A 55,007-nucleotide genomic window follows, 5' to 3' on the forward strand; every position below is an offset into this window, starting at 1 on the left:
CGGCTCGACCCGGCGCCGCTGCGCACCCTCGCCGAGTGGGTCGACCAGTACCGCCGGCTCTGGGACGAGCGCCACGACGCCCTGGACGACTACCTACGCGACCTGAAGGAGACCAGCCGTGACCGAAACCCGTGACCTGACGATCGACGTGTCCTCCGACCGGGACATCACGACGACCCGGTCGTTCGACGCCCCGCGCGAGCTTGTCTTCGCCGCGCACACCCAGGCCGAACACCTGCGGCACTGGTACGGCCGGGGCAACCCGCTGGACGTCGAGATCGACTTCCGCGAGGGCGGTCGCTACCGCTTCGTCGAGCACGCCCCGGACGGCAACGAGTACGCCTTCCGGGGCGAGTTCCGGGAGATCGTCGCGCCGGAGCGGATCGTCCAGACGTTCGAGTTCGAGGGCATGCCCGGCCAGGTGGCGGTGGAGACGCTGGTCTTCACCGAGCAGGACGGCCGCACGGTGCTCACCGGCACCACCCGCTTCGACACCACCGAGCAGCGCGACGGCATGGCCGAGTCCGGGATGGCGCAGGGGGTAGCCGAGTCGTACGCCGCACTGGAGCGCCACCTGTCCACAATGCGCTGACGCGGAGGGCGCGCGAGGGAAACAAAAACGGCAGCGAAGTCGCGCTCCCTGCCACCTCCAACTTATATCGCACCGGGGGTCTTGTGGCAAGACCCGGGTGATGCCGCAGAATCTCCACCCGAAGCCCAAATCTGGGAAAATCGGGGGATCTCGTGATCGATGTGATCATTGCCGGCGGCGGGCCGACCGGTCTGATGCTGGCCAGCGAGTTGCGACTGCACGGTGTGCGCGTTGTCGTGTTGGAGAAGGACGCCGAGCCGACCCGGTACGTCCGTTCGCTGGGTCTGCACGCGCGCAGCATCGAGGTGATGGACCAGCGCGGTCTGCTGGAGCGTTTCCTCGCTCTGGGCACGCGGCATCCGCTCGGTGGCTACTTCGCCGCGATTCCCAAGCCGTCGCCGGGCGGTCTCGACAGTGCGCACGCGTACGTCCTCGGTATTCCGCAGACCACCACCGACCGGCTGCTCGCGGAGCACGCCGTCGAGGTCGGCGCCGAGGTCCGCCGCGGCTGCGAACTGGTCGGGCTGAGCCAGGACGACAACGGGGTGACCGTGGAGCTGGCCGACGGCACGCCGCTGCGGTCGCGTTACCTCGTCGGCTGCGACGGCGGCCGGAGCACGGTCCGTCGGCTGCTCGGTGTCGGCTTTCCCGGTGAACCCAGCCGGGTCGATTCGCTGCTCGGCGAGATGGAGGTGGGCGTACCGGCGCAGACGGTGGCCGACGTGGTGGCCGAGGTCCGCAAGACCCACCTGCGGTTCGGCCTCGGGCCGCTCGGGGACGGCGTGTACCGGGTTCTCGTGCCCGCCGCGGGGGTCACCGAGGATCGCTCCGTCCCGCCGACCATCGAGGAGTTCCAACAGCAACTGCGGGCGTACGCGGGCACCGACTTCGGCGTGCACTCCCCGCGCTGGCTCTCCCGCTTCGGCGACGCCACCCGGTTGGCCGAGCGCTACCGGGTCGGTCGGGTGCTGTTGGCCGGAGACGCGGCGCACATCCACCCGCCCACCGGCGGACAGGGGCTCAACCTCGGCATTCAGGACGCGGTCAACCTCGGTTGGAAGCTGGCCGCCGCGGTCGACGGCTGGGCGCCCGACGGGCTCCTGGACAGCTACCACGCCGAGCGGCACCCGGTGGCAGCCGACGTACTCGTCAACACCCGCGCGCAGATGTTCCTGCTGTCGCCCGAGCCGGGGCCGCAGGCAGTGCGCCACCTGCTGTCGGAACTGTTGGACTTCGAGGACGTCAACCGGTACCTGATCGAGAAGGTCACCGGCCTGGGGGTGCGCTACGACTTCGGCGCGGGCCACGAGCTGCTCGGTCGGCACCTGCGGGACGTGCGGCTGACGCGGGGACGGCTCTACGACCTGCTGCACGGCGGTCGTGGGCTGCTGCTCGATCAGACCGGCCGGCTCTCGGTCGCCGGGTGGGCCGACCGGGTCGACCACGTCGTCGACGTCAGTGCGGAACTGGACGTACCCGCGGTGCTGTTGAGGCCGGACGGCCACGTGGCCTGGGCCGGCGACGATCAGGCCGACCTGGTGGGTCAGCTGCCCCGGTGGTTCGGCAGCCCCGCCACCTGAGGCGGCCCCGCCACCTGACCGGTCACCGCTCTGCGAGGCGGGCGCTGTCGACGAGTTGGCGGGGCGACCGCGGGCCGGCGAGGCTCTTCGCCTGGTACATGGCGGCGTCGGCGCGGCTGAGCGCGTCGGTGAGCTGGGTCGGACCGGTCACCGGGGCAAGCCCGACCGAGGCGGTGACCCGGACGCTGCACCCACTGAGCCGGATGGGCGCGGCGACGGTCTCGCTGAGGCGTCGGGTGGCGTGCTCGATCCAGCGCCGGTCGACTGTCGGGCTGGCGAGCAGGCCCGCGAACTCGTCGCCGCCGAGGCGGGCGACGAGGTTGTCCCCGGCGAAGCCGGCCAGCCGTTCGGCCACGCTGATCAGCACCTGGTCGCCGGCGGCGTGCCCGTACCGGTCGTTGATCTGCTTGAAGTCGTCGAGGTCGAGCACGATGGCGATCAGCGGCTGGCCGTCGGCGTTGGTGAGCAGCGCGGCCGCGAGGCGGTAGAAGGCGCGTCGGTTGGGCAGCCCGGTGAGCGGGTCGTGGCTGGCGGCATGCCGTTCGGCGGCCAACTCGGCCTGGAGGTGCCCGATCTCGGCCTCGGCCCGCAGGGCCCGCCGGCGCATTTGCCAGGAGGAGAGCAACGCTCCCGCCGCACAGATGCCGGAGGCGACGCTCATCGGATCCGGCACGAGACCTCCCATCGCCGCGACCGCCTCCAGCCTTCGGTCTCGCGGCGCGGTGCCGCGTCGGGCAGTTTTCCCTGGTGGTTGCCCCAGTCGGGGTAACGCAAAGTGAACGGATAAGCACCGATCACGTGCGTTATCATGCTCGCCGTCCGGTGCAGATGCAATAGCAGATGCACGTGCATAACCGTCCACTGTCGATACCGCACCCTCGCCGTCACCGCTCCTCCCACGGGCACCGGCGGGCTCGTGAGCAGAAAGACGCCTCTCATGCAACAGCCACCCAATGGCGTTCCGATTACTCAGTTGCCCCCGCTGAGCTGGCAGAAGAGCCGCCGCAGCAACCCGAGCGGCAACTGCGTCGAACTCGCCGAACTGCCCGGGGGAGCCGGCATCGCCGTTCGCAACTCGCGCCATCCGGAGGGACCCGCGCTGATCTACACAGTGGACGAGATCGCCGCGTTCGTGCTCGGCGCACGCGACGGCGACTTCGATCACCTGATCAACTGACCGGTCGTCGAAGGCCGTCCCGGGGACGGGACTGAATAGCCGGTCCGGAGGAGTTCACCTCACTGTCGGTCCATGGCATGCTTACACGTCGGCCGGGCTGGGGTGCTCGACCGCGTGGTCGGTATCCGGAGGTCCGCACGTGACGATGGTTCCCGCCGAGGGCGGCCCGACAACCGGGCCGACCGTGCTGCGCATGCTGCTCGGCGCCCAACTGCGCCGCCTGCGGGAGTCCAGCGGGGTGACCCGGGAGGGCGCCGGGTGGGAGATCCGCTCCTCCGAGTCGAAGATCAGTCGGATGGAGCTGGGGCGGGTCGGCTTCAAGGAGCGCGACGTGTCCGACCTGCTCACCCTCTACGGCGTCAGCGACGAGGGCGAGCGCGCGGCGCTGCTGAAGCTCGCCCGGGACGCCAACAGCCCCGGCTGGTGGCACCGCTACGGCGACGTGCTGCCCAGCTGGTTCCAGTCGTACCTGGGCCTGGAGGCGGCGGCCGCGCTGATCCGCAGCTACGAGGTGCAGTTCGTCCCCGGCCTGCTGCAGACCCGGGAGTACGCTCGCGCGGTCGTGCTGCTCGGGCACGCCGGGGCCGGCGCCGCCGAGATCGATCGCCGCGTGGAGTTGCGGATGCAGCGCCAGCAACTCCTGCGCCGGGAGAACCCGCCGCAGCTCTGGGCCGTCGTGGACGAGGCGGCGCTCCGTCGTCCGATCGGCGGCGCCGAGGTGATGCGTGAGCAGCTCGTCGCGCTCATCGAGGCGACCAAGTCGCCCACCATCCGGCTCCAGGTCATCCCGTTCGCCGCCGGGGGCCACGCGGCCGCCGGCGGCGCCTTCACCATCCTGCGCTTCGGCGACCAGGAGCTGCCCGACATCGTCTACATCGAACAGCTCACCAGCGCCATCTACCTCGACAAGCGCGACGACCTCGACAATTACGCAGTGGCCATGGAGCGGTTGTGCGTCGAAGCCGAGCCGCCGGAGCGTACGCCGGAGATCCTCGGTCGGCTGCTGGAGGAGCTCTACCCGCAGTGAGCTGAGCGCTCGTCCGGGGCGGCCCGGAGCGTTCGCAGATTCGTATTGACCGTCGCCAACCCGTCGGGTTAGTCTCTGTATCGATCCAGTCTGAATCGATACAGAGAGGTGCCGGGTGAAGCCAACACTGCAAGCCGTGGCGGACGCCGTCGGCGTCTCCCGCAGCACCGTGTCCAACGCCTACAGCCGCCCCGACCAGCTCTCCACGGCACTGCGCGAGCGGATCCTCGACGCCGCGCGCCAACTCGGCTACCCGGGGCCCAATCCCACCGCCCGCTCCCTGCGCCGCGGCTTCGTCGGCTCGATCGGGGTCCTGTTCACGTCGCAGCTGTCGTACGCCTTCACCGACCCCTTCGCGATCCGCTTCCTCACCGGGGTGAGCGGCGCCGCCGAGCGACACGGCACCAGCATGCTGCTGGTGCCGCTCCCACCGGCGCAGACCGACGCCCGCCGGGCGGTGGAGAACGCCGCCGTCGACGGCTTCTGCGTCTACTGCGTCGCCGACGAGGAGTGGGCGTTGGACGTGATCCGGGCGCGCGGGCTGCCGTACGTCAGCACGGCGTCGCACGACGACGCCGGCGCGGACGAGCGGTTCGTCGGCATCGACGAGCGGGCCGCGGCTCGCAGCGTCGCCGCGCACGTGGCCGGCCTCGGTCACCGCCGGGTGGCCCTGCTCGCCGACGCCGTGCTGCCCGACGCGCCGGCCGGCCCCGTCACCCTGTCCGGGGTGCACGAGGCGAGGCACCCGACCACCCGCGGCCGGCTTGCCGGCTTCGCCGACGCGTTCGCCGAGGTCGGCGTCGGCTGGGCGGAGCTGACGCTTGTCAACGCCCGGGGCAACAGCCGCCAGGCCGCGGCCGCCGCCGTCGCCGGCCTGTTCGACGGGCCCGCACCGCCGACCGCCGTGCTGGCCGGCTCCGACGTCCTCGCCCTCGGTGTGCTCGACGCGCTGGCCCAGCAGCCGGGCGGCACCAACCCGCCGGTCTCGGTGACCGGCTTCGACGACATTCCCGAGGCCGCGTCGGCAGGCCTCACCACCGTCCGGCAACCCGCCGAGGAAAAGGGCCGGATCGCCGCCGAACTGCTGCTCGACCCACCCGCGGACGCCGCAGCCGGTCAGGTGCTGCTGCCCACCGCACTCGTCGTCCGGGCCTCCACCGGACCTGTCCCGAGGAGTTGACCATGGAATTCCCGACCGGCTACGTCACCGCTCTCGACGCGATGAACCGACACGTCAACTCGGCCCGACCGGACGCCCCGGTCCAGGCCGACCGGCCCCGCCGGCCGCTGCTCGCCCCGACCCGACAGGTGACCGCCGTCGCCCTGCGCCGGCTCGCCGACCGGATCCAGCCCCGGCCGATGCCCACGGTGACGCGCTGCTCCTGACCCATTTCGGCACGCATGGGACGAAAGGTGCCGAGCCGGGCACGCTGAGTGGTCGAACGGGCACTCGCCAGGCAGACTGGTGAAGCCATGTCACCCTTCACGCCCACCCTCCGCCTCCACGACCGCTACGTCCTGCACGAGCGGATCGGGCTCGGTGGCATGTCCGAGGTGTGGCGGGCCGACGACGACGTGCTCGGCCGGCCGGTCGCGATCAAGGTGCTCGCCGGGCAGTTCGCCACCGACCCGCAACTGCGGGCCACCATCCAGCGCGAGGCCCGCGCCGCCGCCCGGCTCACCCACCCACACGTCACCCAGGTGTACGACTACGCCGAGGCGACACTGACCGGCGGCGTCGTCGTCCCGTACCTGGTGATGGAGCTGGTCGAGGGCCACAACCTGGCCGACCGGCTGCGCAACGGCCCCCTGCCCTGGCCGGAGGCGGTCCGCGTGGCCGGGCACATCGCCGCCGCGCTGGCCGCCGCGCACCGTATCGGCGTGGTGCACCGTGACGTCAAGCCGGGCAACGTCATGCTCACCGACACCGGCGCCAAGGTCCTCGACTTCGGCATCGCCGCGCTCGGCGGGCTCGACAGCCAGTCCGGCGAGCCGCTGATGGGCACCCCCGCGTACTTCGCCCCCGAGCGCCTCGCCGCCGGTCCGCCCGACCCGGCCAGCGACGTGTACGCCCTCGGCGCGCTGCTCTACCGCACGCTCACCGGCCAGGCGCCCCTGCCCGTGCAGAGCTGGGAGGACGCCCTCGAGGTGCACCGGCGGGGCACGCCGGTGCCGCCGCTGCGGGTGGACGGCCTGCCCGCCGACATCGCCGAGCTGACCCTCGCCTGCCTCGCCGCCGACCCGGCCCGCCGGCCGAGCGCCGCGCAGCTGGCCCGCCGGTTCGGCGCCGGCCAACCGGTCGAGCCCCCGACCGAGCTGCTGCGCATCGTGGCGCCCGCCTCGGCGGCCCACCCGCCGACCCTGATCGACCGCTCGGCCGCCCGGCCCGTGCCGGTCGCGGCCGTGCCGGCCCGCCGCCGATCGCGCCGACCCCTGGCCCTTTTCGTCACGGCCGGTCTCGCCGTGCTGGTCGGCCTCGGCGCGCTGCTCACCCAGGGCGTCGGCACACCCGATACACCCGGGTCCGGGCAGGTCGCGGCCCCGCCGTCGACCTCCGCCCCGACACCCGCGCCCAGTACGCAGGCACCGAGGCCGTCGGCGTCTCCGTCGCGGCCGACCGCCAGCGCCGCGCCGTCGACCGTCGGCCAGCAGGTGCCGGTCAGCTTCCGCCAGGTCAGCGACGAGTTCACCCAGGTGCTCGCCGCGGCGGTGGCCCGCGGAGATGTCGAGCGCAAGACCGCGGAGGACCTTCGCGACGACCTCGCCGACGTGAACCGACGGTCCAAGGACCGCGAGCGGCGCATCGCCGACCTGCGACACACCATCGCCGAGCTGGTGGACCGTGGCCGGCTGCCGCGGCAGACGGGCGACCACCTCGACGAACTGCTCAATCAGGCCCGCGGGTTGCCCGCCGGGCGCACCGCCGACTGAGGGCATCTGTCGTAGTCTCACCGGCATGACGACGAAGCAGACGCATACCCTCGCCGTGCCCGGCGTCGAGCTGGTCTACGACGTCCGCGGCCCCCTACCCCCGGGCGACGGGCGTCCCGCGCTGCTCATGATCGGTCAGCCGATGACAGCGGAGGGCTTCGACGCGCTCGCCCCGCACTTCACCGACCGCACCGTCGTCACCTACGACCCGCGCGGCCTCGGCCGCAGCGTCCGCACCGACGGCCGGTCCGACCACACGCCGCAGCAGCAGGCGGCCGACCTGCACCTGCTCATCGAGGCGCTCGACGCCGGCCCGGTGGACGTGTTCGCCAGCAGCGGCGGTGCCGTGACCGCACTCGAACTCGTCGCGGCCCACCCCGGCGACGTCGTCACGCTGGTGGCCCACGAGCCGCCGATCAACGCGGTGCTCCCGGACGTCGCGGCAGCCGAGCGCGCTCGGGCCGCCTTCAACGAGGCGTACCAGGCGAAGGGATTCGGCGCCGGCATGGCCGCGTTCGTCGCGATGACGTCGTGGCAGGGTGAGTTCACCGACGCCTACTTCGCCCAGCCCGCGCCCGACCCCGCGATGATCGGCATGCCGACCGACGACGACGGCACCCGCGACAATCCGCTGCTCTCGAAGAGCTCGTGGGCGATCACCGACTACCAACCCGACGCGAGCGCGCTCACGGCGTCCTCGACCCGGATCGTGATCGCCGTCGGCGAGGAGTCGGCGGGCACGTACACCGCCCGTACGGCCCTCGGCACGGCGGCCCTGCTCGGCCAGGAGGCCGTGGTGTTCCCGAGTCACCACGGCGGCTTCCTCGGAGGCGAGTTCGGCTACCCGGGCAAGCCCGAAGAGTTCGCCGCACGGCTGCGCGAGGTGCTGGACGCCGGCTGACGGCCGTCATCTCGTACGGACGGCTGATCCATCCGCGTACGTCGCTGGCATGATGGGCCGATGCGAACACGGTTGATCTTCGTGCGGCACGGCGAGTCGGTCCACCAGGTCGATGGGATCGTGGGCGGCCCGCACGGATGCCGCGGGCTGACGCCGCTCGGCCACGACCAGGCACACCGGCTGGCCCAGCGGCTCGTCGACGACTACGCCGTCGAGGGGCCGCTGGCGGTCTACTCGTCCGTGCTGCGCCGCGCCGTCGAGACCGCGCAGCCCATCGCCGCGGCGTTCGGCGTCCGCCCGCTGGCCGACTGCGGCCTGTGCACCTGGCACACCCCGCCGTACGCGGACGGACTGCCGGTCACCCGCTTCCGCACCGAACACGCGGTGCCCGGTGGGGGAGTGTTCCGGCCGTTCGAGGACGGCAACGAGAGCTGGGCCGAACTGGTGGTGCGCGTCAGCCGCGCCATCATGGAGATCGCCCACCGGCACCGGGGCGGCACCGTGGTCCTGGTCGGCCACAGCGAGACCGTCGAGGGCGCCTTCCACGCGCTCGCCGCGCAGCCGATCTTCCGGGCGTTCGACCTGGACGTGCCGCCGGCCTCGATCACCGAGTGGGTCACCGACCACGACACCGGCGGCTGGCCGCCGGCCCGCTGGACCCTGCGCCGCTTCGGTGACACCGCCCCGGTCGGCCAGAGCGTGATCCAGTAACGCCGCGCCGGCGCCTTACTCGCTGAGGATCTGCTCGCGCAGGATCTCCGCGTGCCCGCAGTGCTGAGCCAGCTCGCGCAGCACGTGCAGGTACACCCAGTTCAGCGGCAGCGGACCGCGCCGGTTGCCGCGCAGCAGGTCGTCCAGACCCAGTGACGCCGTCGCGCGGCGCGACGCCTCGCACGCCTCGCGGTGGGCCTGCTGGACAGTGGCGATCGTGTCCCCGTCATCGAGGATGAACGACTCGTCCGGCGTCGCCGGGATCCCGATCTCGGCGCGCGACCGGCACGTGACGGCCTCGTCGAACCAGACCTTCTCGACGAAGGTCGCGTGCTTCACCAGACCCAGCAGCGTCGTCCGCGACGGCACCAGAGAGCGACGCGCCTGCTCCTCGGTCAGCCCGTCCAGGGCGCCGTTGAGCGCTCGGCGGTGTTCGTCGATGAATGCCTCGACCTGTGCCTGGGCCGGCTGATTCACGACATCTTCGGCAAACGTCGGCGGGAAAATGGTCATGGACCGAAGCATCTCAAGGGCGGTCACCGGTGGGCAACCTCGGCACTCATGAGCCGAAGGAGACGAGGGCACCGCGTTCGTCGAAGACGGCGGTGCCCGCCCAGGCGATCTCCCAGCGGTTGCCCTCCGGGTCGGCGATGTAGGCCGAGCGGCCACCCCACGGGCGGTCGGTCGGCTCCGCCACCACCGTCGCCCCCATCGCGACGGCCGCCGCGAAGGCCGTGTCGACCTCGGCGCGGTCATCGACGTTGCAGGCGAGGGTCACGCCGGACCAGCCGCCGGCCGCAGTGGCGATGCCGGGTGCCGCCTCGGCGGCCAGATCCGGCAGCGGATAGAGCGCGAGCAGAACGCCACCGAGCAGGAACGCCGACCAGCCGTCGTCGCTCGCCGACAGCTCCGGCCAGCCCAGGGAGCGGTAGAACGACCGCAGCAGACCCATGTCGCGTACGCCCAGGGTGACCACCGACAGCCGAGAGGGGATCGCACTCATGACCCCGATCCTGCCGCAGCGGTACGACAAGCGGTCCCTCGTCGGTGGTCCTCGGCCCGGCCGGCGGCGCCCTCAGTGGAGGGTCGTGGCGGTCCACTCGCCCGGTGCCGTGCCCACCCGGGCGGTCACCTCACCCTGCGGCGTCCAGATGGCCGACCGGCCCGCCGCCTCGGTGTAGCCGCCGCCGGTGGACCCGGCGAAGCTCGCCACCGCCACCCAGACCCGGTGTGTCGTGGCGATCCGCTGGGCCCGCTCGTCCGGAACGCCGGCGTCGCGCGCCAACTCCAGCACCCCCGCCGCGTACACGTCGATGCCGAGCGCGGCCGTGCGCTGCGCGTGCGCGGCGACGCCGGTGTCCTTGCAGACCGCCAGCCCGATCCGCCACCCGTCCACATCGAGCACCCGCGGTGTGTCGCCTGGCCGGAAGCGCTGCGCCTCCACGCCGCCCAGCCACATCTTCCGGTACGCCACGGTCACCCCGTCGCCGGTCACCGCCAGCACCCCGATGTGGTCACCGGCCACCGGTGCGCCGGCCAGCGCCAGCGTTCCCGCCTCGGCGCACGCGTCGACCAGCGGCGCCAACCGGGGGTCGTCGACCGACACGACCGGGCCCTGCAACTCGTACCCCGTCAGTGACAGCTCCGGAAAGACCACCACCCGGGCGCGCGCCGCGCGGACCGCGTCGGCGTGCGCCCGCGCGTTCTGTGCGACCTCCAGGGGTACGCACGGCGGCTGCGCCACCGCGAGCCGCAACGGGGTGCGGTTTTCCGCACGCCCGCCGGTGGGGGCGACCCGCGGGGTCGGATGGTCCGCCTCATGGTCGATTCTCAGGATCGGTTCGTAGCGTGGGGACATGATTCGAACGTCGCACGCCGTGCTCGCCACCGGAACCCCCGCCGCCGCGGCCGAACCGCCCGAGGGCGGAATCGTCGGCTACGTCAGCGATCTGGTGGAACGGCTCGGCGGGCCGGGCGCCGGTCTGGCGGTGGCGCTGGAGAACCTGTTCCCGCCGATCCCCAGCGAGGTCATCCTGCCGCTGGCCGGCTTCGTGGCCGCGCAGGGGCGGATGAGCCTGGTCGGCGCGATCTTCTGGACCACGCTGGGCTCGGTGCTGGGCGCGCTGGCGCTCTACCTGATCGGCGCGTCCCTGGGCCGGGAGCGGATGCGCGCCATCGTCGCCCGACTGCCGCTGGTGAAGCTCAGCGACGTGGACCGGACCGAGGCGTGGTTTCTCCGGCACGGCGTGAAGGCGGTGTTCTTCGGCCGGATGATCCCGATCTTCCGGAGCCTGATCTCCATCCCGGCCGGGGTGGAGCGGATGCCGGTGCGGACCTTCCTGCTCTACACGACGTTGGGCAGCCTGATCTGGAACACCACCTTCGTGCTCGCCGGATACCTGCTCGGCGACAACTGGCACCTCGTCGAGGGCTACGTCGGCACACTCCAGAACGTCGTGATCGTCGCGTGCGTCGCGGCCGTCGCCTGGTTCGTCGGCTCCCGGGTGCTGCGTGCCCGCCGCTCCGCGCGAAACCCCGAGTCGGCCGACCGCCCCTGGTCGGACTCGGGTCCTTCTCGACATGGTGCGCCACCGTCGGGGATGCCGGATCCGGGCGGTCGGGGCACCCTCTACCGGGGCGGCTCCCGGGCCTCCGACGAGCGTTAGCTCGCCGCCTCGCAGATGTCTCCGGCAAAGCGGAGCGACGGGTACGCGACACGAAGGGACGCCAAGTGACAGGGGAGCGGCGAACCCGCCCGTGGTGCGCTCGGCTGCGGCTGCGGCTGCGGCTGCGGCTGCCGCTCGGCGTCGCCGTGCCCGGCTGCTGCCCGGCACGCGCCCACACGACCGGCTACAGCCGCCGCATCCTCGCTGTCCTGCACTACCTGGGCACCCCCTCCTAGAGGCCGGACGTCCCGATCGCCCGGGTTTTCCGGTATCGGGGATTCGGGGTGGATCGTCACCCGCCGGCCCGCGCCGGCGCTCAAGGGTGGTGGGTCGTGGGCGTGATGTCCGGTTGCGGGCGCGCTGGGGTGTGACCGGGTGCATCCGTGGGCTGGAATCGTGGCGGGCCGGGGGTCGTTACACACCCTGACGATCGCAGGACCACGGCCACCCCCGCCCGCTCGACCGGACTGGGGAATGGCCGGCCCGGCCGGGTCGTTGCAGACCCCCGAACGACCGTGGGCCCGCCCCCGGTTCCGCTACCTGGCCCCGCTGAGGGCCCGGGAATGACCCCGGACCGGCGGTCGTTACACACGGTCCCGGCGCCACGAGCACCGCTCGCAGGTCGCCGCGCCGCGAGCCTTTCCCGGCTCGCCCCCAACTTCCCCCTTGATAGTGCAGCGCCGGACGAGGTGCTCACACCCGCGTCACCGACCCCCGTTGGTGTCGCTGGTGTTCCTACCCCCGAAGGAGCTACCCCCATGAACACGATCTTCCGTAAGAGCATGCTGTCCGTTGCTGGTCTCGCGTTCGCCGGTGGTGTCTTCGCCGGCCCGATCGCCCATGTCGCCACCCCGAGCACGGACGCCCGGCCGGTGGCCGTGGTGCAGGCCGACAAGCCCGACACGAGCAAGCTGATCCCGCACGGCACCCAGGGTGCCCAGTCGCACATCGACCTGAACGACGAGCAGACCGCCAACGCCAAGGCGATCATCGCCGCGACGAAGAAGGCGGGCCTGCCCGAGCGGGCCGCGGTCATCTCGATCGCGACGAGCCTGCAGGAGTCGAAGCTGGAGAACCTGGGCCACCTCGGCGACATGAACGACCATGACTCGCTGGGTCTGTTCCAGCAGCGCCCGTCCAGTGGTTGGGGCACGCCGGAGCAGATCACCGACCCGGAGTACTCCACGACCGCGTTCCTCAAGGGCCTGCGTCAGGTTGACGGGTGGCAGGACATGCCGCTGACCGAGGCCGCGCAGACCGTGCAGGTCTCGGCGTACCCGGACGCCTACGCCCAGTGGGAGCAGCAGGCCGCCGACCTGGTTGGCCAGTACTGGAACAGCTGACCCACCGCACGAACCGACCGATGGCCGGCACCCCGAACCCGGGTGCCGGCCATCGGCATGTCTACCCGCCGGCTCGCTCGGAATGCCCGGCTCGGCCTGGGCCCGCCCGAACGGGATGTCGCGCAGCAGATCTTGGACAGTTTCCGTTCCGAGCTGACGGAAACTGTCCAAGATCTGCGCCGGAGCGGGAACACCGGGAGGCGTCGGCTGGTTGTGAACCAGTGTCGGTGTGACTCAGTGTCCCCGGGCCTCACCTACATAGCCCTCGCGGAATACCGTTCGGCTGGAGCCGCGTCGCGCCACTCGCCGAGAGGCGACCTGCACACCGACACCAGCGCCGCCCCCGACCAACTGGTCGGGGGCGGCGCTTTTCTCTGCCCACCGGGCACGATGACCCGCCCTCGGTCGCGGCACAATGTTCCGGTGACCGCCGCGCAGATCTGGTCGGAGCAGTCCGGGTTGCTCGTACTGCCGAGCGGTGCGGTGGTGCGTGGACGCCGCGTCGCCGCGACCGCCTCGCCGGCCGACTTCGCGCTGCTGTTGGCGCCCGGCCCGGAGCCGGCGTGGCCATACCGGCGGATCAGGTGGCCCGACTTCTGGGTACCGCTCGACCGGGCGGACGCACTCGACGCGTTGCGTGCGGCGCTGCACAGGGCACGCGACGGCGAACGCGTCGAGGTGGCCTGCCGGGGCGGGGTCGGCCGGACGGGAACGGCGTTGGCCGCGCTGGCGATCCTCGACGGCCTGCCGGCGGAGCGGGCGGTGCCCTGGGTCCGGGCGGGCTACCACCCGAAGGCGGTCGAGACACCCTGGCAGCGGCGCTGGCTGCGCCACGTCGCCTGACCGTCGGTGTCGCCGGCCACGCGGTAGGGCCGGCCCGCCCTCGACCACTGGCGTGGGCCGCCCCACCGCGTCGCGTCGGCCCGCGCTCGCACGCCGTGCGGCGTCAACCGGCCGCGTCCCGGGCACCGCCGACCCGTCACCCCTTCAGCAGCTCCGCTGGCTTGTGGACGTACTCGCGGAGATGGGTGGCGGTGAGGGTGTCGCCGTGGGCGACCAGGTCCGCTGGCGTGCCGGTGAAGACGATGCGCCCGCCGTCGTGCCCGGCGCCCGGGCCGAGGTCGATGAGCCAGTCCGCGTGGGCCATCACGGCCTGGTGGTGCTCGATGACGATGACCGTGTTGCCGGCGTCGACCATGCGGTCCAACAGGGCCAGCAGCTGGTCCACGTCGGCCAGGTGCAGGCCGGTGGTGGGCTCGTCGAGGACGTACGTGCTGGTCTTCTCCGCCAGGTGGATGGCGAGCTTGAGCCGTTGCCGCTCCCCGCCGGACAGGGTGGTCAGCGGCTGGCCGAGGCTGAGGTAGCCCAACCCGACGTCGACCAGCCGGCGGAGGATGAGGTGCGCCGGCCCGCTGGGGAAGAACCCGTACGCCTCGGTGACCGACATGGCCAGCACCTCGCTGATGTTCTTCCCGCGCAGGGTGTAGGTGAGGACCTCGTCGGTGAACCGCCGCCCCGCGCACCGCTCGCAGACGCTCGCCACCCCGGCCATCATCGCCAGGTCCGTGTAGATCAGCCCGATGCCCTTGCACGCCGGGCAGGCGCCTTCGGAGTTCGCGCTGAACAGCGCCGCCTTGACGCCGTTGGCCTTGGCGAAGGCGGTACGGATCGGGTCGAGCAGTCCGCTGTAGGTGGCCGGGTTGCTGCGTCGTGACCCGCGGATCGGGGACTGGTCGACGATCACCACACCGGCCCGGCCGCGCAGTGAGCCGTGGATCAGCGAGCTCTTGCCGGAGCCGGCCACGCCGGTGACCACGGTGAGGACGCCGAGCGGGATGTCCACGTCGACGTCGCGCAGGTTGTGCAGGTCGGCGTGGCGGATGCTGAGCTGCCCGGTGGGGCGGCGTCCCTCGTCGCGCAGCCTCACCCGGTGGTCCAGGTGCCGCCCGGTGAGGGTGCCGGAGCGGCGCAGGCCGGGGACGTCGCCGGTGAAGCAGATCTGCCCGCCGGAGCTGCCCGCGCCCGGCCCCAGGTCGACGACGTGGTCGGCGATGGCGATGGTCTCCGGTTTGTGCTCCACCACCAGCACCGTGTTGCCCTTGTCGCGCAGCCGCAGCAGCAGGTCGTTCATCCGGGCGATGTCGTGCGGGTGCAGGCCGACGGTGGGCTCGTCGAAGACGTACGTGACGTCGGAGAGGCTGGAGCCGAGGTGTCGGACCATCTTCACCCGCTGCGCCTCGCCGCCGGAGAGGGTCGCCGACTCCCGGTCCAGGCTGAGGTAGCCCAACCCGATCTCGACAAGCGAGTCGAGCAGGTCGCGGAGGTTGCCGATCAGCGGGGCCGCTCCCGGGTCGTCGATGTTCCGCACGAACGCGGCCAGGTCGCTGATCTGCATGGCGGAACACTCGGCGATGGTGCGGCCGGCGATCCGTGACGACAGGGCTGCGGCGTTGAGCCGGGTGCCGTCGCAGGCCGGGCAGGTGGTGAAGGTGACCGCCCGGTCGACGAAGGCGCGGATGTGCGGTTGCATCGAGTCGCGGTCCTTGGCCAGGTAGAGCCGCTTGACCTTGACCGCGAGGCCCTCGTACGTCCAGGTGTTGCTGCCTATCTTGATTTTCGTGGCCGGCTTGTGGAGGAAGTCCTCCCACTGCTGCGGCGTGTAGTCCTGCAGCTTGACGTCCGGGTCGTACAACCCGGAGCCGACGATGGTCTGCCAGTACCAGGAGTCCACCGCGAAGTTGGGCACCGTGATCGCGCCGTCGTTGAGCGAGCGCTCGACGTCCACCAGCTCGTTGACGTCGAGGTCGGAGACCCGGCCCAGCCCTTCGCAGGTGAGGCACATGCCCTCGGGCAGGTTGAAGCTGAACGCGCCGGCGCCACCGACCGACGGCTCGCCGAGCCGGCTGAAGAGGATCCGCAGCATGGCGTACGCGTCGGTGGCGGTGCCGACGGTGGAGCGGGAGTTGACGCCCATCCGCTCCTGGTCGACCACGATGGCGGCGCCGAGGTTGCGCAGCGAGTCGACGTCCGGCCGGTTGAGGTTCGGCATGAACGACTGGAGGAACGCGCTGTAGGTCTCGTTGATCAGGCGCTGGGACTCGGCGGCGATGGTGCCGAAGACGAGCGACGACTTGCCGGAGCCGGAGACGCCGGTGAAGACGGTCAACCGGCGCTTGGGGATGTCGACCGAGACGGCGGCGAGGTTGTTCTCCCGCGCTCCGCGTACCTCGATCATGTCGTGGCTGTCGGCGGCGGACCTTGCTGGCTGCGACATGCGAACCCTTTACGAAGTCATGGCGGGACCACCCGCCGTGCACCGGACGCATTAAATTGTCTCATTCACCCTCCCGTGAAGACTTTCTCGAAGCGTGGAGCGTGCTGCTCTGAGGAAAGACCAGGAAAGTCTCAAATCACGTGTCAAGCGGTACGGTTGCCCGCGTGGAGGCCGTGCCGAAGGATCGCCTGCGGGCCGTGGACCTCGCCGCCACCGTGGGGATCTCGGTGCAGCAGGTGCGCAACTACGTCGAGGAGGGCGTCCTGCCGCCGGTGCGGCGTACCGCGAGCGGCTACCGGATCTTCACGACCGCGCACGCCCGCGCGCTGACCGTGGCCCGGCGGCTGGCCGAGGGACACGGCTGGGGCCGTACCCGGGAGATCATGGCGGCGGTGCACCGCGGTGACGTGCCGGCGGCCCTGGCGGCGCTCGACGGCGGCCATGCCGAGCTGGACCGCGAACGCGCCGACATCCGCCGCGTGCTCGGCGCCTTCGAGACCGTGCTGGCCAACCCGCCGGCGACCCGGCCGGCCCAGCGCCGCGGCGTCCGCATCGGCGAGGTGGCAGCCCTCGTCGGGGTGCGGACCTCGCAGCTGCGCCTGTGGGAGGCGCGTGACCTGCTGCGGCCGGGCCGCGCCCCCGGCACCAACTACCGGGTGTACGACGAGACCGAGCTGCGCGCCGCGCAGGTCGTCGCGCTCCTGCGCCGGGGCGCCTACCCGTTCGAGATCATCGAGGCGGTGCTGGGCGAGCTGCGCACCACCGGCAGCGCCCAGCGGGTACGCGCCGAGCTGGCCCGCCGTGAGCAGGACCTGCACGCCCGCAGCCTGCGCCGGTTGCGGGGCAGCGCCGCGCTGCACGACTACCTGGTGGAGCGAGCCGCCCTCGGAGGGTCGAGCGGCCAACCGCTCCCGCCGGGCGATCTTGTTGACTAGGGTCGGACACATGAGAGCTGCGCTGCTGGCGGTCACGGCGTCCGCCGTCCTGCTCGCTCCCGCGCCGGTCGCGGCCGCAGCGGCGGCCCCCACGCCCGTCGCCGCGACGGAAGCCGCCACGGGCGCCGCCGCCACGGGTGCCGCTGCCGCCCCGCGGGCCGTGCGGTGCCCTCGGGTGCCGGCGCCGGCGATGTCCCGCCCGCCCCGGCCCTCGCCCCCGCCCGCCGTGCCCGAAGCGCGGGTGGTCGGCGGCGCCGGGCTGGCCACCAGTGGCCTGGTCATGCCGATCGGCGCGGGCACGCCGCCGGCGATCACCGCCACCTCGTGGCTGGTCGCGGACCTGGATTCCGGCCAGGTGCTCGGGGGCTGCGGCCCGCACGAGTACGGCACTCCGGCCAGCGTCCAGAAGCTGCTGCTGGCGGCCACGATGATGCCCCGGCTCGACCCCGCCCAGACGGTGACCGTCACCGCGGCGGACATGAACATCGAGCCCGGCTCCTCCGCCGTCGGCCTGGTCGAGGGCGGCCGCTACACGATCGAGACGATCTGGCTGGGGCTGCTGCTCAACTCCGGCAACGAGGCGGCGAACGCGCTGGCCCGGCTGGGCGGCGGGTCCGACGGCGCGGCCGGGGGAGTCCGCGCGATGAACGAGCAGGCACACCACCTGGGCGCGCTCCAGACGCACGCGGTCACCCCGTCCGGCCTGGACGGCAAGGGCCAGTTCACCAGCGCGTACGACCTGGCGTTGATCGCCCGGGCCTGCTTCGCGCAGCCGACCTTCCGGCGGTACGCGCTCACCCAGCAGGCGACGATTCCGGCCCAGCCGGCGCAGCGGACCAAGGGCTTCCAGATCCAGAACGAGAACCAGCTCATCTACCGGTACCCGGGCGCGTTGGGCGGCAAGACGGGCTTCACCGACCTGGCGCGGCACACCTACGTCGGCGCGGCGGAACGTGACGGGCGTCGGCTGGTGGTGACGCTGCTGGGTGCCGAGCCGGCGCCGATGCGCGGCTGGGAGCAGGGGGCGGCCCTGCTGGACTGGGGTTTCTCGCTGCCCCGCGACGCCAGCGTCGGCCGCCTGGTCGAGCCGGGGGAGCTGACCGCCACGCCGTCGGCCGCGCCGTCCGCGCTGGCCGCGCCCGGTCCGCCCCGCCCGGCGGCGGCCAGCGGCCCGGCGGGCACCGGCTCAGGATGGTTGTGGTCGGTGGTCGCGCTGAGTGGCGCGGGAGTGCTGGCGCTGCTGGGCGGGTTGCTGTGGCACCGCCGCCGTCGGTTGCCCGGTCACATCGACAACGAGCCTCGGCATCCATAGACTCCGGTCTTTCTGGCAGCACGAGCCCAGGAGGATCCCTGTGTCGAGTGAACTCGAAACGCCTTCCGGCGCGGCGGCACCCCGCCGGTCGGTGCGCGCGCTGACCCGCCTCGTCGGTGTGACGGCGTTCGCCGCAACGCTGATCGTCGGCGCGTCGGCTGCCGCGGTGGCCGCGCCGGGCGCGGCCGACGACGCGGTGAGCGCGACCGCCGCCGATGCCCGCCCGCCGCGCACCACGCACGGCCCGTGCGCCTACACCGAGACGCCCGACGAGCCGGCCGCCCGGCCGGTGCCGCTGCCGCCCGACCCGCGCCGCACCCCGGACCGGGGCAGCGTCCGGGTGACCCTCTCCACCAACCAGGGGCCGATGGGGTTGACCCTGGACCGGGCCGCCGCGCCGTGCACGGTGCAGAGCTTCCTGCACCTGGTCGGCAAGCGCTTCTACGACCGCACCCCGTGCCACCGGCTCACCGCGTACCCGACGCTGAGCGTGTTGCAGTGTGGCGACCCGTCCGGCACCGGCGAGGGTGGCCCCGGCTACCGGTACCGCGACGAGCTGCCGACCGACCTGCCGCCGGCCCCCACCGACCCGACCGGCGTACGCCGGGTCTACGCCCGGGGCGTGCTGGCGATGGCCAACGCAGGGCCGGACACCAATGGCAGCCAGTTCTTCCTGGTGTACGCCAACTCGGCGCTACGCCCCAACTACACGATCTTCGGCACGGTGGACGCCGCAGGGCTCGCCACCCTGGACCGGATCGCCGCTCAGGGAATCGCGCCGACGGCCGAGGACCCGGCGCCGGTCGACGGCGCGCCCGCGCAGCCGGTGACCATCCGGCGTGCCGTCCGGGCACACCACCACCACTGACCCGCTCGGCGCGGTGGGCGGCCCCGGTCGCCCACCGCGCCGCGAGGCGTCCACGCCTGTCGTCGTCGCTCGTGCGGCGGACCGGCAGGCCGGAATTTTCGCGGCTGGACCGGAACAGGTGGGACCGGAAACCGATCCGGTTCGGGCCGTCGGAACGGAAGGGATCAGCCGGTCGGCGGGACGGCGGTGCTGTCCCGGACGACCAGCTCGGTGGCCAGCTCCACCCGGGGCGAGTCGATGCCCTCGCCCTGGGCCAGTCGCAGTACGGTCCGCACCGCCAGCCGCCCCATCTCGACCAGGGGCTGCCGGACGGTGGTCAGCGGCGGCGACGCCCACCGGGCCTCCGGCAGGTCGTCGAAGCCGACCACGCTGACGTCGTCGGGAACCCGCAGCCCGCGGCGGCGGATGGCCTCGTAGACGCCGAACGCCATCTGGTCGCTGGCCGCGAAGATGCCGGTCGGTGGGTCGGCCAGATCGAGCAGCGCCGTGCCGCCGGCGAAGCCGGAGGCGTGGTAGAAGTCGCCCGGGTAGATCAGCGCGTCGTCCACCGGCACCCCGGCGGCCTCCAGCCCGGCGCGGTAGCCGTCCAGGCGGGCCCGGCTGCACAGCAGGTGCGTCGGCCCGGCCACGAAGCCGATCCGCCGGTGGCCGACCGCCAGCAGGTGCTCGGTCGCGGCGAGCCCGCCGGCCCAGTTGGTGGCGCCGATCGTCGGGACGTCCATCGCCGGTACGCCGGCCGGGTCGACGACCACCACCGGCACGTTGAGGCGGCGCAGTTGCGCGTGCAGGGGTGGGCTCAGGTGCGACGTCACGAAGATGACGCCGTCGGTGGCGCGGGTGCGCAGGTTCTGCAACCACTGCCGGGCCGCCGTCGGCTGCCGGTGGATCGCGGAGACCACGGTGCCCACCCCGGCGGCGTGCCCGACGTCCTCCACGCCCCGGATGATCTCCACGGCCCAGGGGCTGTCCAGGTCGTTGAAGACCAGGTCGACGAGGCCCGCGCGGCGGACGCTGCGGCTGCTGCGGCGCCGGTAGCCGTGGTGGCGCAGCAACTCCTCGACGCGTTCGCGGGTGTCGGGGGCCACATCGGACCGGCCATTGAGCACCCGTGACACGGTCGGCACCGAGACCCCGGCCTCCCGTGCGATCGCGGTGATGGTCACCCTGCGTCCGTCGTCCGCGTCCACCCGTGTCTCCTTCACCGCTCCGGAGAGACGACCGCGAGCGTCGTCCATCCAGTGTCCCGGAACGGCACGCCCGCCCCTCGCGCCATCTTGCCTCACGGACGGGGGTTGACGACACGCCAGGTCGGTTCTAGCGTTCGGCTGAGTTGCGGAAATGTTCCGGTAATTTGTCGGATGCGTATCGGCGTACGGTCCCGTCTCCGCCGCCCGGCTGTCGGCGTCGGCCACGCCGTGGACGCACCCTGTTCAGTGCACGCGACAGACAAGGGGCGCCATGCACACGGACCTGCCCGAGGCGCAGCTACGCGAGTACCGCGGCGTGGTGCGGGACCCGGCCGACTTCGACGAGTTCTGGGCCGAAACCCTGGCGCAGGCCCGTGACGCCACCTGGCCGGTCCGGCTCGAGCCCGTGGAGACCGGCCTGCGAGCCATCGACGTGTACGACGTGACGTTCCCCGGGTTCGCCGGCCAGCCCGTACGGGCCTGGCTGCGGGTGCCGCACGGGGCCGGCACGGCGCTGCCGACAGTCGTGCAGTACGTGGGCTATGGGGGCGGGCGCGGGCACGCGCTGGAGAACCTGCTCTGGGCGTCGGCCGGGTTCGCCCATCTGCAGATGGACACCCGGGGGCAGGGCTCGGGCTGGAGCCGGGGCGTCACCGCGGACCTGGGCGCCGCCGGCCCGGAGGCGCCCGGCGTGGCGACGCGGGGCATCGCCGATCCCCGCACCTACTACTACCGACGGTTGATCACCGACGCGGTCCGGGCGGTGGACGCGGCCCGGACCCTGCCGATGGTCGACCCGACCCGGGTGGCGGTGCTCGGGCACAGCCAGGGTGGCGCACTGGCGCTCGCGGCCGGCGCGTTGGCCCGCGGTGTGCGGGCCGTGGTCGCCCTCGTGCCGTTCCTCTGTGACATTCCGCGTGCGGTGGTGGTCACCGACGCCCACCCGTATCGGGAAATCCGCGACTACCTGGCGATCCACCGGGACGCCGAGGAGCGGGTGCTGAGCACCCTGTCGTACGTCGACGGCGTCAACTTCGCCCGACGCTGCCGCCGGCCGGCGCGCTACTCGGTGGCGCTGATGGACGACATCGTGCCCCCATCGGGGGTGTACGCCGCCCACAACGCCCATGCCGGGGCGACGGAGCTGTCGGTGTGGCGGTACAACGGCCACGAGGCCGGCGGGATCGACGACGACGAGGCGGCCCTGCGCTTCGTCGGCGTGCACCTGGTCGAAACCCCCGACCCGGCGCCGACCGTGGCGGATCCGGCTCCGCTGGCGGCCGGCGGTTGAACGGGCTCGCGGCGGCCCGCGGTTGATCCGGCTCGCGGCACCGACCGCTGCTGATAGACAGGACGGGTGCGCAGGTCAGTGCGGGTGGGTGGCGGCGTCGTGCTGGCGCTCGTCGCGGTGCTCGGCGGCTGCTCCCGTCCGCAGCCGCGTCCGGGCCCGACGGCCCCGGTCTCGGCCCCGCTGACCGGGTCGGCGAGCCCTCCACCGTCGTCGGCGACCCCGACCCCGACCGGCGGGTTGCCGGGCTTCGTGGTGCTGACCGACGTCGACCCGCGCATCCACGCCGACATCCGCTACGCCACGGCGCACAACTTCGTGGGCCGGCCGATCGTCGGCTACCGCGAACCGCTGTGCCTGCTCACCCGTCAGGCCGCCGAGGCGTTGCGCCGGGTCCAGGACGCCGCGCTGGCCGGCGGCCACAGCCTCAAGGTGTACGACTGCTACCGCCCGCAGCCCGCGGTGGACGACTTCGTCGCCTGGTCGAAGCGCCCCGGCGAGCAGCAGACCAAGGCCGAGTTCTATCCGGACCTGGCCAAGGACCGGCTCTTCGCCGACGGCTACATCGGCGCGCCGACCGCCCACAGCCGGGGCAGCACGCTGGACCTCACGCTCGTCGACGAGCCGCCCGCCAGCCAACCCGCGTACGTGCCCGGTCAGCCGCTGGTCCCCTGTACGGCGCCGCCGGGGCGGCGCTTCGCCGACAACAGCATCGACATGGGCACCGGGTTCGACTGTTTCGACGCCCGGGCGCACACCGCCGACCCCCGCATCACCGGCACGGCGCGGGACAACCGGCAGTTGCTGCGGCGGCTGATGACCGACGCCGGGTTCGTCAACTACGACCGCGAGTGGTGGCACTACGGCCTGCGCGACGACCCGCACCCGCGCACGTACTTCGCCGCGCCGGTGGCGCGCTCCTCGCTCGGGTGACGCGCACCTCGGCGCGACCGCCCGCGGTGTCGGCGTTCGGTCGACGAAGCGCGGCTCAGGTCCAGTAGAGGATGCGGCAGGCCGGTACGCGGGCGGCCAGCTCGTCGGTGAACCAGCCCCGCAGCTCGGCCATCGTGTCGCGGGGGTAGACGTACTTCACCGCGCCGAACCTGCCGTGTTTGCGGCTGCGGGACTCCTCGTCCATCTCCAGGCGGGTGTGCGGGTACCAGCCGAGCAGCACCTCCTTGCTGCCCGGGGTGAACCGGTGGGTGATCAGCTCGGCGGTCAGGTCCAGCTCGGGGACCCCGTGGACCGCCGCGCGGACCTGGTCCAGCAGCTCGCCGTAGCGTTCGCGCCAGTCCGGCAAGGGCATGATCGGCGCGATGGTCAACCCGACGGGGTAGCCGTCGAGCGCGAGCCGGCGCAGCGCGGCGAGCCGGTCCGGCACCCGTGCCGTGCCGCCCTCGAATCGTTCGCTGACCGGGGCGCAGTTGACGCTGAACCGGACCCGGGTGCGGCCGTGGTGGGGCAGTCCGACGAAGGTGTCCACGTCGGCGTACTTGGTGGTCCAGCGCAACTGCACGGGCGCGTCCCAGTCGGCGAAGTGCCGCACCGCCCGCCGCCAGCTGCCGGTCAGGTGTTCCAGCGCGAGGGGGTCGGTGTAGCAGGACGCCTCGAAGGTGGTGCCCTCGTCGGCCCGGCGTGCGTTGCGGCTGGTCACCGTTCCGCGCCCGGCGTACGGGGCCAACCCGGCCAGGATGTCGTCAAGGTCCGCGTACACCCGGGTCACCGGCGGGCCGGAGAGCGAGCCGGCGAGGTAGCAGTACTGGCAGTGCGCGGGGCAGCCCTCGGCGAGGTCGACGCGCCAGTCGGCGCTGGGGGCGATGGGTTGCAGGACACGCCGCGACGGCGGGCTCACCACGATCGCCATGGTCGCCTTGGCGCGCGCGTACGTCTCCCGGTCGGTCTGAGCGCGTACGCCGGTGAGCCGGTTCGACCGCAGTCGTTCCACCTCGATGCCCAGCGCCCGCAACCGGTCGACGATTCGCTGCCCATGGGGGTGGTCGAGGGCGGCCGGGGTGGCCACCACCCGGCGCGGGGTCCAGCGGCGTGCCGGTCTCGCCGCCGGGGCGAGCCCGGCCAGGTCGCGGGTCGGCACCCGCTCGCCGCTGGCGTCGTGCGGCGCGGCGGGCACGTCCACGGCGAGTGGCTGGTCGACGTCGACGGCGTCCGGGCTGGTCATCCGGCCGAGGTACCCGCTGCCGCAGGAATCCCACCCGATCGGTCGACCGGCGATTGACGCACCGGGTCGGCACCGCATAACCTTTCGTCTATCTGTAAACCTTGTGAACAAATAGTTCACGTCGACGCGGCGGCGCGCGTCCCGACCGAAGGGACGATCAGGTGATCGCAGAACTTCCCTCCCGTACCAGAAGGATCCTGTCGGTTTTCGTCGCCCTCGTCGTCGCCGTGAGCGCCGGCCTCGGCCTCGGCGTCGCGCGCAGCGCGCAGGCCGCGCCGACGTTCAAGGTCCTGGCCTTCTACAACGGCACCTGGGACGCCGCGCACATCGACTTCGACCGCGACGCTCGTGCCTGGTTTCCGCAGGCCGCGGCCCAGTACGGCTTCTCCTGGGAGGCGACCACCAACTGGGGTCTGCTGAACACCGCGAACCTGGCCCAGTACAAGGTCATCATGTTCCTCGACGACGCGCCGCCCGCCGCGCAGCGGCCCGCCTTCCAGCAGTACATGCAGAACGGCGGGGCGTGGATGGGCTTCCACGTCAGCGCGTTCACCACCGACCCGTCGAGCTGGAGCTGGTACTACAACACCTTTCTCGGCTCCGGCTCCTTCCAGACCAACACCTGGGGGCCGACCCGCGTCACGATGCGCGCCGACAACCGCACCCACCCGGCCACCCAGGCGCTCCCGGCGACCTTCGCGTCGTCGGTCAGCGAGTGGTACTCCTGGAGCAACGACCTGCGCCAGAACCCGGACATCGACATTCTGGCCTCCGTCGACCCGTCCAGCTTCCCGGTCGGCACGGACCCCAACCAGTCCTGGTACGGCGGCTACTACCCGCTGGTGTGGAGCAACAAGCGCTACAAGATGCTGTACGCCAACTTCGGGCACAACGCGATGAACTACAGCACCAACACCGGCCTGTCCTCCACCTTCGACAGCCCGCAGCAGAACAAGCTGCTGATCGACGGTCTGCACTGGCTCGCCGGCACCGGCACGGCGCCCACCCCGACGCCCACGCCGACGGGCACCGCCGGCCCGATCTCGCCGACCGCCTGGCACACCGTCGTCAACCGGGGCAGCGGCAAGTGCGTGGACGCGCGGGCCGCCGGCACCGCCAACGGCACCGCCATCCAGCAGTACGCGTGCAACAGCAGCGCCGCCCAGCAGTACCAGTTCGCCCCGACCAGCGGCGGCTACCTGCGGGTCAGCAACCGCGGCAACAGCGCCCAGGTGCTCGACGTGACCGACCGGTCGACCGCGGATTCGGCGCCCATCCAGCTCTGGTCGTACAGCGGCGGCAACAACCAGCAGTGGCGGGCGGAATCCGAGGGCGGCGGCTACTACCGGCTGGTCAACCGCAACAGCGGCAAGTGCCTCGACGTGCCGGGAGCGTCCACCGCGGACAGCGTCCAGCTCATCCAGTACACCTGCAACGGCACGGCGGCGCAGTCCTTCCGGCTGGTGACCGTGTCATAGCGTCGCGGTAGCCTCCCGGCCATGGCGATTCCCGACCTGGTGCCGATCGCGCACGAGCCCGACTACCGCACCAGCACCATCGGCCGGTACGACAAGGGTCAGTTCTTCGGCTCCGTCACCGCCACGCTCGATGACGGTGGCGGAGCCGACGACGACTGGTACCGCCACAAGCGGTGGTACGCGGTGCTGCACCGGTTCGACGCCGACGGCGTGCACACCGACTCCGACATCTGGTTCGCCGGCACCAGCGAGACCGAGGACGCCTCCATCGACCGGGCCGAGGCCCGCCTCGCCGAGTGGCTCGACGCGCTGCCCGGCCGGGTCTTCGCAGACATCGCCATCGGGCTCTTTCAGGTCGAGGTCGACGGGCACGTCTTCGGACTGGTCGACTGGTCCGAGGAGTATGACGGCGCGGACCACGCCGAGTTCGTCCCCGACGACCTGGGTTTCGACCCGCCCTGGGACGGCTGCTACGACACCTGAGCCCCGCTACGTCGCTCGGCGGTCCGCCCCGACGCCCCCTGGTGCGCGCCCTGTCGAGCTGCCCCACGAACGGGGCAGGCAGGCGGGCAGACGTGTCGGTCCCGCGACCACCGTCGGCCGTGGGCGGTGTCGCGAACGCCGTGGGCGGTGCTTCCTCCGGCTGGCCTCGGCGGAAGCGCCGCCCCATCTACGGGGCAGCTCGACAGGTCGCGAGAGTGACTCCCCGGGGCCAGACCACGGCCGGCCGCGCGGGCGCAATATCCTTTGCGGACAGCTCCTACCCCGCCTACCGTCATGCGCAGTACGGCCGAGCACACCCGGGGAGCGCGCCATGTCGCAACGCACAGCCACCGACGCCACCTGGCGCAGGCCAGGTAGCGGTGCCGGTGCCGCGTTGCCGTCCGGCGCGTCGTACCGCTGTCTCGGCCGGCCCGCGCAGGGGCGACCCCAGGCTCGGTGCCAATGGCGGCGACCTCGCTGACGCCACACGCGTCAGGCGTGGCCGCCCACCCCCTGCGGGTTGGCGGCCCTTTTCGTATCCGACGAGCTTTCGCGCCGGTTCCATCCTGGCGCACGATCATTTCCGGTCATCATTAACGATTGGTGCCGGCCTGACACGAGGAGACCACGATGGGCTTCACCCCCCTCGCCGGTACCCGGGCGCCCGTCCGGGTCTGGACCGACCCGTACGCCATCGAGCCGCAGGCCGCGAAGCAGCTGCGCAACATCGGCGCGCTGCCCTGGGTGCAGGGCGTCGCCGTCATGCCCGACGTGCACTTCGGCAAGGGCGCCACGGTCGGCTCCGTGATCGCCATGCGACAGGCCGTCTCGCCGGCCGCGGTCGGTGTCGACATCGGCTGCGGCATGTCGGCGGTGCGTACCTCGCTGACCGCCGCCGACCTGCCGGACGACCTGGCCGGGCTGCGTTCCGCGATCGAGGCCACCATCCCGGTCGGATTCGCCCAGCGGGAGGAGGCGGTCAACCCGCGCCGGGTCCGTGGCCTGGAGCAGGCCGGCTGGGACGACTTCTGGAGTCGGTTCGCCAGCCTGGACCGGCGGGTGGCGCAGCTGGAGACCCGCGCCCAGCGGCAGCTCGGAACGCTCGGCGGCGGCAACCACTTCATCGAGGTCTGCCTGGAGCAGGGCGGCGCCGACGAGGGCCGGGTCTGGCTGATGCTGCACTCCGGGTCGCGCAACATCGGCAAGGAGCTGGCCGAACGGCACATCGGAGTGGCCCGGAAGCTGCCGCACAACGTCGACCTGCCCGACCGCGACCTGGCGGTGTTCCTCGCCGGAACGCCCGAGATGGACGCGTACCGGCGGGACCTGTGGTGGGCGCAGGAGTACGCGCGGCGCAACCGGGCCGTCATGCTGGCCCTGCTCTGTGGTGTGGTGCGTGAGCACTTCCCGCAGGTCGGCTACGACGAACCGATCTCCTGCCACCACAACTACGTGTCCGAGGAGAGCTACGACGGGGTGGAGGTGCTGGTCACCCGCAAGGGCGCGATCCGGGCTGGCCGGGGCGACCTGGGCATCATCCCCGGGTCGATGGGCACCGGGTCGTACATCGTGCGGGGCCGGGGCAACCCGGACGCGTACTGCTCGGCCTCGCACGGCGCCGGCCGGCGCATGTCGCGGGCGCAGGCCAAGCGGACGTTCAGCACCGAGGACCTGGCCGCGCAGACCGCCGGCGTCGAGTGCCGCAAGGACGCCGGGGTCGTCGACGAGATCCCCGGCGCGTACAAGGACATCACCGAGGTGATGGCCCAGCAGGAGGACCTGGTGGAGGTGGTCGCGCACCTCAAGCAGGTCGTCTGCGTCAAGGGCTGACGGGGGTAGGCGCGGGCCGGGAGCACCGGCCCGCGCGGTCCCTCAGAAGCCGACGAAGACCCGGCGCAGGTCGTCCAGGGTCAGTGGACCGGTCACCTGCACCCCGTCCGGTGTGTACTGCGGGCCGAGCCGGCCGACCACCAGCCGCAGCCACGTCTCGGCCGGCAGGGACAGCTCGCCGTCGGACTGCTCCGGCGCGTCGGTCAGCGTGATCTGCTCGCCCAGCCGCAACCCGAACGTGCGCTCCGGGTCCCGCAGCCGAACCAGCAGGGTGGCCTCCCGGCCGCCCAGCTCCTGCGGCCGGCTCGTCCAGCCCAGCATGCCGCCGATCTGCTCGATCAGCAGCGGCACCGCCTCCGGCGTCACCGCCGCGAACGGGTTGAACGCCACCTCGGCGTCCCACTGGTGCAGCGCGAACTCGCTGAGCCGGAACCGGGCGGCGGTGGCCACGTCCACCGGCTCCGGCAGGAAGCCGAGGTTGATCCGCAACGTCGAGCGGGTGTCGGCGTCCAGCGCCTCGTACGCCTCGACCAGCCGCTGGTTGGACTCCAGGAAGCCGGCCGCGTGCTCCTCGGGGGACATGGCGTCCCAGCGCTGCCAGACGGTGCGGTTGAAGTCGCCGTCGGGGGCGGGCGTGCCCTCGCGGGCGGCGGTCAGCCCGGCGAGGCCGATCTCCGCGCCGCTGCCGAGGTGGCTGAGCACCTGGGAGACCTGCCACTCGCTGGCCCCCGAGGGCCGGCGCAGGTCGTCTTCCTTGAGGTCGCGCACGAGCGCGGCAAGCTCCTCGTGGCCCGCCCGTAGCGCATGGATGATCTGGTCGGCAGCCGTGGACATGTGTCTCCTCAACGGATCTTCGACGATGGTGGGGACGCTACCGGACGGGCGCGCCGGCCGGGCCGCTCCGATCAGGAGCGGCCCGGCCGGCCGTGTCGTCCGGCTCAGCCCATGTGCACGGCGTTGCCGGCGGGGATGTCCTCCTTGCGCACCTTCACCAGGACCAGCGTGACCAGCCCGGCGAGCACGATCAGGGCCGCGCCCCAGGCGAACGCCACGCGGTAGCCGTGCACGAGCGCCTCGACCTGGGTGACCGGGTTCGGCGCCCGGCCGACCAGGTACGCGGCCACCGCGCTGGTGTAGAAGGTGTTCAGCAGCGCGGTGCCCAGCGAGCCGCCGATCTGCTGGGTCGCGTTCAGCGTCGCGCTGGCCGCTCCGGCGTCGTGCTCCGGCACCCCGACCAGCGCGAGGCTGGACAGCGGCACGAAGGTGAAGCCGAGGCCCATGCCGAGGATGATCTGGGCGGGCAGCAGGAGGGTGAGGAACGAGGTGTCCACGTCGATCTGGGTGAGCGTCAGCATGGCCACGGCGGCGAGCACGGCGCCGCCGACCATCAGCGGCTTGGCGCCCACCTTCGGCATGAGCTGGCTGGCGCCACCGGCCGCGATCAGCACGCCCGCGGTGACCGGCAGCGACGCGAGCCCCGCCTCGAGCGGCTTGTACTGCAACACCACCTGGAAGTAGAAGGTGAGGAACAGGAACGCCCCGAACAGACCGGCGCCGATCAGCGTGGAGGCGAGATACGCCCCGCCCCGGTTGCGGTCCAGGATGATCCGCAGCGGCAGCAGCGGGTGGTTGGAGCGCAGCTCGATCACCACGAAGGCGGCCAGCAGCACCACACCGGCGGCGATGAAGCCGAGCGTCGCGGTGGCGTCCCAACCGTCCTCGGCGGCCTTGGTGAAGCCGTACACCAGGGAGACCAGGCCGGCGGTGACGACGACCGCGCCGGGCACGTCGTAACGGGTGTTGCCGTGTGCCCGGCTCTCCGGCACCAGCGGGATCGCGAAGGCGATCGCGACGGCGGCGACCGGGATGTTGACCAGCAGGCACCAGCGCCAGTCGGCGTACTCGGTCAGCACCCCGCCGAGCAGCAGCCCGACCGCGGACCCACCGCCGGCGATCGCGCCGTACACGGCGAACGCCTTGGCCCGCTCCGTGGCCTCGGTGAACAGCACCGTGAGCAGCGCCAGCGCGGCCGGGGCGAGCAGCGCGCCGAAGGCGCCCTGCAACGCGCGGGCGGCGAACAGCATCTCGCCGCTGGTGGCCAGACCGCCCAGCGCGGACGCCAGCGCGAAGCCGACCATGCCGACGATGAACGTGCGCTTGCGACCCCAGTAGTCGGCGATCCGGCCGCCGAGCAGGAGCAGACCGCCGAAGGCCAGCGTGTAGGCGGTGATCACCCACTGCCGGTTCGCGTCGGTGATCCCCAGGTCCGACTGGGCCTGCGGGAGCGCGATGTTCACGATCGTGGCGTCCAGGACGACCATCAGCTGTGAGACCGCGATGACCGCCAGCGCGATCCAGCGCCGCGGGTGCGGTGCGCCTGTCGACGTCCCGGCGCCGGGTGCGCCGGGGGCTGTCGAGGTGGTTCCGGGCATGGTGAAGCCTTCCGTGGTGCGGATGTCGATGGATCAGGCCTGGGACGGGCGGTCGTGCTGGTAGCGGAGCACCGGGATCAGCACCTGGTCGACGACCTGGGTGAGGAACGCGTCGTCGGCGGGCAGGCCGTGCGCGACGACGCGGGACAGGGTGAGCGCGGGCGCCAGGTCGTGGAACAGCTCCCGTTCACCGGCATCCGGGGGGATCTCCCCGCGGGCGGCGGCGCGGACGAGGATCGCGGTGCTGGCCACCCGCCCGGCGGGCAGCACCTGGTGGCGTACCAGGCGTTCCAGCTCCGGGCTGGTCCGCATGGCGAAGGTCAGCGCCTGCATCAGGTCGCAGTCGGCGACGCAGATGGCGGCGGTGGCGCGCAGCAGTTCGATCAGGTCGCCCCGCAGCGAGCCGGTGTCGGGCGGGTTGTGCACGCCGACCTGACGGTCGCGCAGGGCGGCGACGACCAGCTCGGCCTTGCCGTCCCACCGCCGGTAGATGGTGGCCTTGCTCACGTGTGCGCGGGCGGCGACGGCGTCGATGGTCATCCGGTCGTAGCCGACCTCGCGCAGCAGGTCGATCACCACGGTGAACAGGCCGCTGGACGTGCAGCGCGCGGCCCGGGCGGCCGGCACCCCGACGCCCGCGCTCACCTGCTGACCATCCAACACCCGAAGACCCCCCGTGAAACGATGTCGTACTGAACCTAGTTCGTTGCTGGCCGTTCCTGCAGGCTTTTATGAGATGCGTCGCACCCCGTGGATGAAACGGTTACGTTTCCAGCCCACGTCGGGCGGATGAATCCCGTGGTCAGCTCCCGGTGGGGGCGAGGATCACCGGCACGGCCACGGTGTTGATCCGGGCGCCGTCGCGCGCGGACACCTCGTACACCTCGATCGTGCCGTGCTGCTCCCGGGCCGTGCGCCAACCGACCACCAGCCGGTAGGCGCCCCGGCAGCCACTGCCGCAACTGGCGGTGCCGAAGCCGGTGGCCACCTCCCGGCCGCCGGCGTCCAGCACCCGGATGCTCACCGTGGCCTCGAACACGTCGGCGGTGCCGGTGACGGTGAGCGGGGCGGTGACCCGCTCACCGACGCTCGGGGCGGTCACCACGATCGGCGCGAGCAGGTCCGGATAGTCGGCCCGGCCGACCGGTGCCCCGCTGGGGAAGCGGACCTGCCGGACGGTGGGGAACTGGGTGAGCGTCCACACCACCTGCGCCTCGCGCAGCCGCCGACGCTCCGTCGGGTCGTTGCCGGACGGAACGGGACCGAGCGTCGCCACGCCGTCGGTGATCCGGGTGACCTCGACACCGGCCGGCAGCAGGGTGACCATCCCGGTGGCGGCCTCGGCCGGCGTAGGCCCGGCGGCCAGTTCGGTCAGCGCGAGCCGGGACGTCGTGAGGGTGGCCGGCCGGGTGCGCCGGGTGGGGACGAGCAGGCCGTTTCGCACGTACCACAGCTCGAGCGTCACCGGATCCGGCCGGCGCGTGGCGGTGGCTGTCGGTGCCGGCGGACGCGGCGCGGTGCGGGTGGCCACCGGCGACGGTGCTGGCCCGGACGGCGGGGTGGGTGCGGAGGTCGGGCGTCCGGCGGGCGGGGTGCTGTGCGGCGGCGCGGTGGGTGCCGCGCCCAGGACGCCGGAGCGGGGCGTGCCGCACGCGCCGAGCAGGAGCGCGGCGATGAGCACCGGCACGCCGACCGCGCGCCACCGGCCGCGCCGGCTTGCTCGGACCGCGCCGCGGCGGCTCATCCGGCACCGCCCGTCGGGCCGGCGGTCGCCGTCTCGGCGTCCTCGTCGAGGTGTCCCGCCGGGCGCGGCACGCCGCCGGACGGCCCGTCCGGGCCGTGCGCGGGCAGTTCCAGGCAGAACCGGGCGCCGGCACCCGGCGCGCTGCGGACGCTCAGCACCCCGCCGAGCAGGGCGGCGTGTTCCCGGGCGATGGCCAGGCCGAGCCCGCTGCCCGGCGCGGAGCGCGACGCGTCGACCTTGTGGAACCGGTCGAACACGTGCGGCAGGTGCTCGGCGGGAATGCCCGGCCCCTGGTCGGTGACCTCGAAGACGACGAGCGCGCCCGCCCCGGTCACGGTCGCCCGGATCTCGCCGCCGCCGTGCTCGACCGCGTTGGCGACCAGATTGGCAAGGACACGCTCCAGGCGACGCGGGTCCGTGCGCAGCGCGACCGGGTCGCCGGTGACCAGCACGCGGTCCGGCCAGCCGCGCGCCGCGACGATCGCGCGAAGCAGCGCCGGCGCGTCCACCGCCTCGATGTCCGGCCGTTCCCGCCCTGCGTCCAGCCGCGAGATCTCCATCAGGTCCTCGACCAGGCGGCGTAGCCGGACCACGTCGCCCACCAGCAGCCGCGCGGCCGGCCGGGCGTCGTCGGGCAGCAGGTCCAGCTGCTCGCGCAGCAGCGAGGCCGCGGCCACCAGGGCGGTCACCGGGGTACGCAGCTCGTGCGCCACATCGGCGGTGAACCGCCGCTCCCGGGCCTGCGCGGCCGACAGGGCGGCGATCTTCGACTCCAGCGCCTCGGCCATCTCGTTGAACGACGCCGCCCAGACGCTGAACTCGTCCCGCCCGCGGACCGGCAGGCGGGTGGCGAGCAGCCCTTCGGTGAGCGCCCGGGCGGCGCGGCTGGCCCGACCCACCGGCTCCAGGGTGCGGCGGGCCAGGAGATGACCCACCCCGGCGGCGACCAGCACGACGAGCACCCAGCCGGCCAGCAGCGCGGTGCGCACCTGACCCAGGTCGGCGGCGATGTCGTCCTCCACGGTGATCACGTACAGCTCCGCGGTCGAGCCGGGGATGCGTCCGCCGACCACCAGCAGTCGGGGTCGCTGGCCCGGCGCCGAGCGCTGGTAGGCGAGCTGCCCGTCGGCGACCGCGGCCCGCAGTCGCGTGCCCAGGGCCGGGGCGTACGCGGGATGGGAGGGGCGGGTCGGGCCGTCGACGAGGACGACGTGCCGGCCGCTGCCCTCGAAGCTGGCGAGCAGTTCGGTGCCGTGCTGCTCGGTCAGGGGCAGGAACTCACCGGCGAGCAGGAGCTGGTAGCGCGCGTCGGCGGCGGCCTGGTGCAGCGAGGCGTCCAACCAGGACTGTCGCAGCAGCACTCCCGCCCCACCGGCGAGCAGGCCGGCGGACACCCCGGCGACCAGCACGAACGCGATCGTGAGCCGGCGCCGCAGGCGGCCCGGCGCCACCGCTCGTCCGGCCATCGCCGACCTCCCGTCAGAGCGTGGACAGCTTGTAGCCGGCGCCGCGCACGGTGCGGATGCGCCGTGGGTGCGCCGGGTCGTCCTCGACCTTGGCGCGCAGCCGCTGCACCGCCACGTCGACGAGCCGCGAGTCGCCCAGGAAACGGTGGTCCCAGACCAGGTCCAGCAGCAGTTCCCGGGTGAAGACCTGACCGGGACGTCGGGCCAGCTCCAGCAGCAGACGGAACTCGGTGGCGGTCAGGGTCACCTCTCGGCCGTCGCGGCGTACCACGAAGCCGCCCGGATCGATCTCCAAGTCGCCGACGGCGATGGTGTGCGACCCGGCCGGCGCGTTCGCCCGTCGCAGCACCGAGCGGACCCGCGCCACCAGCTCGGGCAGGTCGAAGGGTTTGCGCAGGTAGTCGTCGGCGCCGCATTCGAGGCCGACCACCACGTCGAGCGTGTCGGTGCGGGCGGTCAGCATGAGGATCGGCACCTGGCTCGTGCGCCGGATCTCCCGGCAGACCTCCAGGCCGTCCAGGCCGGGCAGCATGACGTCGAGCACGATCGCGTCGACCGGGTGCGCTCGCCAGGTCATGAGCGCCTGCCGCCCGTCGACGGCGGTGTCGACCCGGAAGCCGGCGCGACGCAGACCGAGGGCGGTGACCTCCCGGATGGAGGCGTCGTCCTCGACCACCAGCACGCGGCCCTCCACCACCTGAGGGTAGACCCGCCGCGACGCTGCGCAGCCCTGGCGAAACGGTCGGCGTCGGCGGTCCGGTCGGGTCCGGGGCACGGAACGGTCGCCCTCGGCCTCCGGCGGGTGATCCTCGATCTTGGGTACGGCTACCATCGGGTCGCCAACGCGATGGCCGTCGATGGCCAACCTGCTCCGGGCCGTCGCCACCCGTGTGACCAGTGCACCTGAGAGGACACGACGTGCAACGTCATGGCTGCGTGATCCGGCTTCGCCCGGAGCACCGGGAGACCTACCTGCGCATACACGCCGAGGTCTGGCCGAGCGTCGAGAAGACGCTGCGCGAGGCGAACTTCCGCAACTACACCATCTTCCTCCACGGCGACCTGCTCTTCGGCTACTACGAGTACGTCGGTGACGACTACGAGGCTGACCTGCGGTACATCGCCGCCGATCCGCAGACGCAAGAGTGGTGGAAGCTGACCGACCCGTGCCAGGAATCGCTCGCCGAACCCGGATCGGGGGACTGGTGGGCCCCGATGCGGGAGGTCTGGCACCTGGCCGACGAGGCGGCTGGAGAGGCAGCCGAGCAGACCCCGGCGAGCTAGCTGTCCGTGGTCGGTTGCCGCGTTCCGTGCTCCTGGGCGATCCGGATGATCGTCTTGCCGGGGGTGCGGCGCTGGCGGACGAACGCCGAGGCCGCTTCGGAGAGCGGCCGCACGGCGCTGACGACGGGCTTGAGCCGCCCGGTCCGGACGCGGTGGGCAAGGTCGGCCAGCCGGGCACGATCGGGTTCGACGACGAAGAAGACGGCGCGCCCGTTTCTCGGCTGGACGGTGGGCGGCGCGGCGATGGTGACGAGGGTGCCGCCCGGGCGTACCAGTTCGGTCGAGCGCCGGAGGATCTCGCCCCCGATGACGTCGAGCACCACGTCCACCTCGCCGACGTGCCGTACGTCGTCGGCGTCCAGGTCGACGAAGGACTGCGCGCCGAGGCCGAGGGCCAGATCGCGGTCGTCGGCCCGGCCGGTGCCGATCACGTGGGCACCCACCTCCCGGGCGAGTTGGATGGCGATCGAGCCGACGCCGCCCGCAGCGCCGTGGATGAGAACGGTCTGGCCGGTCGTGAGGTGGGCGTGGTCGAACAGCGCCTGCCACGCCGTCAGTCCGGAGATGGGCAGCGCCGCGGCCACGGTGTGGTCGATGTCGGTCGCGAGCGGAGCGAGGTTGCGGGCCTCCACCGCGGTGTATTCGGCCAGGGATCCGTTGCGCGCCCAGTCGGTCAGTCCGAACACCCGCTGGCCCACGGTGAGGCCGGTGGTTCCGTAGCCGAGCCCGACCACGACTCCGGACACCTCGTGCCCGGGAATGCTGGGTGTCCGGTCGCGGCCGGCACGATCGGTCCACGTCGCTGGCCAGTCGAGTTCCCCAGGGGTGAAACCCGCCGCGTGCACGCGCACGATGACGTCGTTCTCCGCGGCGTGGGGGTAGGGCATGTCGGTGAGGGTGAGCCCGCTGGCGCCCGCGTCACGGTCGCGCACGGTGATCGCTTGCATGGTCGGTTCCTTTCGGGAGAGCTCGTCGGTGCGGCCCGGTGGTGCGGGTTCGGCACCCGGCCGACGCGTGGCGCCGACCGCGTGGACAGGTGTCCGGTCAGCTTGGCCAGGGCGAGCCGACGATGCGTTCGACAGTCGTCACGCGCTCAAGACCGGGGATGAAGTGTTCGAGGATGTCGGAGTTCACGGTGCCGTTCGTGGTGCCGGGGCGATTCTTCTGCCCGTCGAACTGGGCTCGCAGGAACTCGTTCTTGAAGTCCCCGCGGGGGTGAACGGCGAGGATCTCGTCCAGCTGGTCGTGGTGCAGCCCGTCCAGGCCGAGGCCGAGCACGTCGGTCAGGACGCCGAGGTAGGTGGTGGCGATCTCCGGGCCCATCCGGTCGGGGATGCCCGGTGTGGTGTGCAGCGCGATCGCGGTCCAGACGGTCTCGACGGCGGCCGGAGAGAAACCCCGGTCCAGGAGGAATGCGCGCGCGTGGTCGGCGCCGTCGACTTCGAAGCGCTGTTCGACCTCGGAGAACGGAGTCAAAAGGCCAGTGTCGTGGAACATCGACGCCAGATAGAGCAGCTCTGGATCCGGGTGCACACCATGCCTGCGCGCGTGCGTCAGACCGAAGAGAAACACCCGTCGGGAGTGGTGATAGATGAGCGGTCCGGTCGTTTCCCGGATGTGCCTGGTCGCTTCGGCGACCGCCGCTGTATCGGGAATCTCCAACCCCGCGATGACCTCTGACATGCCCGCTGACCTCCCGACAGTGTGTGCGAACGTCCTGGTGACCTCCATGCTGCCCACCGATCGGCGTACGGTGCCGCCCTCATCCGGCCAGGAACCACTCACATCCGGACAGGGATATCGCCGGGTGAGCGACGCCGCCCAGGAGGATCGCCGTCTTCCCCGGTAATGGCGTGCTACCAATGATCGGTGTCCACGCCGCCCCATCGCGTCGCGATCTTCGTCTACGACGGAGTGACGTTGTTGGATGTCGCTGGTCCGGCGGAGGTGTTCAAGGAGGCGAACCGCTTCGGTGCCGACTACCGGATCGTGCTGCTGTCGCCGACCGGCACGGACGTCACGTCGAGCCTCGGGGTGCGGATCGCGGTTGACGGCGCCGTCGCCTCGGCCCCGGCCTTCGACACGCTCCTGGTGGCCGGTTCCGACCACTATCCGCGCGCCCAGGTCCCCGCCGACCTGGCGGAGGCCGCACGGAGACCGGCGGCGGTGGCCGGAAGGGTCGCATCGATCTGCACCGGGGCGTTCGTCCTGGCCGCCGCCGGCCTCCTGGACGGCAAGCGCGCCACCACGCACTGGAAGGTCGCGCACGAGCTTGCCGCCCGGCATCCGACCTGCCGCGTCGAGCCCGACGCGATCTACGTGCGCGACGGCACCACGTACACCTCGGCAGGGGTGACGGCCGGTATCGACCTGGCGCTCGCTCTCGTCGAAGAGGACCACGGGCCCGACCTGGCGCGCGACGTCGCACGCGCCCTGGTGGTGTACATGCAGCGTGCGGGTGGCCAGTCCCAGTTCTCCGCGCCGCTGCAGGGTCCGCCGCCCCGCTCGCCGGCACTGCGGAGAATCGCCGACCTCGTGACGGCGAACCCCCGCGGGCGTCACACGCTCGGTGAACTCGCCAAACACCTCAACGTGAGCACCCGGCACCTCACCCGGCTCTTCCACGACGAACTGTCCACGACACCGGCCCGCTACGTGGAGAACATCCGATTCGACATGGCCCGCGCGTTCCTCGACCAGGGCCACACGGCGACGCAGGCCGCCACCCTCGCCGGGTTCCCCAGTTACGAGAGCATGCGACGGGTCTTCGCCAGAGAGCTGTCGATCAGCCCCGCCGCCTACCAACGACGGTTCAGTACGGCTCGCCGCCCCCACGCGGGTTAGTGCGCGGTTCCGACGTGGCTGCCGATGATCCCCGCCTGGCCGTCCGCCCCGGACGGGCGGGACGGCCAGGCGGATCGCCCCACTGCGGCTCCACTCACCACTGGTGGGCGACGTCCAGCACGATGCGGCTGTGTGTGCCGGGGCCGGCGAGCGTGAACGTGCGGAACGGCAACCGAGCCCGTACGCCGACCGCGAAGGTGCTGTAGCCCTCGAAACTGCCGCCGAAGACGACGTCGCGCAGCGTTGAACAGCGCAGCAGGTTCGCCACGTGCTCGCCGACCGCGTAGGGCACGGTGCCCTGGTGTGCGGCGTCGTACGCCGGGGCCCGCAGCGAGACCCGCAGCAGCGCGCCCCCGGCGGTGTACGGCGACAGCGCCAGCCCTTCGCCCTCGGTCCATGTCTCGCCGTAGCCGACCGCGTAACCGTCGACCGGTCCGGCGAACTCGAACACCACCCGGTCGTAGCAGTCGTGCTGCCCGGTCCGTACGTCGACCAGCGGGGCGTCGCTCAGCGCGCCGGCCGACTTCTCCGCGCTGCCCCAGGCGATCCCGCAGGACGCCGACCCGGTCGTGGTGCCCGCCGCGGTGCTGCTGCCCGCGCTGGCGACCAGACCGGCGAGGACGACCGCCAACGCGGTCAGTGTGCTCCTGATCCTCATGGTGATCTCTCCGCTCGATGCCGGGGTCACGTCGCGGCAGCGTTGCCGGTGACCCTCTGCCGTCACGGTCGCCCGGCCGCGGCACGCGAGCTTCGCCGCGGCGTAACCGCTGGGTAACAGTGGCCGGCACGCGCCGGCCCAACGTGGCGGGTCACCCACGCCATCCCACAACGCGGTACTGTGCCTGGCAGTCGACACATTCGAGGTGGTCCCGTGCCTACCGTCGTCGTCCTCGCGCTGACCCTCGCCCTCGCGCCCGCGCCGTCCCCGTCGGCCACCTCGGGCCCGGTCGGCGACATCCTCGGTGGCGTCGGCCGGGTCGTCGACGATCTGCTCGGCGGCCAGGGTGCGCCGAGTGCGACGCCGACGCCGAGCGTCACCCCCACCGTGACGTCCGCGCCGACCCGGTCACCAGCGACCGGCCAGCCCAGCTCGACCGCGCCGGGTGCGACCGCCGGGTCGTCGGCCGGTGTCCGGGCTCCGGCCGCCCCCGGCCGCCCGGCCGGTGGCTCCGGCGCCGATGCCCCCGATGTCGGCGTGCCCGTGCGCACCTTCGACACCCCGGTGCCCGAGGTCCCGCCGGCGCTCGCCGACCCCGCCCGCGGTGGCTGGCCGCCGATGTCCTACCTGCTGGTCGCGGCCGTCCTGGCGGTGCTGGCACTGCTGCTCCTGCGTCGCCGCCCGTCCGACTCCTCCGTCGCTCCCGCGTCGAATCCCCCTCCCGCGTCGGATCCCGACCCGGGGCCGGAACCCGACCCCGGGCCGGACAATGTCCGCCGGCTGCCGACCAGCCTCAACGCCATCTACGAGCTGGGTCGGCTCGACGAGCGGGTTGAGCAGGAACGCCGCCGCCGCACCTGACGTACGGCCTTCCGGTCGTCGGGGTCAGTGCGCCGCGTAGGCGCCCTCGCGCCGTGGGATCTCGTCGTCGTACGCTCCGATCGGCCCGCGGTAGCGGGTCGTGCCGTTCGGGTACGGCCAGGCCCCGGCGCGGCACCCGTGCAGGCCCAGCGTCTGCTGCTGCATCACCGGCGCCGGCCGGCCCCGCCCCGGGCACCGCTCGTGACCGAACCCGAGTTTGTGCCCCACCTCGTGGTTGACCATGTACTGCCGATAGGTGGCCAGGCTCGCGCCGTACTCCGGCACCCCCGTGACCCAGCGCGCCACGTTGAGGACCACCCGGGCGCCGTTGCGGCACGACGTGTAGCCGTCCGGCACGTCCTGGCAGAGGATGTCGCGGGTGCCCGGGGTCGCCAGGTAGATCGTGAAGTCGGTGGGTTCGTCGGCGCCGACCCGGCGCAGCCGCCGCGTCCCGTCCGCCGTCCACCCGCGCCTGTCGTTCAACGTCGCGGAGATCGCCGTGGCGATGTCGCCCACCCGCAGGCCCCGGATGTCGCGCTCCACGGCGACCCGGTAGCGCAGCAACCCGCCGGTGCTCCCGCCTCCACCCGTCGTCTCGGCCGCGGCCACCGACCAGCGGTTGCTGCCGGTGGCGGGATAGCTGACCGGCACAACCGTGGGCGGCGCCGCCGCGACACCGCCGCTCCCGGCCACTCCCGCCGGCCGTCCCGTCGCGATCGGTCCCGCCGCGGGCAGGCCGGCGGAGTCCGGTCCGCTCGCGGCGCCACCGGCGGATCCCTTCCCGGCGGCGGGCAGGCCACACCCGGTGAGCAGTGCCACGACCAGCAGCAACGCCGCTGAGGGCAGGTACCCCCGACGGGTAGCCTTCGTCGACATGTTTCTCTCCCCTCGCGCGCCGGTCTGCGGCGACGCGGGTGAGAAGACGGGTGAGCCCGCCAAAAGGTTGACGTCGCGGGGACTCAACCTTCGCGGGGTCTCGCCCGTCTGAACAGGTGTGGCACGGGGGAGGGTTCGCGGTGGCGCGGGGTGACGCGGAGTTCGTCGAGTTCGCGCGGGCGGCGTCCGCGCGACTGGTGCACGCCGCGTTCCTGATGACCGGCGACCACCACCAGGCCGAGGACGCCGCGCAGACCGCGCTGGTGCGCACCTACGCGTCGTGGTCGCGGATCCACGACGACGACGCCTACGCGTACGCCCGTCGCACCCTCGTCAACCACCTGGTGGATCGGTGGCGGCGGCCGATGCGGGAGTACCCCACCGAGGAGGTGCCGGAGCAGCGGCGCGGCGACGTGGCCGACGACGTGGCCACCCGGCGCTGGTTGGTCACCATCCTGGGCGCGCTCAGCCCTCGGGAGCGGGCCATCGTCGTGCTGCGCTACTACTTCGACCTGCCGGAGGCGCAGGTGGCCCGGGAACTCGCCGTATCGGTAGGCACCGTCAAGAGCACCAGCTCGCGAGCCCTGGAGAAGCTGCGCACGGCCGCGCCGCGCATGGTCGACGAGGAGGCGCGCCGATGAGCGAGCTGGACCGGCTCCGCCACGCCATGCGGGCGACCGAGCGCCCCGACGCCACGCTCGATCTGGCCACCGTCATGCGTGCGGGACGGCGGCTGCGGATCCGTCGGCGGGTCGCCGGGGGCGCGGCGACGACGGTCGTGGCGGGGCTGGTCGCTGTCACCGTGGTGGCGGTCGGCGGGCCCGGGCCGACCGGTCCCGCACCGCCGGCCGCCGTCGCTCCGCCCTCGGCCGCTGCCACGGCGTCGGTGTCGGCGTCGGCGGAGCCCACGCCACCGCCGACGGTGGCCCCCGGCGTGCCGGGTCCGAAGCCCCTGGGCAAGCTGATCGACACGGGGGTGCGGCACGGCGCCGACTGGCGGGTCTACTACGTCGTCGCGGTGTCGGTGCCCGGCGAGCCCAAGGTGACCATCGGGTTGGCCGCCGGTCGTCGCGCCCCCGACGGCACGTTGAGCACGGACATCCTGGTCAACGACGTCGAGGGCGCCGACCGCAGCCCCGGGTTCCACCAGATCGGCTACGACGAGCGCTCGTCGGCCGTGCCGGTGCCCACCTTCGGCTACTTCGTCGGCCCCGCCGAGCGGATCATCGGCACGGTGGACGGTCGGCAGGTCGATGCCCGGGTGGCGCGCTGGAGCATCGACAAGCAGGTGGTGATCTTCTGGTTCGACCCGGCCACGCTGACGCCGGGGCAGCGCCTGGACGGCATCGTCGCCCGTGACCGCGGGGGCCGTCGGCTCTGAGTCGCTGGCGGCGGTGACTCAGGCCGGGTCGGTCAGCCGGCGCTCGATGGTCACCGTCGTCCCCTCGCCGGTGGAGACCAGTCGTACGTCGCCGTAGGCGTTCATCAACAGTGCGCCCCGGCCCCGGTCCATGGCCGGCCGACGGTCCCGCCAGGTGCCGAAGTCGCGTACCGAGATCCGGACCCGGTCGGCACCCACCTGGAGCCGGACCCGCACCTCGGGGCGGCTGGGTCGTTGTGCGTGCTCGACGGCGTTGTTCATCGCCTCGGACGCGGCGAGCAGCAGATCCTGCAACACGTCCGTGTGGACGTCCAGCTCGTCCAACGCCAGCCGGACGTCCTGGCGCATGGCGGCCGCCGAGGTGGGCACGGACGGGTACGTCCACTCCGCGGCCAGGATGTCGCCGAGCCCGTCGTCGGCCGTGCCGACCACGGACCCGCCGGCCGGTTCTCCGTCGGCTGGTTCGGCGTTGGCCGGTTCCCCGCGGGCCGGTTCGGCGTGGGCCGGTTCGTCGTAGGCCGGTTCGGCGGTGGCCCCGGCGGGTCGCGTCGACCTCGGTGCGTCGGCCGCGCTCAGGCTGTCGTCGGCGGTCCGCGCGGTGGCGGCGTCGCCGGACGGGTCGGTGCGGGCGCGGCGGATGGCGGCACGGATGCGGGCGATCAGCTCCGCGGCGGCGAACGGCTTCACCAGGTAGTCGTCGGCGCCGAGGCTCAGGCCCACCACGCTGGCCTCCTCGCCGGCCCGGGCGGAGAGCACCAGCACCGGCAGCGCCCGGGTCGCCGGGTCGGCGCGCAGTCGGCGTACCAGGTCGAAGCCGTCCAGCACCGGCATCATCACGTCGGTCAGCACGAGGTCCGGCGGATCCCGGTGGATCGCGTCGAGGGCCTGCCGACCGTCGGTGACCGACCGCACCCGCCAGCCCTGACCGGCGAGCAGCCGACTCAGGTACGCGCGCATGTCGCTGTTGTCGTCGGCCACCAGGATCCGGGCGCCGGCCAACTCGTCGGCGGCCGGTCCGGGTGCCGCGGCGGGCTCGGCGATGCTGCCGGCCGGGTCGGTCAGCCAGCCCACCGCCTCTGAAACGGCGGCGCGGGCCACGTCGCCCCGCCCGTTGGGTGCCGGCCCGGTCGTCACCGCGCGCCGCGCCGCGGACCACGGCAGGGCCACGGTGAAGGCGGTGCCGGCACCCACCTGGCTGGTCACCCGGACCTCGCCGCCCTCCAGCCGGGTCAGCTCGTGGACCAGGGCCAGGCCGATGCCGGTGCCTTCGTGGCTGCGCGAGCGCGTGCCCTGCACCCGGTGGAAGCGCTCGAAGAGCTTCGGCAGGTCCGCCTCGGCGATCCCGATTCCGGTGTCGGCGACGGTGAGGCGTACCTCGTCGTGGTCGGCGTCCACGGCGATCCGGATGCGGCCGATGAAGGTGTACTTCAGGGCGTTGGACAGCAGATTGGTGACGATGCGTTCCCAGTTGACCGGGTCGACGGTGACCGGCCGGGGCAGCGGCGGGCAGTCGACCTCCAGAGCCAGGCCGGCCCGTTCCACGGCGGCCCGGAAGACGCTGGCCAGCTCCGCGGTGAGCGCGGCGAGGTCGACCTCGCGGGCGTCGCTGCGAGCCCGGCCGGCCTCCAGGCTGGAGAAGGTGAGCAGGCTGTTGACCAGGGTCAACAGCCGGGTGGCATTGCGCCAGGCGGTCTCCACCCGCTCCCGCTGCCCGGGCGCCAGCGGCGCGGCGGTGTCGGCGAGCGCGTCGGCGAGCGGCCCGAGCATGAGGGTCAGCGGCGTACGGAACTCGTGGCTGACGTTGGTGAAGAAGGTGGTCTTCACCCGGTCCAGCTCGGCCAGCGTCTCGGCCCGGCGCCGCTCCTGCTCGTACTCCTTCGCGTTGCGTACCGCCATGGAGACCTGTTGGGTCAGCAGTTGGTAGAAGGAGCGGTACGCCTCGTCCAGCTCCCGGTTGGGGCTGACGCCGGCCAGCAGGACGCCGAGCGGCTGGTCCTCGGCGGCCGAGGGCAGCGGCAGTGCCAGCGCGGTGTGGGTGGCATCGCCCCACGGGCCGGCGGGCAGCGGCAGTCGATCCGCGACGCCCGTCACGTCGGTGGGCCGACCCTGCGCGGCGTCCGGTAGCGCCCAGGCGCGGGCCGCCGGGCTCGGGTCGGCCAGGTCGACGACGTCCGGCAGCGCCTCGGCCACCGTGGGGTGACCCGCGTCACCGCCCGCGCAGGCCGTCCGGCGCAGCACCGCGCCGTCGCGCAGGTAGATCGCGGCGAACGGCACGTCCAGTGGATGGTCGCCGATCGCGTCGATCAGCCGGGCGCAGGTGGCGTCGACGTCGACGGTGCGCCCGTCGCCGCGCAGGCTCAGGTCGCGCAGCAGCCGCAGTCGCCGTTCGCCGACGACCTGCTCGGTGACCTCGCTGCACACCGTCAGCACGCCGACGGTGCGGCCGTCGTCGTCGCGGGCGGGGGCGTGCGAGACGCTGAAGTACGCCTCCTCGCGGTAGCCGGCGCGCTCCAGCAGGAGTTGCAGAGCGGGCACCCAACTGGCCACCCCGGTCTCCATGGCCTGCTGGATCAGGGGCGCGAGGACGTCCCAGCCCTCGGCCAGGGTCACCCGCACGTCGTCGCCGAGTGCGGCGGGGTGCTTGTCGCCGATCAGGGCGGAGTACGCGTCGTTGTAGAGCTGGGAGAGGCGGTCGCCCCAGAGCAGGAGCATGGGGTAACGGGAGGAGAGCACCACCCGCACGGCGGCACGCAGGCTCTGCGGCCAGCTCGACACCGCGCCCAGCGGGGTGTCGGCCCAGTTCAGCTCGGCCATCAGCCGTCCGGTGTCACCGCCGCCGTCGAACAGGTCGGTGCGGGGTCGCGTCACGCTCGACCCGCCCTCATCGCTAAGCCCCCCGTTCCGGGCCCGACGACCCCTGCTGGCGTTACCTACCCATCCTGGCACCTCTACTCACCTGTGCCGACGTCGGTACCCATCGTCGAAGCGGTGGGGGTTCGGGACGAACGTCCGATGCCGAGGACATAGATCTCTGTAAGTGTCTCGGTTATCTCTCCAACCCCCGAGGAGCCCCCATGAGAGGCAGAACGCTGAGCGCGGGAATCGCGCTCACCGTGTTCACCGGGATGACGGTGACGCTGGCCGCCCAGCCGGTGACCGCGTCACCCTCCGCCCCGACGACAGCGGCCCGGCCGATCGCCGCGTCCGCCGCCGTCCTGGCGGCGCCGGACATCTCCGTCACCAACGTCCAGGCGCACCTGACCCAGCTCAACTCCATCGCCAGCAGCAACGGTGGCAACCGGCGGGCCGGCTCGGCCGGCTACACCGCCTCGGTCAGCTACGTGAAGGGCAAGCTCCAGGCCGCCGGCTACACCGTCAGCGAGCAGACCTGCTCCAGCTGCACGTACCCCTCGAACAACCTCATCGCCGAGTGGCCCGGCGGCCCGACCGACCAGGTGGTGATGTTCGGCGCCCACCTCGACAGCGTCTCGGCCGGCCCGGGCATCAACGACAACGGCTCCGGCTCCGCCACCCTGCTGGAGAACGCGCTGGTCCTCGCCGCGCAGAACCCGACCATGACGAAGAAGGTCCGGTTCGCCTGGTGGACCGACGAGGAGCAGGGCCTCAACGGCTCCCGGTTCTACGTGAACTCGCTCAACACCACCCAGCGCGGCTACATCAAGGGCTACTACAACTTCGACATGGTCGGCTCGACCAACGGTGGCTACTTCATCAACCGGGTCACCTCCACGACGGCGGCGCCGCTGAAGGCGTACTGGGACTCGTTGGGGCTGCAACCGGAGGAGAACGTCGAGGGTCAGGGCCGCTCCGACGACTACTACTTCCAGCAGGCCGGCATCCCCACCTCCGGCTACGCCGCGGGCGCGAGCGCCCGTAAGACCAGCACCCAGGCGGCCAAGTGGGGCGGCACGGCCAACGCCGCCTACGACTCGTGCTACCACCGTTCCTGCGACACCACCGCCAACGTCAGCGCCACGGTGCTGAACCGGGCCGCGGACGGCGTCGCGTACGCGTTGTGGCAGCTCGCCGTGGGCGGCGGCACCCCGACCAACGACTTCTCGATCGCGGTCAACCCCACCGCGCTCACCGTCGCCCGGGGCGCCAGCGCCACCGCCACGGTCGGCACCGCGACCACCGCCGGCTCCGCGCAGACGGTCAGCCTCACCGCGTCCGGGGCGCCAAGCGGGGTGAGCGTCTCCTTCAGCCCGTCGTCGGTGACCTCCGGCGGGTCGGCCACGCTGACCCTGACCGCGTCGGCCAGCGCCGCCACGGGCACCGTCACCGTCACGGTCACCGGCACCGGGTCGGTGACCCGGACGGCCAGCCTCACCCTCACGGTGACCGGCACCGGCGGCTGCGCCGGCGGGCAGGTGGTCGGCAACGGTGGCTTCGAGAGCGGCAGCACGCCGTGGACTGCGTCCTCCGGCGTGATCACCAACTCCAGCAGTCAGCCGGCCCGGACCGGGTCGTACAAGGCGTGGCTCGACGGGTACGGCAGCACCCACACCGACACCCTGTCCCAGTCGGTGAGCGTGCCGGCCGGCTGCGCCAGCTACACGCTGTCGTTCTGGCTGCACGTCGACACCGCCGAGACCACCACCTCCACGGCGTACGACAAGCTGACCGTGCAGGTGGGCTCGACCACGCTGGCGACGTACTCGAACCTGAACGCCGCCAGCGGCTACGTGCAGCGCACGTTCAACGTGGCTGGGTTCGCCGGGCAGACGGTGACAGTGAAGTTCACCGGCACCGAGGACTCGTCGTTGCAGACCAGCTTCGTGATCGACGACGTGACGTTGCAGGCCAGCTGACGGCGTACCGGTCGAAGAGGGCCGCCGCCGGGATGATCCGGCGGCGGCCCGTCGCGTCCTGGGTCAGGGGAGCTGCGGGTAGAGCGCGGCGACCCCGCCGGCGAGCCCGGCCTGCACCTGCCGGCTGATCTCGTCGGTGACGATCTCGTACGCGTCGGCCTCGATACCGTCGATGCCGATCCGGGCGATCGCCGCCGGGTCCGACTTGGCGCCGGTCACGGTCGCGGCCATGTCGGTGTCCATGTAGCCGACGTGCAGACCGGCGACCCGGACGCCCCGCTCGGCGAGCTGGATGCGCAGTGCGTTGGTCATCGCCCACTCGGCCGACTTGGCGGCGCCGTACGACCCGTGCAGGGGGAAATTCACCCAGGACAGCACGGAGAGCACGTTGAGGATCGTTCCGCCACCGTTGCCGGCGATGACCGGGGCGAAGGACCGGATCATCGAGAGGTTGCCGAGGTAGTGCGTCTCCAGCTCCAGCCGGATCAGGTCCAGGTCGCCCTCCAGCAGGTCCGCCCGGCTGTCGATGCCGGCGTTGTTGATCAGCAGGTTCACGTCACCTGCCAGCTTCGCGGCTGCGGCCACCGAATCGGGGTCGGTGATGTCCAGTCGGACCGGCGTCACGCCGGGCAGGTCGACGGAGTCGGGGTTGCGGGCGCCGGCGTAGACGGTCGCGCCCCGGGCGACGAGTTCGGCGGCGAGGTGTCGGCCGAAGCCCCGGTTGGCGCCGGTGACGAGGGCGGTGCTTCCAGCGATCTTCATGGGAGGGCTCCAGGTTCGTGGCTGGCCGAGATGGCGCGAGGTCGATTGCTGACCGGAACGCTATCCGGCTGACTTCTGTAGAGCAAAGTCAGCTATGTCACCGCGGGTGCCCCGCGGATCGGGAATACGACCCGGACGCGGGCACGACCCCAGCGGTGACGACTCGTATCCTTTGCGCGAACCTCCGCACGAGCCGAGAAGGGAGACGGTGTGAGCAACCAGGCCGAGACGTTGGAGTTCCAGGCCGAGGCGCGTCAGCTCCTCCAGCTGGTGGTCCACTCGATCTATTCGAACAAGGACGTCTTCCTGCGGGAACTCATCTCGAACGCGTCCGACGCCCTGGACAAGCTGCGGCTGGCGACGCTCGTCGACAAGGATCTCGTCGCCGACACCGACGACCTGCACGTCGCCATCGAGGTCGGCCGGGACGCCCGCACGCTGACCGTGCGGGACAACGGCATCGGGATGACCCGCGACGAGGTGGTCCGGCTGATCGGCACGATCGCCAAGTCCGGCACCGCCGAGCTGCTGCGCCAGCTGCGCGAGTCCGCCGACGCCCGCGCCTCGCAGGACCTGATCGGGCAGTTCGGCGTCGGCTTCTACGCCGCGTTCATGGTCGCCGACCGGGTCACCCTGCTGACCCGCAAGGCCGGCGAGACCGGCGGCACCCGCTGGGAGTCCACCGGCGAGGGCACCTACTCGATCGAGGCCGTCGACGAGGCGCCGCAGGGCACCGCCGTGACCCTGCACCTCAAGCCTGCCGACACCGAGGACAACCTGCACGACTACACCGCCGAGTGGACCATCCGCGAGATCGTCAAGCGGTACTCCGACTTCATCGCGTGGCCGATCCGGATGCGCGTCGAGCGTCCCGGCGCCGAGGGCGAGGCCGCCACCAGCGAGGTGCAGACCCTCAACTCCATGAAGGCGCTCTGGGCCCGGCCCCGCGACGAGGTCGACGCCGCCGAGTACAACGAGTTCTACAAGCACGTCAGCCACGACTGGGCCGACCCGCTCGAGGTCGTGCACATGAAGGGCGAGGGCACCTTCGAGTACGAGGCGCTGCTGTTCCTGCCCAGCCACGCCCCGCTGGACCTGTTCTCCCCGCAGGGCCGTCGCGGCGTGCAGCTCTACGTCAAGCGCGTGTTCATCATGGACGACTGCGAGGCGTTGGTCCCCACCTACCTGCGCTTCGTCAAGGGCGTCGTCGACGCGCACGACCTGTCGCTGAACATCTCCCGCGAGATCCTCCAGCAGGACCGGCAGATCCAGATCGTCCGCCGCCGCCTGGTCCGCAAGGTCCTCGCCACGGTCAAGGACCTCAAGGCCAACCACCCCGAGCGCTACCGCACCTTCTGGACCGAGTTCGGCGCCGTGGTCAAGGAAGGGCTGATCGACGACACCGACAACCGGGACTCCCTGCTGGAGATCCTGTCGGTCGCCTCCACCCACGACGCGGCGGAGCCGACCGGTCTGGCCGGTTACGTCGCGCGGATGAAGGACGGCCAGAACGACATCTGGTACGCCACCGGCGACTCCCGGGCCACCATCGAGAACTCGCCGCACCTGGAGGCGTTCCGGGCCAAGGGCCACGAGGTGCTGCTGCTCACCGACCCGGTCGACGAGGTGTGGGTCGAGCGGGTCGGCGAGTACGACGGCCGGCCGCTGCGCTCGATCGCCAAGGGTCAGGTCGACCTGGACACCGACGAGGAGAAGCAGCAGGCCGAGGCCGAGCGCGAGCAGCAGCGGCAGGAGTTCGCCGCGCTGGTGGAGTGGCTGGGCACGACCCTCGCCGACAGTGTTCGGGAGGTCCGCCTGTCGTCGCGGCTGACCACCTCACCGGCCTGCGTCGTGGGCGACGCGCACGACCTCACGCCGACGTTGGAGAAGATGTACCGGGCGATGGGGCACGACGTCCCCTCGGCCAAGCGCATCCTGGAGATCAACCCCGGTCACCCGCTGGTCACTGGGCTGCGCAAGGCCCACGAGCAGGGTGACTCCACCGAAATCCTGACCGAGACCGCCGAGCTGCTGTACGGGCTGGCGGTGCTCGCCGAGGGCGGTGAGCTGGCCGACCCGGCCCGCTTCACCCGTACGCTCGCCGACCGGCTGGCGCGCACCCTGTAGCCGTTCGACCCCTCCGGCCGGCGGGTCGCCCGATCAGCGGGCCCCGCCGGCCGGTCCGGGTGCGTCGGCGTCCGCCAGCCGGCGGCGGACCCGCTCGGCGTCCGGGTGCCCGAGCTCGTCGAGGATGCCCAACGCCGTCCGCCAGCTCCGGGCCGCCTCCGCCGGGTCGCCGACGTCGGCCAACGCCTCCGCGAGGTGCGTCAGCGTGTCCGCCTCGTAGTAGCGGTCCCGGAACTCCCGGTACAGCGCCAGCGCGTGCTGGTACGCGACCACCGCCTCCGCGGGTCGCCCGGCGCGGTGCTGCGCGTAGCCGAGGGTGTCCCAGGTGGGCGCCTGGCCCTGCCGGTCGTCGAACTCGCGCAGCAGCTCCAGCGCCTGCTGGCACGCCTGCACCGCGGCGTCGTGCGCGCCGAGCTGGGCCCGATACCAGCCGACCGCGTTCAACGCCATCGCCTGCCCGTAGCGGTGGCCCGCCTCGCGGTACAGCGCCAACGCCGCCTCGGCGTGCTCGACCACCTCGGCACGCCTGCCCTCCCGGTCGGCCACCTCGGCGAGGTCGAGGCAGGTGTGCCCCTGGTTGGCCGGGTCGCCCAGCTCGCGGAACAGCTCCATTGCCCGCTGGAGCTGACCGGGCGCCTCGTCGAGCCGACCCAGGCGGGCGTGCGCCCGGGCCAGGCTGCGGTGCGCGTGCGCCTGCCCGGCCACCTCGCCTCCGCGCCGCGCCGCCGCCAGCGCCGTACGCTGCACCGCCAACTGGTCGTGCCAGCCGCCCTGCCGGTCCAGGAAACTGGTCAGGCTCCAGGCCAGCTGCCAGGCGTGTCGGTCGAACCCGCTGGCGGCGCATCGTTCGACGAGCGCGATCAGCACGTCACGCTCGCGCGTGAACCAGGCCACCGCCTCGTCATGGTCGCCGAACTTCTCTGGCCGGACGCCGGCGACGGCCGGGGCGAGGGTGATCGGATCCCAGTGCGGGTGCAGCAGCACGGCCGCGGCGTGCGCGCTGTGCAGGTAGTGGTCGAAGAGCCGGCCGCGCGCCTCGGCCCGGTCGCCGGCCGGATCGTGTTCGGCGGACAGCTCGGCCGCGAAGGCCCGCAACAGGTCGTGCATCGCGTACCGGTCCGGGCCGCGCTCCAAGACCAGATGCGCGTCGGCCAGCTCGGCGAACGCCGCCCGGACGGCCCGTCGACCGCCGCCGGCGAGACTGACCGCGGCCGCCGTACTCACCGTCACGTCCGTACTTCCCCCGACCAGCCGGAACAGCCGCGCGGTCGACGCCGACAACAGCCGGTACGACCAGGACAGCGCCCCCCGCACACTGCTGTCGTGCTCTCCGGTGTCCAGTCCGTCCAGCCGGCCGTCGGCTCGGAGCTGCGCGCCCAGCTCGGTCAGGGGCAGCTGAGGCCGGACCACCGCCCGGGCCGCCACCACGACCAGGGCCAGTGGCAGCCGGTCGCAGAGTCGGACCAGCTCGTCGACGGCGGCCCGCTCGACCTTGGCCCGCGCCCCGATCCGCGCGTAGAGCAGGGCCTGCGCGTCCTCGGCGGTGAGCAGATCCAGCACGACGGCCTCGGCGCCCTCGGTGGCCACCAGCCCGGTGAGCCGATCCCGGCTGGTCACCAGCACCAGGCAGCCGGCGGCGCCCGGCAGCAGCGGCCGGACCTGCGCCGCGTCCCGGGCGTTGTCGAGCAGCACCAGCATCCGCCGACCGGCGAGCAGGCTCCGGTACAGGGCGGTCTGTGCCTGCTCATCCGCCGGCACCTCCCGCGGCGGCACCCCGAGCGCGGCCAGGAAACCCCGGACCACCTGCTCCGGGCTGCGCACCACACCGCTGTGGCTGTAGCCCTGCAGGTTGGCGTAGAGCTGCCCGTCGGGGAAGTGTCCGGCGGCCCGGTGTGCCCAGTGCACGGCGAGCGCCGTCTTGCCCACCCCGCCCGCTCCGGAGAGCACCGCCAGCGGGACCGCACCGGGTTGCGCCTCGGCGGACGCCCGCAGCGCGTCCAGACGGGCCAGCTCCGGACCGCGCCCGGCGAAACCCCGGACATCCGACGGCAACTGCGCGGGGATCGGGCGGTCCGGGTGGGGCCTGGCGACGAGGCCCGCTGCGGCGGGGGCGGGGGACGGCCCGGGAGTGGGCACGGTGACTTCACCGCGCAGGATGGCCTGGTGCAGCTGGCGGAGCTCGACGCCCGGGTCCGCGCCGAGCGCGTCGGCGAGCCGGTCCCGCAGCCGGGCGTAGTACGCCAGCGCCTGTGCGCCGCGACCGGCCGCGGCCAGCGCGTGCAGCAGCACGGCGGCGACCGGTTCGTCCAGGGGATGGTCGTCGGCGAGCCGGGTCAGCGGGTCGATGACCGCTTCGGGCTCGCCCCGCCGCAGCAGGCCGCGGGCCCACTGCACGGCGGTGTCGGTGTGCCGGCGGTGCCAGTCCTGCCGCACCCGGGCCGCCCACTCGCCGGGCAGCCCGGCCAGTGGCTCGCCGCGCCACAGCTCCAGCGCCCGGCGCAACAGCTCCATCCGCTCGGGGTCGTCGTCAACCAGTCCATCGGCGCGGTGCCGCAGCACGTCGAAGTGTTGGCCATCCACTGTCTCCGGTGGCTGGTCCAGCAGATAGCCGCCGGATCGTCGTACCAGCGCGGCCGGTGCGCCCGCGTCGGCCAGCACGCGGCGGAGCCGGGCGAGGTAGACGTGCAGGTTGTGGCGAACCCTGGGCGGTGGCGTGTCGCCCCAGACCCGGTCCACCAGGGACTCCACGTGGACCGGTCGGCCGACGTCCACCGCCAGCGCGGCCAGGACGGCGCGCTGGCGGGCTGCTCCGGCGTCGACCAGGCGGCCGTCCGCCCAGACCTCGACCGGCCCGAGGACCCGAATCTCCATGAACCGCCGCTCGCCGCGTCGCCAGTCGGACAATCCGGCGCCGGGCGGCCGGATTGAGATTCCGGCAGGAATTCGTCGACCTGCCGCGCAGATCATCGTTGGCACAGCGGCATCGATCAATGTGATGTCGGCAACTCGACTCACGGCCTGTCCCGGTCGTGACGACACCGGAGGTCATCCTCGTGCGAAGTGCTCTGCGAAGGTTCACGTCCGCCCTGCTCGGCGTGCTTGCCGTGGGCGCCGCGCTCGGCGTCGCCCCGAGCCCCGCCCAGGCCAACTACGCCTGCCCCTCGGGTCTGCTCTGCCTCTACAGCGGGACCAACTTCAGCGGGGACATCTTCCTGCTCGACGGGCCGTACAACGGCTGCAACGACGTCGGGCTGCCCTCGTACTTCCGCAACCGGACCCAGTCGATCATCAACAACCGTCCGTCCGGCACCGTCTCCACCTTCTGGGACAACGCCAACGCCACCGGCCTGCTCGGCTACCAGCACGCCTACGGCTACCGGGCGAACCTGGCGTACGACTCGGCCGCGATCGGGGGGAACTGGAACCAGCGGATCGAGGCGGTCCGCGTCTGCTGATCCGCAGACCGAACCGGACAGGGGGGGCGGGACGGCGCCGGTCGGAATTCCACGGGGGACTCCGACCGGCGCCGTCACGCGGCTCAGCCCGGGTAGTAGCAGACGTTCGGGATGACCGGACCGCCGTTGACCCCGAAGATCGCGAAGCCCATGTACGCCCGGGTCTGCGGGCCGTACTCGCCGTCCTCGGCGATGTTCGCGTACACGATGTCCTCGTTGATCTTGTGCTGGGCGTACCGGACGGCGTCGCGGGTCTTCGGGCCGTAGTTGCCGTCGAGGCTCAGTGACCGCGCGTAGCAGTTGTTCAGCGCCTCCTGCAGCACCAGCACCGCCGAGCCCGAGTGGCCGTAGGTGAGGTAGCACTGCTTGTTCCCGGTCTGCCAGCCGACGGTGGGCACGTGCATGTCCGCGCCGCCCGGATAGCCGCCGACCCGGTAGAAGGTCAGGCTGGTGCACGGGCTGGAGGCCTGCGCGGCGGTCGGTGCGAGCAGGGTCAGGCCGGCGCTGGCCAGGACGGTCACGAGGGTGGCGGCGGCGCTGCGGCGCCCGATGCGGCTCCGGTGGATCGACATGCTCTCCTCCTGGGAAGGTTGCCGGGGTCGACCCCGGGTGCTTCCGAGCATCGCGGCCGTCGATCTATGGTTTCCTGCCCGAACGTCAATTCATCAGGAGCGCCGATGCCCGTCGACACGGTGATCTTCAGCGGGGAGGGACCGCACGCCGACCCCTGGCACCCGTTGCCCGAGACCAGTGCGAGGCTGGCCGAGCTCATCGGCGACGCGGCCGTCGTGACCTCCGTCGACCGGCTCGCGACCGCGCTGGAAGGCACGCGGCTGCTGGTGGTGAACGCGAGCGCCGACCGGTCGACCCTGCTCCCCGAGGACGAGCTCTTCGGCCACACCCTGGCCGGCTTCCTGGCGGGTGGCGGCAACCTGCTGGCCATGCACAGCGCCACCCTCGCGTTTCCCCGGCTGCCGAGCTGGCGTGCCACGATCGGCGCGTCCTGGGAGCACGGCCGCTCCCACCACCCGCCGATCGGCCCGTTCCTCGCCCGGCGCACCGGCGTCGCGCATCCGCTCGCCGACGGTCTCGGCGACATCGAGGTCCACGACGAGCGGTACACCGACCTGCGCCTGGTCGACGGCATCGACGGCGAGGCCCTGTACGCACACGAGGAGGGCGGCGTCACCCACCCACTGGTCTGGGCACGCACCCTCGGTCCGAGCCGGGTGGTCTACTCCGCTCTCGGTCACGACACCCGCTCCTACGAGTCTCCTGGGCACCTCGAACTGCTCCGTCGCATCACCGCCTGGCTGCGTACGGGCGGTGACATCCGGGCCTGATCGGAATCGGTCCATCATGGTCGGTGCACAGTCCCGCGTGGTCCGCAACCGCTGGCAGAGGCCCCGCGCGTGCGCCGGTGAACAAGTTCACAAGGGTTGGGCGAGGGTCACCGACCGTGCCTACCGTCGATCGAGTCCACCACCGTGGACGCCACGACCGGCAACGCCAAATCCTGCCCCCGGTCGTCGGATACCAGAACCCCGGGCAGGAGCGGGGGACCCACGTTCCTCGGTGCATGTCACCTCGGGGTGAAGCCGCCACCGCGCGGCCGGGCTCCTCGGCCCGAACCCGACAGCTCACCTCGCCGGCGTGGAGGAACCACACATGACGTCTGTCTACACGCCCCGTCATCGACGGGTCACCACCCGCCGCGTCGCCGTCGGCACCCTGGCCGTCGGCGCGGTCACCGGCGCCGTCGCCCTCTTCGGCCCCGCGGCCCCGGCCCAGGCCGGTGTCAACTGGGACGCGATCGCCCAGTGCGAGTCCGGCGGCAACTGGAAGATCAACACCGGTAACGGCTACTACGGCGGGTTGCAGTTCTCCCAGGGCACCTGGGCCGGCTACGGCGGCAAGAAGTACGCCGCCCGTGCCGACCTGGCCAGCCGTGGCGAGCAGATCGCCATCGCCGAGAAGGTGCTCGACGGGCAGGGCATCGGCGCGTGGCCGACCTGCGGCCGCAAGGGCGGCTCGTCGGGCGGCTCCGCCACGAAGTCCTCGACGAAGTCGACCGCGAAGTCGTCGAAGTCCACCGCCGGGAAGGACCGGTCCACCGCACCGAAGGACCGGTCCACCGCACCGAAGGAGCGGTCGTCGCGCGGCGACCAGCCGGCGACCCGCAACCACGAGCGCACCGCCCCCGCGGCCAGCGGCGACACGTATGTGGTCAAGCCGGGGGACACCCTGTCGGAGATCGCCGACAGCCACCGCCAGGCCGGCGGCTGGCAGGCCCTGTACGAGCGCAACCGGCAGCTGATCGGCGCCGACCCGGGTCTGATCCTCCCGGGCCAGCGGCTCAGCCTGTAAGAGCACCAGCAGCGGGGGGGGGGGGGGGGGGGGGGGGCGGGGGGGGCGCGGGGGGGGGGGGGGGGGGGGGGGGGGGGGGGGGGGGGGCCGCGGGGGGGGCCCCCCCCCGGCGCCCCCCCCCCCCCCCCCCCCGACCGGAGCCGCGCCGGTGCCACCCCG

The 55,007-nt window shown here is 72.6% G+C and carries 53 protein-coding genes and 1 riboswitch (1 of these 54 only partly in view); of the genes, 32 read left to right on the top strand and 21 right to left on the bottom strand.

Annotation, left to right across the window (positions count from 1 at the left end):
- The 3 genes from ACGGAQ_RS21845 to rox form a co-directional block, all read left to right on the top strand.
- Positions 1-135 carry the 3' end of a metalloregulator ArsR/SmtB family transcription factor gene (locus ACGGAQ_RS21845; RefSeq protein ID WP_355067387.1) on the top strand. It extends 210 nt beyond the left edge of the window, so 135 of the gene's 345 nt are visible here — the last part of the coding sequence; its start codon lies off the left edge, out of view; the stop codon is at positions 133-135.
- The gene (locus tag ACGGAQ_RS21850) at positions 119-592 is read left to right on the top strand and encodes an SRPBCC family protein (RefSeq protein WP_393051958.1); all 474 of its coding nucleotides are present in this window, start codon (positions 119-121) and stop codon (positions 590-592) included. The genes ACGGAQ_RS21845 and ACGGAQ_RS21850 overlap by 17 nt, the downstream gene beginning before the upstream one ends.
- A gap of 152 nt (positions 593-744) precedes the next feature.
- Positions 745-2,172 (top strand): rifampin monooxygenase, encoded by a 1,428-nt coding sequence (gene rox / locus ACGGAQ_RS21855; protein ID WP_393051960.1) that lies wholly within the window; start codon positions 745-747, stop codon positions 2,170-2,172.
- Between the two features lie 22 nt (positions 2,173-2,194).
- On the opposite strand, the gene ACGGAQ_RS21860 is transcribed toward rox, so the two are convergent.
- Complete coding sequence (locus ACGGAQ_RS21860) at positions 2,195-2,845, bottom strand: GGDEF domain-containing protein (RefSeq protein WP_393051962.1); 651 nt, start codon at positions 2,843-2,845, stop codon at positions 2,195-2,197.
- Between the two features lie 264 nt (positions 2,846-3,109).
- Between ACGGAQ_RS21860 and ACGGAQ_RS21865 the strand changes: the two genes are divergently transcribed.
- The 7 genes from ACGGAQ_RS21865 to ACGGAQ_RS21895 all read left to right on the top strand — a co-directional run bounded on the left by ACGGAQ_RS21865 (position 3,110) and on the right by ACGGAQ_RS21895 (position 8,919).
- The gene (locus ACGGAQ_RS21865; protein WP_234588179.1) at positions 3,110-3,349 is read left to right on the top strand and encodes a DUF397 domain-containing protein; all 240 of its coding nucleotides are present in this window, start codon (positions 3,110-3,112) and stop codon (positions 3,347-3,349) included.
- Positions 3,350-3,488: 139 nt separating this feature from the next.
- Positions 3,489-4,376 carry a helix-turn-helix domain-containing protein gene (locus ACGGAQ_RS21870; protein ID WP_393051964.1) on the top strand — a complete coding sequence of 296 codons (888 nt, stop codon included), beginning with the start codon at positions 3,489-3,491 and terminating at the stop codon, positions 4,374-4,376.
- A 115-nt stretch (positions 4,377-4,491) separates the two neighbouring features.
- Complete coding sequence (locus ACGGAQ_RS21875; protein WP_393051966.1) at positions 4,492-5,556, top strand: LacI family DNA-binding transcriptional regulator; 1,065 nt, start codon at positions 4,492-4,494, stop codon at positions 5,554-5,556.
- Between the two features lie 2 nt (positions 5,557-5,558).
- A complete protein-coding gene (locus ACGGAQ_RS21880) occupies positions 5,559-5,762 on the top strand; it encodes a hypothetical protein (RefSeq protein WP_393051968.1) in 204 nt (67 codons plus the stop codon).
- An 87-nt stretch (positions 5,763-5,849) separates the two neighbouring features.
- Positions 5,850-7,307 (top strand): protein kinase, encoded by a 1,458-nt coding sequence (locus ACGGAQ_RS21885; protein ID WP_393051970.1) that lies wholly within the window; start codon positions 5,850-5,852, stop codon positions 7,305-7,307.
- Between the two features lie 25 nt (positions 7,308-7,332).
- Positions 7,333-8,208 (top strand): alpha/beta fold hydrolase, encoded by an 876-nt coding sequence (locus ACGGAQ_RS21890; RefSeq protein WP_393051972.1) that lies wholly within the window; start codon positions 7,333-7,335, stop codon positions 8,206-8,208.
- Between the two features lie 60 nt (positions 8,209-8,268).
- Entirely contained in the window at positions 8,269-8,919 is a 651-nt protein-coding gene (locus ACGGAQ_RS21895; RefSeq protein WP_393051973.1) for a histidine phosphatase family protein, read from the top strand.
- A 15-nt stretch (positions 8,920-8,934) separates the two neighbouring features.
- Here the strand turns inward: ACGGAQ_RS21895 and ACGGAQ_RS21900 are convergent, their stop codons facing one another.
- From ACGGAQ_RS21900 to ACGGAQ_RS21910, 3 genes are all read right to left on the bottom strand, one after another.
- Positions 8,935-9,432, bottom strand: coding sequence for a DinB family protein (locus ACGGAQ_RS21900; RefSeq protein WP_393051975.1), 498 nt, complete (start codon positions 9,430-9,432; stop codon positions 8,935-8,937).
- A 46-nt stretch (positions 9,433-9,478) separates the two neighbouring features.
- A complete protein-coding gene (locus ACGGAQ_RS21905) occupies positions 9,479-9,922 on the bottom strand; it encodes a VOC family protein (RefSeq protein WP_393051977.1) in 444 nt (147 codons plus the stop codon).
- A gap of 72 nt (positions 9,923-9,994) precedes the next feature.
- A complete protein-coding gene (locus ACGGAQ_RS21910; RefSeq protein ID WP_393052050.1) occupies positions 9,995-10,675 on the bottom strand; it encodes a carbon-nitrogen hydrolase family protein in 681 nt (226 codons plus the stop codon).
- Between the two features lie 100 nt (positions 10,676-10,775).
- Here ACGGAQ_RS21910 and ACGGAQ_RS21915 point away from each other — a divergent pair, with 100 nt between their 5' ends.
- From ACGGAQ_RS21915 to ACGGAQ_RS21930, 4 genes are all read left to right on the top strand, one after another.
- Positions 10,776-11,585: a DedA family protein gene (locus ACGGAQ_RS21915; RefSeq protein ID WP_393051979.1), complete on the top strand. Its 810-nt coding sequence runs from the start codon at positions 10,776-10,778 to the stop codon at positions 11,583-11,585.
- Between the two features lie 65 nt (positions 11,586-11,650).
- Complete coding sequence (locus ACGGAQ_RS21920) at positions 11,651-11,821, top strand: hypothetical protein (protein WP_393051981.1); 171 nt, start codon at positions 11,651-11,653, stop codon at positions 11,819-11,821.
- A 522-nt stretch (positions 11,822-12,343) separates the two neighbouring features.
- Entirely contained in the window at positions 12,344-12,928 is a 585-nt protein-coding gene (locus tag ACGGAQ_RS21925; protein ID WP_355136803.1) for a hypothetical protein, read from the top strand.
- 423 nt (positions 12,929-13,351) lie between these two features.
- The gene (locus tag ACGGAQ_RS21930; protein ID WP_393051983.1) at positions 13,352-13,771 is read left to right on the top strand and encodes a protein-tyrosine phosphatase family protein; all 420 of its coding nucleotides are present in this window, start codon (positions 13,352-13,354) and stop codon (positions 13,769-13,771) included.
- 136 nt (positions 13,772-13,907) lie between these two features.
- Here the strand turns inward: ACGGAQ_RS21930 and ACGGAQ_RS21935 are convergent, their stop codons facing one another.
- Positions 13,908-16,202, bottom strand: a complete 2,295-nt coding sequence (locus ACGGAQ_RS21935; protein ID WP_393051985.1) for an ATP-binding cassette domain-containing protein — start codon at positions 16,200-16,202, stop codon at positions 13,908-13,910.
- A gap of 164 nt (positions 16,203-16,366) precedes the next feature.
- Between ACGGAQ_RS21935 and ACGGAQ_RS21940 the strand changes: the two genes are divergently transcribed.
- The 3 genes from ACGGAQ_RS21940 to ACGGAQ_RS21950 are packed head-to-tail and all read left to right on the top strand — an operon-like array spanning position 16,367 to position 19,317.
- Complete coding sequence (locus ACGGAQ_RS21940; RefSeq protein ID WP_393051987.1) at positions 16,367-17,137, top strand: MerR family transcriptional regulator; 771 nt, start codon at positions 16,367-16,369, stop codon at positions 17,135-17,137.
- Positions 17,138-17,147: 10 nt separating this feature from the next.
- The gene (locus ACGGAQ_RS21945; RefSeq protein WP_393051989.1) at positions 17,148-18,449 is read left to right on the top strand and encodes a D-alanyl-D-alanine carboxypeptidase family protein; all 1,302 of its coding nucleotides are present in this window, start codon (positions 17,148-17,150) and stop codon (positions 18,447-18,449) included.
- A 40-nt stretch (positions 18,450-18,489) separates the two neighbouring features.
- Entirely contained in the window at positions 18,490-19,317 is an 828-nt protein-coding gene (locus tag ACGGAQ_RS21950) for a peptidylprolyl isomerase (protein WP_393051991.1), read from the top strand.
- Positions 19,318-19,481: 164 nt separating this feature from the next.
- On the opposite strand, the gene ACGGAQ_RS21955 is transcribed toward ACGGAQ_RS21950, so the two are convergent.
- Positions 19,482-20,504 carry a LacI family DNA-binding transcriptional regulator gene (locus ACGGAQ_RS21955; RefSeq protein WP_234588215.1) on the bottom strand — a complete coding sequence of 341 codons (1,023 nt, stop codon included), beginning with the start codon at positions 20,502-20,504 and terminating at the stop codon, positions 19,482-19,484.
- Positions 20,505-20,775: 271 nt separating this feature from the next.
- On the opposite strand from ACGGAQ_RS21955, the gene ACGGAQ_RS21960 reads away from it, so the two are divergent.
- Entirely contained in the window at positions 20,776-21,795 is a 1,020-nt protein-coding gene (locus ACGGAQ_RS21960; RefSeq protein WP_393051993.1) for an acetylxylan esterase, read from the top strand.
- Between the two features lie 66 nt (positions 21,796-21,861).
- Entirely contained in the window at positions 21,862-22,725 is an 864-nt protein-coding gene (locus ACGGAQ_RS21965) for a M15 family metallopeptidase (RefSeq protein WP_393051995.1), read from the top strand.
- A gap of 55 nt (positions 22,726-22,780) precedes the next feature.
- Here ACGGAQ_RS21965 and ACGGAQ_RS21970 read toward each other — a convergent pair whose 3' ends face one another.
- Positions 22,781-23,968, bottom strand: coding sequence for a spore photoproduct lyase family protein (locus ACGGAQ_RS21970; protein WP_393051997.1), 1,188 nt, complete (start codon positions 23,966-23,968; stop codon positions 22,781-22,783).
- A gap of 161 nt (positions 23,969-24,129) precedes the next feature.
- Between ACGGAQ_RS21970 and ACGGAQ_RS21975 the strand changes: the two genes are divergently transcribed.
- The 3 genes from ACGGAQ_RS21975 to ACGGAQ_RS21985 all read left to right on the top strand — a co-directional run bounded on the left by ACGGAQ_RS21975 (position 24,130) and on the right by ACGGAQ_RS21985 (position 27,759).
- Entirely contained in the window at positions 24,130-25,446 is a 1,317-nt protein-coding gene (locus ACGGAQ_RS21975) for an RICIN domain-containing protein (protein WP_393051999.1), read from the top strand.
- A gap of 21 nt (positions 25,447-25,467) precedes the next feature.
- Entirely contained in the window at positions 25,468-25,929 is a 462-nt protein-coding gene (locus ACGGAQ_RS21980) for a hypothetical protein (RefSeq protein WP_393052001.1), read from the top strand.
- Positions 25,930-26,559: 630 nt separating this feature from the next.
- Complete coding sequence (locus ACGGAQ_RS21985) at positions 26,560-27,759, top strand: RtcB family protein (protein ID WP_393052003.1); 1,200 nt, start codon at positions 26,560-26,562, stop codon at positions 27,757-27,759.
- Positions 27,760-27,801: 42 nt separating this feature from the next.
- Here ACGGAQ_RS21985 and ACGGAQ_RS21990 read toward each other — a convergent pair whose 3' ends face one another.
- From ACGGAQ_RS21990 to ACGGAQ_RS22015, 6 genes are all read right to left on the bottom strand, one after another.
- Positions 27,802-28,593 (bottom strand): maleylpyruvate isomerase family mycothiol-dependent enzyme, encoded by a 792-nt coding sequence (locus tag ACGGAQ_RS21990; RefSeq protein WP_393052005.1) that lies wholly within the window; start codon positions 28,591-28,593, stop codon positions 27,802-27,804.
- 104 nt (positions 28,594-28,697) lie between these two features.
- Positions 28,698-30,191 (bottom strand): MFS transporter, encoded by a 1,494-nt coding sequence (locus ACGGAQ_RS21995; RefSeq protein WP_393052007.1) that lies wholly within the window; start codon positions 30,189-30,191, stop codon positions 28,698-28,700.
- A 33-nt stretch (positions 30,192-30,224) separates the two neighbouring features.
- Positions 30,225-30,836, bottom strand: coding sequence for a TetR/AcrR family transcriptional regulator (locus ACGGAQ_RS22000; protein WP_393052009.1), 612 nt, complete (start codon positions 30,834-30,836; stop codon positions 30,225-30,227).
- A 157-nt stretch (positions 30,837-30,993) separates the two neighbouring features.
- Positions 30,994-31,935 (bottom strand): Gmad2 immunoglobulin-like domain-containing protein, encoded by a 942-nt coding sequence (locus tag ACGGAQ_RS22005; RefSeq protein ID WP_393052011.1) that lies wholly within the window; start codon positions 31,933-31,935, stop codon positions 30,994-30,996.
- Positions 31,932-33,401: an ATP-binding protein gene (locus tag ACGGAQ_RS22010; protein WP_393052013.1), complete on the bottom strand. Its 1,470-nt coding sequence runs from the start codon at positions 33,399-33,401 to the stop codon at positions 31,932-31,934. The genes ACGGAQ_RS22005 and ACGGAQ_RS22010 overlap by 4 nt, the downstream gene beginning before the upstream one ends.
- A 13-nt stretch (positions 33,402-33,414) precedes the next feature.
- Positions 33,415-34,095, bottom strand: coding sequence for a response regulator transcription factor (locus ACGGAQ_RS22015; RefSeq protein WP_355136825.1), 681 nt, complete (start codon positions 34,093-34,095; stop codon positions 33,415-33,417).
- Between the two features lie 224 nt (positions 34,096-34,319).
- Here ACGGAQ_RS22015 and ACGGAQ_RS22020 point away from each other — a divergent pair, with 224 nt between their 5' ends.
- Positions 34,320-34,685, top strand: a complete 366-nt coding sequence (locus ACGGAQ_RS22020; protein ID WP_393052015.1) for an L-rhamnose mutarotase — start codon at positions 34,320-34,322, stop codon at positions 34,683-34,685.
- Here the strand turns inward: ACGGAQ_RS22020 and ACGGAQ_RS22025 are convergent.
- Both ACGGAQ_RS22025 and ACGGAQ_RS22030 read right to left on the bottom strand, forming a co-directional pair.
- A complete protein-coding gene (locus tag ACGGAQ_RS22025) occupies positions 34,682-35,632 on the bottom strand; it encodes an NADP-dependent oxidoreductase (RefSeq protein ID WP_393052017.1) in 951 nt (316 codons plus the stop codon). The two genes, ACGGAQ_RS22020 and ACGGAQ_RS22025, sit on opposite strands and share 4 nt — an antisense overlap.
- Before the next feature lie 97 nt (positions 35,633-35,729).
- Positions 35,730-36,416: an HD domain-containing protein gene (locus ACGGAQ_RS22030; RefSeq protein WP_393052052.1), complete on the bottom strand. Its 687-nt coding sequence runs from the start codon at positions 36,414-36,416 to the stop codon at positions 35,730-35,732.
- 138 nt (positions 36,417-36,554) lie between these two features.
- On the opposite strand from ACGGAQ_RS22030, the gene ACGGAQ_RS22035 reads away from it, so the two are divergent.
- Positions 36,555-37,529: a GlxA family transcriptional regulator gene (locus tag ACGGAQ_RS22035; protein WP_393052018.1), complete on the top strand. Its 975-nt coding sequence runs from the start codon at positions 36,555-36,557 to the stop codon at positions 37,527-37,529.
- 94 nt (positions 37,530-37,623) lie between these two features.
- On the opposite strand, the gene ACGGAQ_RS22040 is transcribed toward ACGGAQ_RS22035, so the two are convergent.
- Positions 37,624-38,187: a hypothetical protein gene (locus ACGGAQ_RS22040; protein ID WP_393052020.1), complete on the bottom strand. Its 564-nt coding sequence runs from the start codon at positions 38,185-38,187 to the stop codon at positions 37,624-37,626.
- 213 nt (positions 38,188-38,400) lie between these two features.
- Between ACGGAQ_RS22040 and ACGGAQ_RS22045 the strand changes: the two genes are divergently transcribed.
- Complete coding sequence (locus ACGGAQ_RS22045) at positions 38,401-39,048, top strand: hypothetical protein (protein ID WP_393052021.1); 648 nt, start codon at positions 38,401-38,403, stop codon at positions 39,046-39,048.
- A 24-nt stretch (positions 39,049-39,072) separates the two neighbouring features.
- On the opposite strand, the gene ACGGAQ_RS22050 is transcribed toward ACGGAQ_RS22045, so the two are convergent.
- Complete coding sequence (locus tag ACGGAQ_RS22050; protein WP_393052023.1) at positions 39,073-39,924, bottom strand: DUF3152 domain-containing protein; 852 nt, start codon at positions 39,922-39,924, stop codon at positions 39,073-39,075.
- 140 nt (positions 39,925-40,064) lie between these two features.
- Here ACGGAQ_RS22050 and ACGGAQ_RS22055 point away from each other — a divergent pair, with 140 nt between their 5' ends.
- Positions 40,065-40,565 carry a SigE family RNA polymerase sigma factor gene (locus ACGGAQ_RS22055; protein ID WP_393052025.1) on the top strand — a complete coding sequence of 167 codons (501 nt, stop codon included), beginning with the start codon at positions 40,065-40,067 and terminating at the stop codon, positions 40,563-40,565.
- Positions 40,562-41,305 carry a hypothetical protein gene (locus tag ACGGAQ_RS22060; protein WP_393052026.1) on the top strand — a complete coding sequence of 248 codons (744 nt, stop codon included), beginning with the start codon at positions 40,562-40,564 and terminating at the stop codon, positions 41,303-41,305. Before ACGGAQ_RS22055 ends, ACGGAQ_RS22060 begins: the two co-directional genes overlap by 4 nt.
- An 18-nt stretch (positions 41,306-41,323) precedes the next feature.
- On the opposite strand, the gene ACGGAQ_RS22065 is transcribed toward ACGGAQ_RS22060, so the two are convergent.
- Positions 41,324-44,173, bottom strand: a complete 2,850-nt coding sequence (locus tag ACGGAQ_RS22065; protein ID WP_393052027.1) for an ATP-binding protein — start codon at positions 44,171-44,173, stop codon at positions 41,324-41,326.
- A 206-nt stretch (positions 44,174-44,379) separates the two neighbouring features.
- On the opposite strand from ACGGAQ_RS22065, the gene ACGGAQ_RS22070 reads away from it, so the two are divergent.
- Entirely contained in the window at positions 44,380-46,137 is a 1,758-nt protein-coding gene (locus tag ACGGAQ_RS22070) for a M28 family peptidase (RefSeq protein ID WP_393052028.1), read from the top strand.
- Positions 46,138-46,200: 63 nt separating this feature from the next.
- Here ACGGAQ_RS22070 and ACGGAQ_RS22075 read toward each other — a convergent pair whose 3' ends face one another.
- Entirely contained in the window at positions 46,201-46,899 is a 699-nt protein-coding gene (locus ACGGAQ_RS22075) for an SDR family oxidoreductase (protein ID WP_393052030.1), read from the bottom strand.
- A 210-nt stretch (positions 46,900-47,109) separates the two neighbouring features.
- Between ACGGAQ_RS22075 and htpG the strand changes: the two genes are divergently transcribed.
- The gene (htpG, locus tag ACGGAQ_RS22080; protein WP_393052032.1) at positions 47,110-49,026 is read left to right on the top strand and encodes a molecular chaperone HtpG; all 1,917 of its coding nucleotides are present in this window, start codon (positions 47,110-47,112) and stop codon (positions 49,024-49,026) included.
- Positions 49,027-49,059: 33 nt separating this feature from the next.
- Here htpG and ACGGAQ_RS22085 read toward each other — a convergent pair whose 3' ends face one another.
- Complete coding sequence (locus ACGGAQ_RS22085; protein ID WP_393052034.1) at positions 49,060-51,897, bottom strand: BTAD domain-containing putative transcriptional regulator; 2,838 nt, start codon at positions 51,895-51,897, stop codon at positions 49,060-49,062.
- A gap of 182 nt (positions 51,898-52,079) precedes the next feature.
- On the opposite strand from ACGGAQ_RS22085, the gene ACGGAQ_RS22090 reads away from it, so the two are divergent.
- Positions 52,080-52,481: a peptidase inhibitor family I36 protein gene (locus ACGGAQ_RS22090; RefSeq protein ID WP_393052036.1), complete on the top strand. Its 402-nt coding sequence runs from the start codon at positions 52,080-52,082 to the stop codon at positions 52,479-52,481.
- A gap of 83 nt (positions 52,482-52,564) precedes the next feature.
- On the opposite strand, the gene ACGGAQ_RS22095 is transcribed toward ACGGAQ_RS22090, so the two are convergent.
- Positions 52,565-53,053 (bottom strand): peptidoglycan-binding protein, encoded by a 489-nt coding sequence (locus ACGGAQ_RS22095; protein ID WP_393052038.1) that lies wholly within the window; start codon positions 53,051-53,053, stop codon positions 52,565-52,567.
- Positions 53,054-53,158: 105 nt separating this feature from the next.
- Between ACGGAQ_RS22095 and ACGGAQ_RS22100 the strand changes: the two genes are divergently transcribed.
- A complete protein-coding gene (locus tag ACGGAQ_RS22100) occupies positions 53,159-53,824 on the top strand; it encodes a ThuA domain-containing protein (RefSeq protein ID WP_393052040.1) in 666 nt (221 codons plus the stop codon).
- A 181-nt stretch (positions 53,825-54,005) separates the two neighbouring features.
- Positions 54,006-54,150, top strand: a riboswitch (cyclic di-AMP (ydaO/yuaA leader).
- On the top strand, positions 54,150-54,848 hold the full coding sequence (locus ACGGAQ_RS22105; protein WP_393052042.1) for a transglycosylase family protein: 699 nt from the start codon (positions 54,150-54,152) through the stop codon (positions 54,846-54,848). Its footprint overlaps the riboswitch before it by 1 nt.
- The last annotated feature ends 159 nt before the right edge of the window (positions 54,849-55,007 follow it).

The organism is Micromonospora sp. NPDC047557 (assembly GCF_043205095.1).
In the GTDB taxonomy this organism is placed as follows: domain Bacteria; phylum Actinomycetota; class Actinomycetes; order Mycobacteriales; family Micromonosporaceae; genus Micromonospora.

Coding starts and splice junctions, on each gene's coding strand:
- ACGGAQ_RS21865 (WP_234588179.1), top strand. CDS start 3,110: ATGCAACAGCCACCCAATGGCGTTCCGATTACTCAGTTGCCCCCGCTG.
- ACGGAQ_RS21880 (WP_393051968.1), top strand. CDS start 5,559: ATGGAATTCCCGACCGGCTACGTCACCGCTCTCGACGCGATGAACCGA.
- ACGGAQ_RS21885 (WP_393051970.1), top strand. CDS start 5,850: ATGTCACCCTTCACGCCCACCCTCCGCCTCCACGACCGCTACGTCCTG.
- ACGGAQ_RS21890 (WP_393051972.1), top strand. CDS start 7,333: ATGACGACGAAGCAGACGCATACCCTCGCCGTGCCCGGCGTCGAGCTG.
- ACGGAQ_RS21895 (WP_393051973.1), top strand. CDS start 8,269: ATGCGAACACGGTTGATCTTCGTGCGGCACGGCGAGTCGGTCCACCAG.
- ACGGAQ_RS21900 (WP_393051975.1), bottom strand. CDS start 9,432: ATGACCATTTTCCCGCCGACGTTTGCCGAAGATGTCGTGAATCAGCCG.
- ACGGAQ_RS21905 (WP_393051977.1), bottom strand. CDS start 9,922: ATGAGTGCGATCCCCTCTCGGCTGTCGGTGGTCACCCTGGGCGTACGC.
- ACGGAQ_RS21915 (WP_393051979.1), top strand. CDS start 10,776: ATGATTCGAACGTCGCACGCCGTGCTCGCCACCGGAACCCCCGCCGCC.
- ACGGAQ_RS21925 (WP_355136803.1), top strand. CDS start 12,344: ATGAACACGATCTTCCGTAAGAGCATGCTGTCCGTTGCTGGTCTCGCG.
- ACGGAQ_RS21935 (WP_393051985.1), bottom strand. CDS start 16,202: ATGTCGCAGCCAGCAAGGTCCGCCGCCGACAGCCACGACATGATCGAG.
- ACGGAQ_RS21945 (WP_393051989.1), top strand. CDS start 17,148: ATGAGAGCTGCGCTGCTGGCGGTCACGGCGTCCGCCGTCCTGCTCGCT.
- ACGGAQ_RS21960 (WP_393051993.1), top strand. CDS start 20,776: ATGCACACGGACCTGCCCGAGGCGCAGCTACGCGAGTACCGCGGCGTG.
- ACGGAQ_RS21970 (WP_393051997.1), bottom strand. CDS start 23,968: ATGACCAGCCCGGACGCCGTCGACGTCGACCAGCCACTCGCCGTGGAC.
- ACGGAQ_RS21980 (WP_393052001.1), top strand. CDS start 25,468: ATGGCGATTCCCGACCTGGTGCCGATCGCGCACGAGCCCGACTACCGC.
- ACGGAQ_RS21985 (WP_393052003.1), top strand. CDS start 26,560: ATGGGCTTCACCCCCCTCGCCGGTACCCGGGCGCCCGTCCGGGTCTGG.
- ACGGAQ_RS21990 (WP_393052005.1), bottom strand. CDS start 28,593: ATGTCCACGGCTGCCGACCAGATCATCCATGCGCTACGGGCGGGCCAC.
- ACGGAQ_RS21995 (WP_393052007.1), bottom strand. CDS start 30,191: ATGCCCGGAACCACCTCGACAGCCCCCGGCGCACCCGGCGCCGGGACG.
- ACGGAQ_RS22005 (WP_393052011.1), bottom strand. CDS start 31,935: ATGAGCCGCCGCGGCGCGGTCCGAGCAAGCCGGCGCGGCCGGTGGCGC.
- ACGGAQ_RS22010 (WP_393052013.1), bottom strand. CDS start 33,401: ATGGCCGGACGAGCGGTGGCGCCGGGCCGCCTGCGGCGCCGGCTCACG.
- ACGGAQ_RS22025 (WP_393052017.1), bottom strand. CDS start 35,632: ATGCAAGCGATCACCGTGCGCGACCGTGACGCGGGCGCCAGCGGGCTC.
- ACGGAQ_RS22030 (WP_393052052.1), bottom strand. CDS start 36,416: ATGGAGGTCACCAGGACGTTCGCACACACTGTCGGGAGGTCAGCGGGC.
- ACGGAQ_RS22040 (WP_393052020.1), bottom strand. CDS start 38,187: ATGAGGATCAGGAGCACACTGACCGCGTTGGCGGTCGTCCTCGCCGGT.
- ACGGAQ_RS22050 (WP_393052023.1), bottom strand. CDS start 39,924: ATGTCGACGAAGGCTACCCGTCGGGGGTACCTGCCCTCAGCGGCGTTG.
- ACGGAQ_RS22060 (WP_393052026.1), top strand. CDS start 40,562: ATGAGCGAGCTGGACCGGCTCCGCCACGCCATGCGGGCGACCGAGCGC.
- ACGGAQ_RS22070 (WP_393052028.1), top strand. CDS start 44,380: ATGAGAGGCAGAACGCTGAGCGCGGGAATCGCGCTCACCGTGTTCACC.
- ACGGAQ_RS22075 (WP_393052030.1), bottom strand. CDS start 46,899: ATGAAGATCGCTGGAAGCACCGCCCTCGTCACCGGCGCCAACCGGGGC.
- ACGGAQ_RS22085 (WP_393052034.1), bottom strand. CDS start 51,897: ATGGAGATTCGGGTCCTCGGGCCGGTCGAGGTCTGGGCGGACGGCCGC.
- ACGGAQ_RS22095 (WP_393052038.1), bottom strand. CDS start 53,053: ATGTCGATCCACCGGAGCCGCATCGGGCGCCGCAGCGCCGCCGCCACC.
- ACGGAQ_RS22100 (WP_393052040.1), top strand. CDS start 53,159: ATGCCCGTCGACACGGTGATCTTCAGCGGGGAGGGACCGCACGCCGAC.
- ACGGAQ_RS22105 (WP_393052042.1), top strand. CDS start 54,150: ATGACGTCTGTCTACACGCCCCGTCATCGACGGGTCACCACCCGCCGC.